32 protein-coding genes and 1 tRNA gene are annotated in these 41,098 nt (G+C 66.6%); 19 read left to right on the top strand and 14 right to left on the bottom strand.

Annotated features, from left to right (window positions below):
* Window positions 1-9 precede the first annotated feature (9 nt).
* Window positions 10-1,296: a DNA polymerase IV gene (gene dinB / locus F8D48_RS08625; protein WP_151431260.1), complete on the bottom strand. Its 1,287-nt coding sequence runs from the start codon at window positions 1,294-1,296 to the stop codon at window positions 10-12.
* A 129-nt stretch (window positions 1,297-1,425) separates the two neighbouring features.
* A complete protein-coding gene (locus F8D48_RS08630) occupies window positions 1,426-2,298 on the bottom strand; it encodes a DegV family protein (RefSeq protein WP_151431262.1) in 873 nt (290 codons plus the stop codon).
* A gap of 426 nt (window positions 2,299-2,724) precedes the next feature.
* On the opposite strand from F8D48_RS08630, the gene ileS reads away from it, so the two are divergent.
* Genes ileS through hemH form a run of 4 tightly spaced genes read left to right on the top strand, consistent with a single transcriptional unit; the run spans window position 2,725 to window position 8,375 of the window.
* The gene (ileS, locus tag F8D48_RS08635) at window positions 2,725-5,565 is read left to right on the top strand and encodes an isoleucine--tRNA ligase (RefSeq protein WP_151431264.1); all 2,841 of its coding nucleotides are present in this window, start codon (window positions 2,725-2,727) and stop codon (window positions 5,563-5,565) included.
* Window positions 5,566-6,114, top strand: a complete 549-nt coding sequence (gene lspA, locus F8D48_RS08640) for a signal peptidase II (protein WP_135969885.1) — start codon at window positions 5,566-5,568, stop codon at window positions 6,112-6,114.
* A 1-nt stretch (window position 6,115) separates the two neighbouring features.
* Window positions 6,116-7,174: an RluA family pseudouridine synthase gene (locus F8D48_RS08645; protein ID WP_151431266.1), complete on the top strand. Its 1,059-nt coding sequence runs from the start codon at window positions 6,116-6,118 to the stop codon at window positions 7,172-7,174.
* Window positions 7,167-8,375, top strand: a complete 1,209-nt coding sequence (gene hemH / locus F8D48_RS08650; protein WP_205717368.1) for a ferrochelatase — start codon at window positions 7,167-7,169, stop codon at window positions 8,373-8,375. Before F8D48_RS08645 ends, hemH begins: the two co-directional genes overlap by 8 nt.
* Here the strand turns inward: hemH and F8D48_RS08655 are convergent.
* Entirely contained in the window at window positions 8,333-9,274 is a 942-nt protein-coding gene (locus F8D48_RS08655) for a LysR family transcriptional regulator (protein ID WP_151431268.1), read from the bottom strand. The genes hemH and F8D48_RS08655 overlap by 43 nt on opposite strands.
* A 284-nt stretch (window positions 9,275-9,558) precedes the next feature.
* Here F8D48_RS08655 and F8D48_RS08660 point away from each other — a divergent pair, with 284 nt between their 5' ends.
* Together F8D48_RS08660 and F8D48_RS08665 are read left to right on the top strand one after the other, a co-directional pair.
* Window positions 9,559-11,139 carry an FAD-dependent oxidoreductase gene (locus tag F8D48_RS08660; RefSeq protein WP_151431270.1) on the top strand — a complete coding sequence of 527 codons (1,581 nt, stop codon included), beginning with the start codon at window positions 9,559-9,561 and terminating at the stop codon, window positions 11,137-11,139.
* A 273-nt stretch (window positions 11,140-11,412) separates the two neighbouring features.
* On the top strand, window positions 11,413-12,738 hold the full coding sequence (locus F8D48_RS08665; RefSeq protein WP_151431272.1) for a coproporphyrinogen III oxidase family protein: 1,326 nt from the start codon (window positions 11,413-11,415) through the stop codon (window positions 12,736-12,738).
* A gap of 252 nt (window positions 12,739-12,990) precedes the next feature.
* Here F8D48_RS08665 and F8D48_RS08670 read toward each other — a convergent pair whose 3' ends face one another.
* From F8D48_RS08670 to F8D48_RS08680, 3 genes are all read right to left on the bottom strand, one after another.
* Window positions 12,991-14,433: a helix-turn-helix transcriptional regulator gene (locus tag F8D48_RS08670; protein WP_151431274.1), complete on the bottom strand. Its 1,443-nt coding sequence runs from the start codon at window positions 14,431-14,433 to the stop codon at window positions 12,991-12,993.
* Window positions 14,434-14,536: 103 nt separating this feature from the next.
* A complete protein-coding gene (locus F8D48_RS08675) occupies window positions 14,537-16,159 on the bottom strand; it encodes an FAD-dependent oxidoreductase (RefSeq protein ID WP_151431276.1) in 1,623 nt (540 codons plus the stop codon).
* 298 nt (window positions 16,160-16,457) lie between these two features.
* Window positions 16,458-18,242, bottom strand: coding sequence for an FAD-dependent oxidoreductase (locus F8D48_RS08680; protein ID WP_151431278.1), 1,785 nt, complete (start codon window positions 18,240-18,242; stop codon window positions 16,458-16,460).
* A 324-nt stretch (window positions 18,243-18,566) separates the two neighbouring features.
* On the opposite strand from F8D48_RS08680, the gene F8D48_RS08685 reads away from it, so the two are divergent.
* Window positions 18,567-20,093, top strand: a complete 1,527-nt coding sequence (locus tag F8D48_RS08685) for a helix-turn-helix transcriptional regulator (RefSeq protein ID WP_151431281.1) — start codon at window positions 18,567-18,569, stop codon at window positions 20,091-20,093.
* Window positions 20,094-20,112: 19 nt separating this feature from the next.
* Here the strand turns inward: F8D48_RS08685 and F8D48_RS08690 are convergent, their stop codons facing one another.
* From F8D48_RS08690 to F8D48_RS08700, 3 genes are all read right to left on the bottom strand, one after another.
* Entirely contained in the window at window positions 20,113-20,568 is a 456-nt protein-coding gene (locus F8D48_RS08690) for a PIN domain-containing protein (RefSeq protein WP_170272782.1), read from the bottom strand.
* Window positions 20,565-20,894 (bottom strand): type II toxin-antitoxin system RelB/DinJ family antitoxin, encoded by a 330-nt coding sequence (locus tag F8D48_RS08695; RefSeq protein ID WP_016308744.1) that lies wholly within the window; start codon window positions 20,892-20,894, stop codon window positions 20,565-20,567. Before F8D48_RS08695 ends, F8D48_RS08690 begins: the two co-directional genes overlap by 4 nt.
* 142 nt (window positions 20,895-21,036) lie before the next feature.
* Window positions 21,037-21,888 (bottom strand): hypothetical protein, encoded by an 852-nt coding sequence (locus F8D48_RS08700; protein WP_151431285.1) that lies wholly within the window; start codon window positions 21,886-21,888, stop codon window positions 21,037-21,039.
* 182 nt (window positions 21,889-22,070) lie between these two features.
* On the opposite strand from F8D48_RS08700, the gene F8D48_RS08705 reads away from it, so the two are divergent.
* The 3 genes from F8D48_RS08705 to F8D48_RS08715 all read left to right on the top strand — a co-directional run bounded on the left by F8D48_RS08705 (window position 22,071) and on the right by F8D48_RS08715 (window position 24,378).
* Window positions 22,071-22,712 (top strand): helix-turn-helix transcriptional regulator, encoded by a 642-nt coding sequence (locus F8D48_RS08705; RefSeq protein WP_170272783.1) that lies wholly within the window; start codon window positions 22,071-22,073, stop codon window positions 22,710-22,712.
* A gap of 124 nt (window positions 22,713-22,836) precedes the next feature.
* Window positions 22,837-22,913: transfer RNA gene (locus F8D48_RS08710), tRNA-Pro, on the top strand.
* 247 nt (window positions 22,914-23,160) lie between these two features.
* On the top strand, window positions 23,161-24,378 hold the full coding sequence (locus F8D48_RS08715; protein ID WP_151431290.1) for an LL-diaminopimelate aminotransferase: 1,218 nt from the start codon (window positions 23,161-23,163) through the stop codon (window positions 24,376-24,378).
* 158 nt (window positions 24,379-24,536) lie between these two features.
* Here F8D48_RS08715 and dapF read toward each other — a convergent pair whose 3' ends face one another.
* The 5 genes from dapF to F8D48_RS08740 form a co-directional block, all read right to left on the bottom strand.
* Complete coding sequence (dapF, locus tag F8D48_RS08720; protein ID WP_170272784.1) at window positions 24,537-25,526, bottom strand: diaminopimelate epimerase; 990 nt, start codon at window positions 25,524-25,526, stop codon at window positions 24,537-24,539.
* 37 nt (window positions 25,527-25,563) lie between these two features.
* Window positions 25,564-27,657: a glutamine synthetase III family protein gene (locus F8D48_RS08725; RefSeq protein ID WP_151431294.1), complete on the bottom strand. Its 2,094-nt coding sequence runs from the start codon at window positions 27,655-27,657 to the stop codon at window positions 25,564-25,566.
* 95 nt (window positions 27,658-27,752) lie between these two features.
* Window positions 27,753-28,550 carry a GltB/FmdC/FwdC-like GXGXG domain-containing protein gene (locus F8D48_RS08730; protein WP_151431296.1) on the bottom strand — a complete coding sequence of 266 codons (798 nt, stop codon included), beginning with the start codon at window positions 28,548-28,550 and terminating at the stop codon, window positions 27,753-27,755.
* 14 nt (window positions 28,551-28,564) lie between these two features.
* Entirely contained in the window at window positions 28,565-30,079 is a 1,515-nt protein-coding gene (locus F8D48_RS08735; RefSeq protein WP_151431310.1) for a glutamate synthase-related protein, read from the bottom strand.
* 5 nt (window positions 30,080-30,084) lie between these two features.
* On the bottom strand, window positions 30,085-31,284 hold the full coding sequence (locus F8D48_RS08740; RefSeq protein ID WP_151431298.1) for a class II glutamine amidotransferase: 1,200 nt from the start codon (window positions 31,282-31,284) through the stop codon (window positions 30,085-30,087).
* A 214-nt stretch (window positions 31,285-31,498) separates the two neighbouring features.
* Here F8D48_RS08740 and purF point away from each other — a divergent pair, with 214 nt between their 5' ends.
* From purF to F8D48_RS08785, 9 genes are all read left to right on the top strand, one after another.
* Complete coding sequence (purF, locus tag F8D48_RS08745; protein WP_151431301.1) at window positions 31,499-32,902, top strand: amidophosphoribosyltransferase; 1,404 nt, start codon at window positions 31,499-31,501, stop codon at window positions 32,900-32,902.
* Between the two features lie 217 nt (window positions 32,903-33,119).
* Window positions 33,120-34,406: a branched-chain amino acid transport system II carrier protein gene (gene brnQ, locus F8D48_RS08750; protein WP_135969867.1), complete on the top strand. Its 1,287-nt coding sequence runs from the start codon at window positions 33,120-33,122 to the stop codon at window positions 34,404-34,406.
* A gap of 206 nt (window positions 34,407-34,612) precedes the next feature.
* A complete protein-coding gene (locus F8D48_RS08755; protein WP_151431303.1) occupies window positions 34,613-36,547 on the top strand; it encodes an NADH-quinone oxidoreductase subunit 5 family protein in 1,935 nt (644 codons plus the stop codon).
* Window positions 36,548-36,563: 16 nt separating this feature from the next.
* Entirely contained in the window at window positions 36,564-37,433 is an 870-nt protein-coding gene (locus tag F8D48_RS08760) for an NADH-quinone oxidoreductase subunit H (RefSeq protein ID WP_135969890.1), read from the top strand.
* A gap of 12 nt (window positions 37,434-37,445) precedes the next feature.
* Complete coding sequence (locus F8D48_RS08765; protein WP_135969865.1) at window positions 37,446-37,889, top strand: NADH-quinone oxidoreductase subunit B family protein; 444 nt, start codon at window positions 37,446-37,448, stop codon at window positions 37,887-37,889.
* A gap of 6 nt (window positions 37,890-37,895) precedes the next feature.
* Window positions 37,896-38,624, top strand: coding sequence for an NADH-quinone oxidoreductase subunit C (locus tag F8D48_RS08770; protein ID WP_151431305.1), 729 nt, complete (start codon window positions 37,896-37,898; stop codon window positions 38,622-38,624).
* A 1-nt stretch (window position 38,625) separates the two neighbouring features.
* Window positions 38,626-39,714, top strand: a complete 1,089-nt coding sequence (locus F8D48_RS08775; RefSeq protein WP_150839805.1) for a hydrogenase large subunit — start codon at window positions 38,626-38,628, stop codon at window positions 39,712-39,714.
* A gap of 6 nt (window positions 39,715-39,720) precedes the next feature.
* Window positions 39,721-40,077 carry a 4Fe-4S dicluster domain-containing protein gene (locus tag F8D48_RS08780; protein ID WP_135969862.1) on the top strand — a complete coding sequence of 119 codons (357 nt, stop codon included), beginning with the start codon at window positions 39,721-39,723 and terminating at the stop codon, window positions 40,075-40,077.
* A gap of 201 nt (window positions 40,078-40,278) precedes the next feature.
* The gene (locus tag F8D48_RS08785) at window positions 40,279-40,947 is read left to right on the top strand and encodes a CDP-alcohol phosphatidyltransferase family protein (RefSeq protein WP_151431307.1); all 669 of its coding nucleotides are present in this window, start codon (window positions 40,279-40,281) and stop codon (window positions 40,945-40,947) included.
* The last annotated feature ends 151 nt before the right edge of the window (window positions 40,948-41,098 follow it).

Genomic DNA, 41,098 nt, shown 5'->3' on the forward strand with positions numbered 1-41,098 from the left:
GGGGGGGGCTTACTTGTAATCTTCCACGTTCTTCGACGAGCTGCCCGTGGTGTTGCCGGCGTTGCGCAGCTCGAAGCCGAAGCGCACTGTGTCGTCTCCGAAGCGGTCGCGCAGGGCGTCGGTGGCCCGCAAAAGATCGCGGCGCTTGGTCGCGTCCCCGATGAGCGGTGCGGCCTCGGCCCTGTCCTCCCCGAACGCGCTCCCATCGAAGAGGCTCTCCTGCACCACCGCGTCCGCATGGAAGTTACTCACGGCCACGCCGAGCAGCCGCACCCGGGCCCCGGGCAGCCAAATGTCGTCGATCATGGCATGGAGCAGGGGGATGAGGGCGATGTCGTCGTCGGTAGGGGCGGCCAGCGACCGCTGCACCGAGTGGGTGGTGCGGTCGGCGAAGCGCACCTTGATGGCCACGGTGCGCCCGGCGAGCCCCTTGCGCCGCAGGCGGCGCCCCACCTTGGCGGCAATGGTGGCCAGGGCCGCCTCGATATCGGCGCGCTCGGTGAGATCCTCGGCGAAGGTGACCTCGTTGGAGACCGACTTCACCGTGTCGTCCTCTTCCACGGGCGAGCAGTCGCGCCCGAGGGCCCGATCGCGCATCATCTCGCCATTCTTCCCGAACACGCGCCGCAGCAGCGACCCGTCGGCGGCCCCCATCTCTCCCAGGGTGCGCACGCCGGCGGCGAGGAGGGCCTGCTCGGCCGCAGCCCCCACGCCGCTCATGGTGCGCACGGGCAGCGGTCCCAGGAAAGCCCGCTCGGTGCCCGGGTACACCACGGTGAGCCCCCGGGGCTTGTCACGGTCCGAGGCGATCTTCGCCACGGACTTGGTGGCCCCCACGCCGATGGAGCAGGTGACTCCGAGGGCCGCCACCCGCTCTTGGATGCGGCGGGCTATGCGCACGGGATGCTCGGTGTTCACGGCGGTGGGGGTCACGTCCATGAAGGCCTCGTCGATGGACACCTGCTGTACACGGGGCGTCTCGTCGCGCAGGATGGCCATAATGGCCGCCGACACCTGGCGGTAGCGGTGGAAGCTGCCGTGGGTCCAGATGGCATCGGGGCACAGCGACCGCGCGAGCGAGGCGGCCATGGCCGAGCGCACGCCGAAGGCCCGGGCCTCGTAGGAGCAGGTGGACACCACCCCGTGGGCGTGCGGATCGCCGCCCACGATGACGGGCTTGCCCCGCCAGCCGGGGTGGTCGAGCTGCTCCACCGAGGCGAAGAAGGCGTCCAGATCCACGAGCAGGATGGCCGGGCCCTCCCAGGGCGGTAGGGGAATGTCGTCGAAATCTTCCATGGCCCCATTGTAGCATCGAACAGCCGTTCTAGTGAAGGGGATGGCGAAAAAGAAGCGGCCCCGATCCGCGGCTCCCTGGGGAGGAGCGGATCGGGGCCGCCTGCGCCGGTGGAAGCGGGCGAGGGAAGGCTAGCGCTGGCTTGCCAGGAAGAACAGGGCCATGGTGCCCGGGCCCGAATGGGCGCCGATGACCGGGTCCACCCAGTTGATCATGATGTCGGTCACGCCGAAGCGCTCGCGCACCAGGCCGGCCACGTACTCGGCGTCCTCCAGGCAGTCGCCGTGGGTGATGTAGACGGTCTGGTCGGCCACGGGCGCGTCGGCGGTCTGCTCCATGTGGTCCACGAGGGCCTTGAGGGACTTCTTGCGGCCGCGCACCTTCTCCAGGGGAATGAGGTGCCCCTCGTCATCCACGTGCATGACCGGCTTGATGTTGAGCATGGTGCCGGCCCAGGCCGCCGTGCGGGACACCCGGCCGCCGCGGAACAGGAACATGAGGTCGTCCACGGTGAACCAGTGGGCCAGGTGCAGCTTTTGATCCTCCACCCAGTCGCGCACCTCGGCCAAGGAAGCGCCCCCTTCGCGCATCTTCGCCGCGTAGGTGACGAGCAGGCCCTCGCCGCCGGAGGCCGCCAGGGTATCCACCGAGGTCACGGTGCGCTCGGGGTAGAGCCCGGCCAGCTCCGACAGGAGCAGCTCGATGGCCTGGTAGGTGCCGGAAAGTCCGCTGGAGAAGCCGAGGTAGAGCACGTCGTCGCCCGCTTTCAGCAGGGCCTCGATGGTCTCGCGGGACTCTTGCAGGTTCGGCAGCGACGTGGTGATGACCTTCCCCTCGCGCATCATGGCGTAGAACTGGGCGAGGTCGGTCTTTGCGCCCTTCAGGTAGCTGCGGTACTCCTCGCCGTCCACCATGAAGGTAAGGGGCAGGACGGACAGGTCGAACCGGTCGATGACCTCCTCGGTGAGGTTGCTCGACGAGTCGGTGACGATGGCAAAGCTCATGGATGCTCCTATCGGGGTTTCGGTTCCGCTGTCTCCTGCAACGGCCCGTTTTGTCGCTGGCGCTATTCTAGCCCATGGACAGCTCGCCGCAAGCGGGGAAAGGGGCAGGAATTGAAACGGTAACCTTCCCGCTCTTTGTTGGGGCCGCGCCCGGCCGGCGGCCTCGGGGTTACGGTGCGGCCGGCGGCATTGGGCTCGCGGTGCGGCCGGCGGCCACTTCTCAGAATCGGGCGGCGCGGCCCCGCTCGAATCGGCCCCGCCCCGGCCTCGCCTCGGGCCCGCCCGCGGTTTTTCCGCGCAGGGGAGGGTGGCGGCTGTTCACGGCGGGCGGCCTGTGGCGTATACTTGACCAGTTACCCATACGGGCCCCGCGTGCGGGCCCTGACCGATACGCTGGAACCCGGACGAGAAGGATAGGGAATCAAGGTGGCAAACAACTACAAGGACACGATGAACCTGCCGCAGACCGATTTCGCCATGCGCGGCAATCTGCCCGAGAAGGAGCCCAAGCGCCTGGAGGTCTGGCGCGAGATGGATATCTACCGCCGCGTGCTCGAGAAGAACGCCGACGGCAAGCCCTTCATCCTCCACGACGGGCCTCCCTACGCCAACGGCCCCATCCATATCGGCCACTCCTTCAACAAGATCCTCAAGGACTTTGTAGTGAAGAGCCACGCCCAGCGCGGGTACTTCACTCCCTACATCCCCGGCTGGGACTGTCACGGCCAGCCTATCGAGCACATGGTGGAGGTGACCATCGGCCCCGAGCGCATGGCCGAAATCAGCCAGCCCGAGCTGCGACAGCTGTGCCGCGAGTGGGCCGAGAAGTACGTCGATATCCAGCGCGAGGGCTTCAAGCGCCTCGGCGTGAACGCCGACTGGGAGCACCCCTACCTCACCTTCATCCCGAACTACGAGGCCGGCAACGTGGAGGTGTTCAAGGACCTGTACCTGAAGGGCTCGGTCTACCGCGGCCGCAAGCCCATCCACTGGTGCACCCATTGCCACACCGCCCTGGCCGAGGCCGAGATCGAGTACGGCGACGAGGTGTCGCCCTCCATCTATGTGAAGTTCAAGCTGGACGCCATGCCCGGCGTCTTCGAGGCCAACGGGGCCGCCGGCGAGGCCTTCCTGCTCATCTGGACCACCACCCCCTGGACGCTGCCGGCCAACACCGCCGTGTCGCTGGCCCCCGAGGCCGACTACGTCATGGTCACCACCGCCGACGGCAACCTCATCATGGCCAGGGAGCTGGTGGAAACCGTGGCCGAGGTGGCCGGCTGGGAAGACTACGACTTCGTGCGCGATGGCGCGGGCGAGCCGGTGGCACTCAAGGGCAAGCAGCTGTTCGGCCTCACCTACACGGCACCCGTGCGCCATGACATCACCGGCACGGTCATCTACGGCGACCACGTCACCCTGGACACCGGCACCGGTGCGGTGCACACGGCTCCCGGCCACGGCCAGGACGACTACCTGGTGGCCCTGGAGTTCGACATTCCGCTGCTCATGCCCGTGGACGACAACGGCGTGTTCACCGACGAGGCCGGCCAGTTCGCGGGCCTGTCCACCGACGAGGCCAACCCGGTCATCATCGGCTGGCTGCGCGAGCAGGGCACGCTTGTGGCCGAGAAGAAGATCAACCATTCCTACCCCCACTGCTGGCGCTGCCATGAGCCGGTCATCTTTCGCGCCACGGACCAGTGGTTCGTGTCCATGGACAAGAACGCCCTGCGCGAGGACGCCCTGCGGGCCATCAACTCCGAAGTGAAGTGGGTGCCGGCCTGGGCGAAGAACCGCATCGGGTCCATGGTGGCCGAGCGTCCCGACTGGTGCATCTCCCGCCAGCGCAGCTGGGGCGTGCCCATCCCCGTGTTCAAGTGCGCCAAGTGCAACAGCACGGTAGCCACCGAGGCCACCTTCGATGCCGTCATCGAGCTGTTCAACACCAAGGGGGCCGACGCCTGGTTCACCATGGAGCCGTCCGAGTACCTGCCCCGGGGTACCAAGTGCGAGGCCTGCGGCTGCACCGAGCTGGTGCCCGAGAAGGACATCCTGGACGTGTGGTGGGAGTCCGGCGTGTCCCACACGAGCGTGTGCCGTCATCGCTCCGCTGAGGGTCTGCGCTTCCCGGCCGATTTGTACCTGGAGGGCTCCGACCAGCACCGCGGCTGGTTCCAGTCGTCGCTGCTCACCTCCATCGGCGCCTACGGGGTGCCGCCCTACCGCTCGGTCATGCACTGCGGCTTCACCGTGGATGAAGAGGGCCGCAAGATGTCGAAGTCCTTGGGCAACGGCATCGATCCGGCCGAGGTCTGCGACAAGTTCGGCGCCGATGTGCTGCGCCTGTGGGTGTCCTCCTGTGACTACTCCCAGGACGTGTCCATCTCCGACGGTATCCTGAAGCAGGTGTCGGATGCCTACCGCCGTTTCCGCAACACCTTCCGCTTCCTTTTGGGCAACCTGGACGATTTCGGCCCCGCCGACTTCGTGGCCTGGGACGAGCTTGAGCCCATCGACCAGTGGCAGATGGTGCGCACCGTGCAGCTCCTGTCCGAGGTGGAGGCGTCCTACGAGGCGCTGAAGTTCAACGGCGTGTACCGTGCGCTCTACGACTACGTGAACGACCTGTCGGCCGTGTACATGGATGTGACCAAGGATCGCCTCTACGCCGAGGCACCCGCATCGGCGCGCCGCCGTGCCGTGCAGACCGTGCTCATGAACATCCTGGAGGTGCTCGTGCGCGTGATGAGCCCCATCCTGTCGTTTACCACCGACGAGGTGTGGGACCACTTCCCGCCGGCGTTCCGCGCCGAGGAGGGCCGCGCCCTCTCGGTGCAGCTGGCCGGCTGGCCGCGCCCGACCGACTTCGCGCCGGCCGTGCCTGCCGAGGGCGCCGCGACCGTGGCCGCCTTCGAGGAGATGATGGCCGTGCGCGAGGTGGTCACCAAGGCCCTGGAGGACGCCCGCGCGGCGAAGATCATCGGCAAGAGCCAGGAGGCCGCCGTGGTGGTGTGCGCCCCGGCCGCCGTGGTGGCCACGGCCCGTACCTTCGATGCCGCCGTGTTCGAGGAGCTGTTCATCGTGGCCTCGGTTACCTTCGAGGAGGGGGCCGACGACGAGGTGTCCGCCGCGGTGACCGTGGCCGCGGGCGAGAAGTGCCCGCGCTGCTGGAACATCCGCACCCTGGGCGGCAACCCGGCGCACCCCGATGTGTGCGAGCGCTGCGGTAACGCCCTGGACGTTTTGGGCTACGAGGCCGAGTAAGTGGCGGTCGGTGCGGACAAGCGGCCGCTGCGGGGCCGCAACCTGATTCTGTTCGCCGTGGTGGCGGTGCTGTGGCTCGGGGCCGACATCGCCACCAAGGCCTACTTCAACGGCTTTCCCGCAGGCTCGGTCGTGGCCGGGCCCTTCCTGGGGCTCGTCCAGTTCCGCGTGGCCCACAACACCGGGGCGGCCTGGGGCATGTTCGGGGACTCCACCTTCGCTTTGGGGGTGCTCTCCCTGGCGGTGTGCGCGGCCCTGACCGCCTATCTCATCCTCGTGTCCCGGCGGGCGAGCGTGATCGAGGTGCTGGGGGGCGCCCTCATCGTGGCCGGCGGCCTGGGCAACGCCCTCGACCGCTTCACCCTGGGCTACGTAGTCGACTTCATCGACACCACCTTCATCAGCTTCCCCACGTTCAACGTGGCCGACATCGGCGTTACCTGCGGCTTCGTGCTGTTCTTCGCGGGTATGCTGTGGTCTATGCGCGGCGACGGCGCCTCGACTGCCACGGGCGCCCCGGCTCCCGCCCGTGGCGAGGAAGGTGAGTAACATGGCCCGCTCCCTTTGCCACATCGTCGGCGCTGACGACGCGGGCTCGCGCCTGGACGCGCTCTGCGCCGCCCAGGGGCTCTACGCCTCGCGCTCGGCCGCGGCCCGGGCCATCGAGGAGGGCCGGGTCTTCGTGAACGGCGCGACGGTTTCCAAGAAGCACGCCGTGGCCGTCGGCGACACCATCGTCTACGAGGCCGATGACGAGCCGGAGTCCGTCGTGGTCTACGGCGAGCCCATCGATCTTGATATCCGCTACGAGGACGATGACGTGCTCGTGCTGTCGAAGCAGGTGGGGCTCGTGTGCCACCCGTCGGTCGACCATGCCCACGGGACGCTGGTGAACGCGCTCATCTGGCATTGCGGCGAGGAGAACCTCTGCAACGTGCAGGGGGAAGAGGCCGATCGTCTCGGCATCGTGCACCGGCTCGATCGCGACACGAGCGGGCTCATGCTGGCGGCCAAGAGCGACGAGGCCGGTCGCGAGCTCATGGCCCAGATCCAGGATCGCGCGGTGGACCGCCACTACCTTGCCCTCGTCCACGGTATCGTGGCTCACGACACCGGCATGATCGACGCTCCCATCGCGCGATCGGCCGACGAGCGCTGCCGCATGGCCGTGCGCGACGTGCCGAGCGCCCGCGAGGCCATCACCACGTTCCGCGTGCTGGAGCGCTTCGAGGCCGGGCCCAAGGACGACGGCTACAGCCTCATCGAGTGCAAGCTGTTCACGGGCCGCACCCACCAGATCCGCGTGCACATGCAGTACACGCGCCATCCCATTGTGGGGGATCCGGTCTACAACGCCCACGGGCCCCGGGACGGGCGGGCCCAGCTGGGCCTGGGCCGCCAGTTCCTCCATTCCTACAGCATCGGCTTCGAGCATCCCGTGACCGGCGAGCCCCTTGCCTTCGCCGACCAGCTGCCGGCCGACCTGCGCAAGGCGCTCGATAGCCTGGCCGACCGTTCGCTGGGCGTGACCGAGGCCGGGCGGGAGGTGGCCGCGCTCATGGAGACGGCGCCGGCGCCCTCGGTGGAAGGGGAGGTGCCCCGTGCCTAGGAAGAAGACCGCCCCGCCTTCCCCCAAGGTGGGCGTCATCATCGCGAATACGGGCACGCCCGCCGCCCCCACCCCCAAGGCGGTGCGCAAGTACCTGGGGCAGTTCCTCATGGACCCGCGCATCTGCCCCATGCCGCGGCCGGTGTGGTGGCTGCTGCTGCACACGGTCATCCTGGGCAAGCGCTCCCGCGCTTCGGCGGAGAAGTACCGTGCCATCTGGACGGCGGCTGGCTCGCCCATGGCCGTGGCCTACGAGGCCCTCGAGCGGGGCCTGGCCGACTACTATGCCGAGCAGGGCGCAGCCGTGGAGGTGCGGGCGGCCATGAGCTACGGCAAGCCCACCTTGAGGCAGGCGGTGCGCGAGCTGAAAGAGGCCGGATGCACCCGCATCGTGGCTTTGCCCATGTACCCGCAGTCGGCCCTGTCCACCACGGCCTCGGTGGCCGACGGGCTGGCCCGGGCCGTGCGCCGCGCCCATTTCAAGGGCGAGGTGAGCTTCGTCGACAACTATGGCGAGAACCCCGTCTACGTGCGGGCCATCGCCGCCTCCATCCGCAAGGCGGGCTTCTCGGAGGAGCGGGGCGATCGGCTGTTGTTCTCCTACCATTCCATACCGCTGAAGGATATCGAGGCGGGGGATACCTACGAGCTGCAGACCGGGGCCACCTCCCTGGCCGTGGCCGGCGAGCTGGGGCTCGACCGCCGGAGCTGGACCATCAGCTATCAGAGCCGCTTCGACAAGGGCCGCACGTGGCTCGCGCCCTTCACGCGACCGACTCTCGTGCGCCTGGCCAGGGCCGCCGAGGAGGGCAGCCGCCTGTTCGTGGTGTGCCCGAACTTTGCCGTGGACTGCCTGGAGACCCTCTACGACGTGCCTCGCGAGCTGGAGCCGATCTACCGAGCGGCCCTGGCCGGCGAGATCGTGGATGCCGACGAGGAGCCCGGCGCCCTGGAGAACACCGGCACGAGCGCCGCCCGCTGCGACGCGCATCTGGAGGCGCACCGCGATGTGGCGCGCACCGTGCGCATGAAGCGCGCTGCCGAGGATTTCCGCCGCGGCGCCCATCGTCAGATTGCCGATGACGAGCCCTTCGTCTACGTGCCGTGCCTCAACAAGTCGCGGGCCCATCTGAAGGTGCTCGCCGCCGTGCTCGCCCCCTACGTGGACGAGGGCTCGGCGGGGGAGCGAGCGGCCAGGTAGGCGTCCAGCTCCTCTGCCTTGGAGAAGCCGCTGAGCAGATCGCGGGCCACCCGCAGGGCGCGCTCGGATAGGTCGGGGCGGAAGACGAAGTGGGATGCCATGGACAGCGGCGCGTTCACGAGGGGCCGGCGGCACACTTCATCGGTCGTCAACTCGCGGGCGTAGGTGGTCTGGATGATGAAGCACTGGTGGCGGCAGGACACCTGGGCCAGCATGAGGTTGCGGTCGTGGAGGATGGACTCGCTCAAGATGCCGTGGTTCCGGAAGATGGTCTCGTAGAGCCGCCCCTTGTAGGGACTCGTCTGCACGACGGTCTTGCCGCGCAGGTCGCGGGCGAAGTCCACCGTCGCCTTGCGGGCGAGGGGGTCGTCGCAGCTCAACAGCACTGAGAGCGTGTCGTCGGCGAGCTTGATGGAGGGCAGTCCCAAATGGTCCGGCGGTCGGATGGTGATGGCGCACTCGAGGTCTCCCACGGCGATGGCCTCCCAGAAGGCGTCGTGGTCCCCGTCGACGATCTCGATGCGCAGTCCCTCGTCTTCTTCGAAGCGCGAGAGCAGCAGTCGCTTCTGGTCGTAGCCCACGAACATGCTGAGCAGCCCCACCCGCACCGTCTCGCACCCATCGCCCTCCAGGGCGCAGATGCCGTCCAGGCACGCCTCCCAGGCCCGGTCCTCCTCTTGCAGGTGGCGCAGGAGCGCCTGGCCGGCCCGGGTCAGTTCCACGCCGTGCTTGCCCCGGGCAAACAGGGTCGCACCCACGGCCCGCTCGAGCCCGCGCATGCTGCGGGAGAGCCCTTGGCGCGACAGGTAGAGGCTCTCTGCGGCCTTGGTGATGTTGCGCGTCGCGCAGAGCGCGTAGAAGTAGCGCCGCTGCTCGGCGCTCAGGCGAAACGGTGTCATGGTCTTCCTCCCTCAGGTCATGGCGGGCGCCGGGCAGCTGCCGGGCCCTCGGGGCCAAATATAGGAGAAGTGTCCCCGCCGCGCAAGCGGGCGCGGGGCCCCTCGGGCCCTCGGCTGCAGCGAGGCGTTGCCTCGATATGGCCCTGATCAGGGAAGACGGGAAAGCGCAATGGTCGATGTTGCGCATGACGGCCCCAAAGTGTTTCTTTTCGATGCCCGGACGGCCCCCTATAGTCTTTTCCGTCGCCGGGCAGAGGGCCCGGCTTGGAAGAGAAGGGGAGATGATGGGAAACCTCACTCGCAGAGACGTACTGAAGGGCCTGGCATTCGGGTCGATGGCCCTGGCCTCGGGCGGCGCCCTGGCCGCCTGCGCTCCGGCCGCCGGGGGAGCCTCCGGTACCGACGGCGCATCGACGGGACAGGGCACGGCGCTGCGCTATGCCAAGCGTGCGTCGGAGGTGGCCGGGCGCACCGCCCTGGAGACCGATGTACTCGTCATCGGCGGCGGCGGGGCGGGGCTGTGCGCCGCCCTGGCTGCGGCCGAGCAGGGCGCGGGCGTTATCCTGTGCGAGAAAACCTCGGCCCTCGGGGGCGCGACGACGCTTTCCAGCGGCAAGATTCCCGCCGTGGGCACCGCCCAGCAGCTCGCGAAGGAGGATGGCGACAGCATCGGCGCCTGCGCCATGGACATCATGCGGCCGAGCAACTACAGCGTCCGCCCCGATTTGGTGTACACCGTGGTGGAGCAGTCCCGCGACATCGTGGAGTGGACCGAGGGCCACGGGGCCGTCTGGTCCGTGGACGACGCGCTCTACTTCGGCCAGACCGCCTACCGCATGCACACCACCGAGGGCGCCGGCGCGGGTCTGACCGACGCGCTCATCGCCAGCACGGAGGCCGATAGCGCCATCGAGACGCTGCTCTCCTGCGAGATGCAGGGGCTCGTGCTCGACGACGAGAGCGATGCGGTCGTGGGCGCCTGGGGCAAGAACGGCTCCGAGGAGATTGCCATCTTCGCCGGCAACACCGTGCTCGCCACGAGCGGTTTCGCCAATAACCCCGATATGCTCGAGCAGTACTGCCCCGAGGCCGTTCCCGCCGTGAAAGTGGTCGCCCCCGGCGCCACCGGCGAGGGCATCCTCTGGGCCGCCGAGCTCGGTGCCGACCTGCAGAACATGGGCGCCTACCAGGGCCACGCCTTCCACGGGGTGGACAACGACAAGACCCTGGAGCAGGGGGTGGCCAACAACGGCGGCATCATCGTGAACCAGGACGGCAATCGCTTCATGAACGAGTACGGCGGCTATTCCGAGATGTCCCCCCATGTGCTCGCCCAGCCCGATGGCATCGGGTATTTGTGCTTTACCGATCTGCAGCGCGAGCAGAGCAAGAAGTTCGCGGAGTGGGAGGAGGAGGGCATCATCTTGCGCGGGAATGACGTATCGCAGCTGGCAGCCGCCATCGGCGCCGATCCCGCGAAGCTCGAGCGCACCGTTTCCGACTACCAGAAGGCCATCGGTGCCGGCATGGACAAGTTCAACCGCTCCCATCTGCCCGCCAGCTTCGAGCCGCCCTTCTACGCGGTGAAGCTCACCGGCGAGATTCGCCACACCCAGGGCGGCATGGCCACCGATGTGGCCGGCCATGTGCTGCGGGCCGATAAGAGCCTCATCGAGGGGCTCTACGCCGCCGGCGGCTGCACCGAGGGGTTCTCTTCCCGCGGCGGCGCGGCCTATATGAGCGGCAACGGCCTCATCCAGGCCCTCGTATTCGGCAAGATCGCCGGTACGGCCGCCGCTACCGAGACCCGGGGCGAGGCTTCGCTCTCAACCTGGGAGAAGTCTGCTGCCGACGCCTACCTCTAGGCTCCTCGCCTCCCCGCTTTGCCGCCGGCCCCGGCCCTTCCCCGGAAAGGGGCCGACGGCGTTTTTTGGAGCCCCCTGTTGGAATCTTTCCCCCCGATCGCGCCCCGGCCGCGCCGGAGGGCCGCACCGTGCATCCCGATGCGCCCCGCGACCGCCCTGACCGTCGCGCGCTGCCCGTGTGCATTCCCCACAACCTCTCCCGCCAGGTCAGGCCTTGCCTTCCCGGTCGTGCTACAATGCCCCCTACGCTTGTACCAACCAGGAGGTTTCCCCATGCTCTCAGAGCGCTTGCTCACCACCGTGGTCCGCTCCATGACCGACAAGACCTTGGCGCTGCACCCCGTGCCCACGGGCACCCTGCCCGATCCGGTGCCGGGACGTGCCTACACGCTCTATGTGCACGTGCCCTTCTGCGAGCGCTTGTGCCCCTACTGCTCGTTCAACCGCTTTCCCTATCGGGAAGAGCGGGCGCGCACCCATTTTGCGGCCCTGCGCGAGGAGATGCACCTTCTGAAGGAGAAGGGCTACGACTTCGAAAGCGCCTATATCGGTGGGGGCACCCCCACGGTGGACATCGACGAGCTGTGCGAGACCATCGATTACGCCCGTGATCTGTTCTCCATCAAGGAGATCAACTCCGAGACGAACCCGAACCACCTGATTCCCTCGTATCTGGAGAAGCTCAAGGGCCGCATCCAGCGTTTGTCGGTGGGCGTGCAGTCCTTCGATAACGAGCTTCTGCGCCAGATGGATCGCTACGAGAAGTACGGCAGCGCCGAGGAGATCTTCGAGCGCATCGGCGAGGCGGCGCCGTACTTCGAGTCGCTCAACGTGGACATGATCTTCAACTTCCCGTCCCAGACCGAGGACATCCTCATCAACGACTGCGAGAAGATCGCCACCTGCGGCTGCCATCAGACCACCTTCTCGCCGCTGTACCAGTCCCACGCCACCACGCGCAAGATGGAGAGCGTGCTCGGGCGCATGGACTACGACAAGGAGCGGCGCTTCTACCACATCCTCGACGAGATCTTGAACGAGGGCGACCGCCCGCTGTTCGAGCGGCGCACTCTGTGGACCTTCAACCGCCTCGACGAGAATTTGCGCCGTCGCCAGAACCTGGAGGTGGACGAGTACGCCGTGGCCTACGAGGAGTGCGTGGGCGTCGGGTCGGGCTCCATCACGCATTTGGGCGACAACCTGTTCGTGAACACCTTCAACCTGGAGGAGTACGCGCAGATCGTGGGGGAGGGACGCCTGCCGCTCATGGGCTGCACCGACCTGCCGCGCCGCGATCTTATGCGCTACAAGTTCCTGCTGCAGCTGTACAGCCTGCGCTTCGACAAGCGCGAGTTCGTGCGCGACTTCGGCGTATCGGTGGAGCGGGGACTGCCCGTGGAGATGGCCTTCATGCGGGCCAACGGCGCCTTTGCCACCGACAACGACGAGGAACTGACGCTTACGCGCGCCGGCCGCTACCTCACCGTGGTGCTCTACCGCCAGTACCTGGCCGGCCTGAACAACCTGCGCGAGCAGGCGCGCAGCGAGCTTACGGGCCTGGAGCACGACCTTTTGTTCGGTGACGGCACCGAAAGGTAGCTTCGTGCGAGCACTCTCTGCAAGAGTGGACAAAAAGCCCTCGAGTGAACCCGTAGGGGGCTCTGCGGACGTGTTTTCAGGCCTCGGAGCGCCTGAAATATACGTTTAGCATTGGTTTCGAGCGCGTTTTTGGCCGCCATGCAGCTTTGGGGAGCTCACTCGAGGCCTTTTTGTCCACATCGGGCGAAAGTGCTCTCGAAGCTGCGGGGCTCCCGTCCTGGCATTTTCCCCTGCAGAGGTCAGGAGCCGTTTTCAGGCGCCTCCTCCGCACATCTCGACGAGCTCCTTGCGGGAGTGCACGCCGCACTTCACGTAGATATGCTGGATGTGGGCCTTCAGGGTGCCCGGCGCGATGAACAGCTCCTGCTCGATCTGGGGATTGGTCTTGCCGCTGGCGATGAGGCGCACGATCTCGTCCTCGCGGGGGCTGAGGTGATAGGCAACAGACACCGCGTCGCAGCGGCTGGCAACGGCCTCGGCGCGCCGCCCCTCCTCGGCCAGGTCGTCAGTTTCCAGCAGGCGGATGCCCCAGCGGCTGGCCAACTCTTTTCCCGAGAGCAGCATGAGGGTGCTCGCCAGCACGAGCATGACCACGGCGGCGGTGATGACGATGGACTGCACGCTCGGGGCCAGGCCGCTTGTATCGAGCAAGTCGGCGCAGGAGCCGCCCCAGATGGTGAACAGGGAGTTCACCCGCATAATACCCGTGAGCGCGATGATGGCGATGCCCATGCGCTTGGACAGGTCGTAGAACAGAAGCGATATGAGCAGGGACATGAGGGTCATGCCCATGGAGATGAGGTAGCCGGCCGCCGTGGTGCCCAACAGCCCCTCGGCGGGAATGAGCAGAAGTCCGCAGATCATGAGCAGCAGCGGCGAGCGGAACAGCGCGCTGACGCTGAAGCGGTTCGAGAAGAAGTAGACCACGACGAAGAAAGCGCCCATAACCAGGGCCGTTGACAGCGACGAGTGCACACCTGCGCCCTCGGGCAGCTGATGGGTGCGCAGGCCGTAGGCGAAGGCGTAGATGCACAGCACCACGAGCGGCTTCACCGGGAAGGAGAACTTCGGATAGGCCTTGGGCGCCAGATCGCGGGCGGGAAGCTGTCGGAAGGCGAGCACGAGGCTTCCCACGGAGATAAGGGGCAGAAGCACGAGCGCGGCGGCGAGCCGCTTGGCATCCAGGCCTTGGCACAGGTAGGTGAGCGGGACGGCGATGAAGCGGGAGGCCGCCGTGTACAGGGCGATGCGCATGAGGCTTAAGGGCACGATGGCCTCGTTGTACATGAGGAGCATCGCGCAGAATCCGAAGGCGCCGAGCACGGCCGCCGCAAGGCCCAGCCCTCCGGCAAGGGAAGGGGCGGTCGGGGCCGCGATGATGCACAGCGAGGCAGCGAGCATGGCGGCGCATGCGGCCGGTTTGGCCCAGGGGCGGCCGTGCAGGGGCGCGAGGCGACGGGCGAAGACGGTGACGGCGATGCCGAGGGCCGCGTACACGTAGTCGAAGACCATGTGGGGGTCGAGGGCAAGTGCCGCCGGTGCGCCTGCGGGCGCTGCGAAGGTGAGGGTCATCCAGGTGCGGGCGCAGCCAAGGGCGAACAGATAGGGAATCATCTGCTCCAGGTTGTCGATGGGCCGGATGCGATGGCTGTCGAATCGTATCTTCATGGGGTCATTATACCGAGTTGCGCTCATGACGCCTCTGTTCGTTGCGAGGGGCTGAATAGACGCACTGCAGGCCAGCGATCCGGGCGGGGAGGAGCCGGGAGTCGCTGGCCTGGGGGGGAGGGCGAGTGTGCTAGAGAGACGCGACGTAGCGGCCGGTCACGTAGCCCGATGTGATGGCGCGGCCGACGGACAGACCCTCGATATCCATAGGATAGTCCACGCCTCCATAGAACTGACCTGAAGCGTTGCCCACGGCGAAGAGGCCCTCGATGGGCGTGCCCTCGGCGCTCAGGCACTGCTGGTTCTCATCGACAACGAGGCCTCCGAGCACGGCGGGCACGGAGTTGGTGCCTCGGGGCACAGCGAAGAACGGCCCCTGTTCGATGGGGGCCAGGTAGTCGGCGCGCTTGCCAAACTGACTGTCAACACCGGTGGCGCACAGCTCGTTATAGGCTTCGATGGATTCCACGATGGTCGTCTCATCAATGGGATCGATACCCCATTCCTCTTCCGCCATATAGGCGTTGATGTTCGCGGCCAGCTCGGCAAAGGTTTCTCCCCGTATGAATTGATCGTCGGTGGGCACCTTGCGGGTACCGACGGTGAACTTCACCTCTTCGGGGTAGGTCGCCGCCCATTCTTGGCCCAATGCGTTCCAGTTCGCCGGCATGATGGTGAAGAACTTCGCGGCCATGGGGTTCTCGAAGCTGTACTCTTCCAGATAGGGGCGCATGAGGTTATTCAGGTAAGCGAAGGACAGCACTTCGTTCATGAATCGCTTCCCGTGGATATCCAAGTTCAAGAAGGGCATTTCCAGACGCGTGAGCGAGCCGCCGCCGTGGACCATCTTCGAGTGGTTCACCGGGGTCATTTGGGCGCCGGCCCAGATGCCGGCCATCATGCCCATGCCGTCGCGGAAGGGGCTCATGGTCTTGAAGCCGCGCAAGTCGGGGCAGTAGTAGTCGCGCATTTCCTGGTTGCCGGAGCAGTCGCCCGAGGCGAGGATGACGCCCTTGGCCGCTTTGAACAGCACGTTGCCCTCCTCGGTGGAGCAGATGACGCCAGCCACCCGATCGCCTTCCTTGTACAACTGCACAGCGGGGGAATCAAAGAAGAACTGCGCTCCATCCTCGGCGAGCGCATCACAGATGACGAGAGCCGCCGCGTTGTGGGCACCCTCCACGTGATTATAGGTATTGGCATGGAGGGAATAGGGGCAGCCGTTGTACTCTCGGTCGGTATCGAAGGGCTTAGATTCCACGCCGCGAGTGGCGGCGGTATCGGCCCACCAGGTTACGGCCTCATAGGAGTTGCGCGCCCAGGCCTCGATGAGTTTGCGGTTGGATCGATGGGCGTTCTTTTCCATGAGGAATGCCACGCAGGCCTGGATGCCGGCCTCGTCGGTTTTGGTAGTGTCTACCGAGGCGCCCATATTGCCTGTGCTTTGAGCCGTGCCGATGTTCTGCACGCAGGCAACGGTGGCGCCTTCTTCAAGGGCCGTATGCACTGCGGCCAGCCCCGACTCGCCCGCGCCCACGACGACGATGTCGAACTCGAGGGTATCGACGAAGTCGGTGATGGGTTCGGGGGCCGCGAGGAACTCCGGCAGACCGGCGTCGGCGGCACCGGTCTCAGCCAAATCGGCCGACTCGGCAGGCGTCTTCGGCGCGCAGCTGGCGAGAGCGCCGGCCCCCATAGCGCCTGCAGCCGCAAGGCCGGTGAGTTTGAGCAGATCGCGACGGGTTACTTCCATAGTTTCCCTCCTTGGAGATGGGCGGCTCGAGCGGGCCGCATTCCCTATGCGCCCGGTGCGGAAAGCCCCCGGCTTTTCTTATGCTGGCCGTCGCCCTTTCGGCTGCGGCAGCGGGCGTTGCTGACGGATCGCATCATGGCCCAGGAAGGGGAAGCGCCGCATCGGGCTGGGCGGAACTTTCGGGTTAAATACGTAACCCGCGCCATAACCCACAGCAATGATCAGGGGAAACGAAAAAGCGCTCGCTGCGGGAGGGGAGCAGCGGGCGCTTGCGGGGATGGCGCGTTTGGGGTGAGGGCTAGTTCTGGCTCGTCGCCTCGACATCAGCGCCGGCGGCGTTCATGCCGGCCAAGCGCCCGAAGGACAGCGCGGTGCCCAGCGAGATGCCGGCCACGGTGACCGGGTACTCCACGAGGTAGCGGCCGCCCTGGACGTTTCCGGTGGCATAAAGGCCCTCGATGGGCGTGCCCTCGGCGTTCAGGGGCTGGAGCTTCTTGTTCACTTCCAGGCCGCCCATGAGCACGAGCATGCCGGCGCTGCCGAAGGGGTAGGCGTAGAAGGGCGGCTCGCTCACGGGGAACAGGCGACGGGGATCCTTGCCGAAGTCGGCATCGTGGCCGGCGGCGCACAGCTCGTTGTAGCGGTTGACGGAGGCCACGACGGTCTCGACGGGCAGGTTGCACTGCGCGGCCAAGTCCTCGATGGTGTCGGCCACGATGAGGCCCTCGGTGCCCTCCACCATGGCCTTTGTGGTGTAGCCCAGGCCGAAGCCGGAAAGCACGGTGGCGTAGGCATCCACCTCGTCGTCGGCGACGAAGTGGTTCACGTAGCCGTGGCCGTCGGGCATCTTGGCGATCTCGGTGGGCCACTTGGCATCGAAGATCTGCCAGGAGCGCAGGTCGTCGGCGCCGCTCATGGGGTTCGGGCCCGCGGGCACGCGGGAGAGCTGGTCGGCGATGTTCTGGCCCGGAATATCCTCGTTCATGAAGCGCTCGCCGTTGATGTTGAGCTGCAGGTAGCCGTCAACGCCCAAAGGGCCGCCCATGTGGTGGGTCATCGGCGCGTGGGGCCCGAGCTCCATGTGGGCGCCGGCCCACAGGCCCATGAGGTGCCCGTCGCCGGTGTTGCCCACCTCGCCGGCCGCGTCCATGGTGGTGTAGAAGCTCATGAACTCGTTGGCCCAGGGGATGTAGTAGTCGCGCATGTCCTGGTTGTTGCCCCAGTCGCCGGTGGCGAGCACCACGGCGTTGGCGTTGATCTGGGTGTAGGCACCATCGGCATCGTGCACGTAGGCGCCGGTGACCTTGCCGCTCTCGTCGGTGATGAGCTGCTCGCCCCAGGTGCTGTAGATCATCTCGGCGCCTTTGGCCTCGGCGGCGGCCACAGCGGCCTCAAGGGTCCACTGCATGTTGGGGTTGGTGGTGATGGTGCCGTGGAAGTAGGGGTAGTACTCGGTCGTGTAGTCGTAGCCCTCCAAGGCGGGGAAGCACTTGGGGCGGATATAGCAGGGCTTGTCGGTCTCCTGGTTGGCGGCCGTGCTCTTCAGCACCTCGAAGTCGGCGCCCTCGACGAACCAATCGAAGTCCTCGCCGGAGTGGTCGTACCAGTAGCCGAGGAAGTCGGAGGTGGGGCGGTAGCACATGTCCTTCATGAGCTGGTTGACGATAACGTCCTTGCCGGCCCACTTAATGCCGAGATCCTTCTGGATCTGCGAGCCTACGACGCCGAAGTCGCCGGCCATGGACACGGCGGCCAGTTCCGGGGACTTCTCCACGGCGATGACCTTCGCGCCTTCCTCGGCTGCGGCCTTGGCGGCCGCGCAGCCCGACAGGCCCAGACCGATGACGAGCACATCGCAGTCCTTCGTCTCGGCCACGCTCTCGGGTACGGCCGGCGCGGTCATGAAGTTGGGCACGAAGTCGGCCGGCGCACCGCCTGCCGCGGGCGTGGCATCGGTGCCGGTCTGCGGGGCGGGGGTGGCGCTTTGCGGCTGGCTGCACCCGGCAAGCCCCATGGCGCCGGCCGCGGCAGCGGCGGTGGCGCCCAGTCCCAAAAATGCGCGACGGCTGAGATTCTGCTTCATAATGGTCCCTCCCTTTTCGAGGATCGTGTGGCGGCAGGTCCTCTCCGCTGCCGCCGTGATACGAGGAGCACTCTACGGAATCAGTGATGCGAAATCTTCACCAGGAAGCGGGTGAATTTTTCCGCGATGACAGCGCCGACCCTTCACCTGATTCGTGTGAGGGGCCCCGAGAGAATTCTTCTGAGCAGGGAAAACCCTTGCCCTATGGGCATTTCTTCCTGAAAGAGAACGGTGCGGTGCCCGCAGGCGCGATCGTGGGAAAGTTGCCTTGTTCCCTGGGGGCACGGCGCGGAAAACCTCTATACTAAAGGAGGGAGGAAACTTGTGAATCGATTCAAAGACACCATAGCGGATCTCTCGGGCCGGGACGGTCTGCTGGCCGCCGGCTACGCGCTGTACCTGGCATTCAGCTTCGTCGCCTTCCACTCCGCCACGCTGCTCTCGCCGGCTGCGGCCGTCGGGCACGGCGGCGGCGTGCTGTTCTCGGGCTGCGCTATGGCCGGCCGCATCGCGGCCGCGCTCCTTTCCGCGACGACGGTGCTCCTTGCCGCAACGAGGGGCAAGTGCCTTCGGCCGAGGGTCGTCACCTGGGTGCTGGCGGGCCTGTGCATCGCCGCGGCCCTCGCGGCCTTTCTCGTGCTGGCCATGGTCTTCCATCTCTCCGATGCCGTTCCCCCGTCGCTCATGCTGCCGTGGCTCGCCTTGGCAGGTGCGCTTCTCGGAGCGGCCGATCTTCTGGCGACGTTGTTGTGGGCCCGCTTCTCCGCTACGCTCAGCTTGCGGACCGTCTATATATATGTGACGGTGGCAAACGGCGCGAGCCTTGTGCTCTACGCCGTGTTCACCCTCGTGTCCGCTGCTGCCGTGCTGCCCTTGGCGGCGCTGCTCTTCCTCGTGGCGGTGCTCTGTGCCAAGCGGGTGCTCGATGCCCGCGCACCCGAGGAGGACTTCGGGTTTCAGGTGTCGGCATTTCACGGGCTCGTGCGCGATTTGTGGCATCCGGTGCTCGGCACGGCCATCCTCTGCTTCATGGGCGGCCTTATGCTCCAGATATCGGGGCAGCAGGACATTCCCCTCGGCGAGTTCCAGCAAACGTCGCTGTGGGCGAGCGCGGCGGCCATTGCCTGCCTGCTCGTGCCGGCCCTTGTGGTGCGCAAGCCCCTGAGCCTGAGCCGCGTGTACTCGGTGGCCCTGCCCCTCTCGGCAGCGGGCTTTCTGCTGCTGCCGCTCATCTGGAATGCCGCTGGCGGCATCGTGAACGCTTTCGCCCAGGTGGGAGCTATGGTCGCGGCGCTTATCCTCTGGTGCATGCTCACCGATGGGGCACGGCGCACGCATACTTCGCCGACGCTGCTGTTCTCGCTTGCGCTCATTGTCACGAACGCGGCCACGCTCGCGGGAACGCTGCTCGGAGCGGCCCAGGCACAGAATATCCGTCCGGGAGATGTGGCCCTCACCGCCGTGGCTCTCGTATCGGTGTACCTGCTGCTCATAGCCGCCATCGTGCTCTTCCGCAATCGAGAGGGCGGCGGCGCCTGGAACGCGCCGGCGCCCTCCGGCGGGGAATCGGCGCCTTCAATTGAGGTTGCGCCGACGCCCGAGGAGGTGCTGGCGACCCGTTGCGCTGCCTTGGCCGAGCGATACGGCCTGACTCCGCGGGAGCGCGACATCTTCCCGCTGCTTGCCCAGGGGCATACCATGCCCGCCATCTCCGAGCGCTTGTTCGTGTCCGAGAACACCGTGAAGTCCCACGCGAAGCGCATCTACCAGAAGCTCGGCATTCACGCGCGCGCCGAGCTCATCGACCTGGTGAACCGCACCGGGGACGAGGATGCAGCGCGGGAGCAGTGAGCCCGTCGGGCGGCGAACGCTAGAGATCGATGAAGTCGTACACGAGGCTGTGCTCCTGTTCAAGCCAGGCGAACAACTCGTCGCAGTCCATAACGGGAATACGCGATTGCCCGAAATCTCCCTTGTTCCGTGTGATGATGGCATCGGCCTTCATCTTTCGTGCGCATTCGTAGAGACAGGCGTCCTCGAAATCGTCCCACGACGAATCGAGGGCGGTTTCAACTTCGAGTCGCGTGAAGTTACACACATTCAAAGACTTCAGAAGGGTCTTAATAACGCTCTTTGCCGTTGTAGTCGATACTTTTTGCGGACCAGAGGTGAGGATATAAAAGGCGTCGGTGAATTGCGAGGCGCTCATCCATAGCTCGCACTCCTTGCAGAAACCGAGGCTGAAGAGCAGATCGGCCTTTTTCTCGAAAGGCTGCCGTCGGGCCAAAGAGTCCAAGATAATATTGGTATCGACAAACAGTTTCACTGTGCCTCCCATCCATCGAAGTGACCTCGGGAAGCCAGGCGCTCGCGACGAATCTCGTCATCGGTCATCGTCGCGAAGTGATTATCGAGAGGTAGCACCTTCAGGCTCTGCACCCATGCTTTCGCCTCAGCGATCTCCTGGGGCGAGAACGTACGCGGCTGAGGTTTGGCTTCGGGAAAGGGGAGCGCCCGCTTCTCGATAACGAGGTCGTAGAGCTGGTTGATGACCTGGGAGGCGTTCGTGCCCAAATCCTCCAGTATGCGGTTGCCCATTTCCTTCTTCTCCGGTGACATACGGGCCGTCACCATCGCATCGGCGGTAGCCATGGAATCCTCCTATATGGTTGTACGTTGTACATATTGTAGCCTACCGAGAGAGGTGACGCAAGGAATAAGCATGGCCGCCGCTACCTCCGCTGGTTTCAGCCCATGATGGGGCGCGTGAAACTAGCGCCGCGTGCGGGCTTTTCTAGCGCAGCGGCATTGTGTACACCGTCAGCGGATCGCAGCGGTAGGTGAGCAGCTCGAAGTCGGCAGCGGAGAGCCGGTCGATGGCGTCGCGGCCGACCAGCTCGTTGCGGTAGACGGTGAAGGGGAGCGTCAGCGTTCGGCTCTCACCGGGTTCAATGGCATCCCATCCTTCTGGCAGCGTCTTGAAGGGCGCCTTGTCGTCGGGCACCCCGTATATTGCCTGAAGCGCTGCATCGGCGGGATAGACGATGGCGGGGCCGCCTTGTGCCGGGGCTTTGAATTTCGCCGACGTGAGGTAGAGGTAGCGTGCGTCGGCGGCCGTATCGCCGTGATTGGCAATCGAGACGTCCACGAGCACGATGCGCACATCTTCCGCCGCATAACTGGGATCGTAGGCAGTGGCATCATCGTAGCCGGGATACCATTCCTCGAAGGCCTCCTCGCTCACGATATGCACGGCTCCGGGAAGGATGTCGATGTCGCCGAGCTCGAAGCGCCAGTCCGGCGCCTCGGTAATCTCGCGCACCCGTTCCTTCGAGAGCTGGCAAGCCACCTCGGCCCACTCATCGTCGCTGTAGGTGAATGCGTGGCCGTGCGCGAAGCCCTTCACATTGAGCGGTTCGCCGGCGGCTACCGGCACCACCTCGTAGGTCGTATCGAAGTGGACAGCATCGTGGAGGCTGTTCGCAGCCGAGGGCGTCTCGAGGGGTGCGGCCTTCCGCGGGGCTGCGGGTTCGAGCTGAAGGAGAAACCACCCGAGCACGAGGGCGAGAGCGACGATGCCCGCGATGCCGAGGGCGATGCGGGCCGGCCTCTGGCCGGTAGGAGCGGAGAGGGAAAGCTGCTGCATGGGTGGCCTCCTTCTGGTGCGATTCCATGATAGCGGCTGCATGCGATGGCAGCGCCGGCTTCTCAAACCTAACAGGAGGAGGGCCCCTTCGACAATGGTGAAGTTTTTCACCCTTGCGCCCACCAGGGAAATCATGTTTCATGGAAGAAGAGTCAGCGCGGAGAAGCAAAAGGAGGTTCTCGATGTTCATCGGCGTGATGGAAGGGGCGGCGCTGTTTATCCTTATAGGGTTCGCCCTTGCGTGCGCCGCCATTGCGCGAGCTTGCTTTTCCCAGCGCCCCGACGGCACGGCGACGCGCACGGCTCTACTTTGGAGCGCCGCCTTCGTGGTTCAGGTGCTTGGAGCCGTCATGGCCCGCGACGCCATCGGCGGGGCGGCGCCCCTCGCATGGAGTGCGGCGGCGCTCGTTGCCGCAGGCGTGGCCTCGCTCGTGTTGGGAAGGCTCTGGCGCGAGCGGGCCATGGAGCGCGAGGCAATGCGGATGAGATCGCTTGCCCCGCAGCCGGATCAGGATTGGCCGTGCGACGAAGTGTCGAGCTGCATTTCGGCATCCGGGGCCGAGCGATCCGGCGGCGTGGAGGCAAGCGGGCCTGCCAGCGATGAGCGCGAGCTAGCCGCGCGGTGCGCATGGGCGGCGCGGGCGTTCGATCTCACCCGCCGCGAGGAGGACGTGCTCATGCTGCTCGCTTCGGGACGGACGGCCTCCGAGGTGGCCGGCGAGCTCGTCGTCTCGTCCAATACCGTGAAGACCCACATCCGCAACTTGTACCGCAAGCTCGGTATCAACCGCCGAGGCGACCTAGCCGAACGGCTGGGGCTGTAGGGGATGGGGTGCCGCCGCCCGCGGGCGGGCGCCGTTAAGACCAAAATGAAAAAATTTCTCTTGCAATGCTTCCGGGGTAAGGTTATTATAATCAAGCTGTTTGAGCAGAGGCTTAAACGCGCAACGGGTTGTGGCGCAGTTTGGTAGCGCACTTGACTGGGGGTCAAGGGGCCGCAGGTTCAAATCCTGTCAACCCGACCAGCTTGTTTCAGGCTCTGGCATCGCAAGATGTCAGAGCCTGTTTGCTTTCACCGGCTCCGTTTCGGCCGCAGGGGCCCAACCGTGCCGGCGTGCCGCGTGCCAGAAATGCCCGGCCCGGTGTGGGCCCAGGGGCGCGCTCAGGCTGACTGGCCGTTCGCGGGATGGCATCCTGGCCGTTTCGGGCAGCCGAAACCTGCGGGTAACAGAGCCCGCCTACAATGGGCAAAACCGCGAGAAAGGCAAGGTCATGGCACACGTCAACGAGAACTACGGAAAACTGCCAGGAAGCTATCTCTTCTCGGAGATCGCACGGCGCACGGCGGCGTTTGCCGCGAAGCATCCCGATGCCGATCTGATCCGCATGGGAATCGGCGATGTGACGCGGCCGCTTGCGCCGGCGGTCATTGAGGCCATGCACCGTGCCGTGGACGACCTGGCGACGGCCGAAACGTTCCACGGCTACGGTCCCGAGCAGGGCTACGCCTTCCTGCGCGAGGCCATCGCCCAGGGCGATTTCGCGGCGCGGGGCGTGAGCGTCGATGCCGATGAGATCTTCATCTCCGACGGCGCCAAGTCGGATTGCGGCAACATCGGCGACATCTTCGCCACCGACAACGTCATCGCCGTGTGCGACCCGGTGTACCCCGTCTACGTGGACTCCAATGCCATGGCCGGACGCGCCGGCGACTACGACGAGGCATCCCAGCGTTGGGAGAACATCCTCTACATGCCCACCACGGCCGAGAACGGCTTTTGCCCGGCGCTGCCTGAGGTGCCGGTGGACATCATCTACCTGTGCAGCCCGAACAACCCCACGGGCACTGTGCTCACGCGCGATCAGCTCCAAGCCTGGGTGGATTACGCCAACGAGTGCGGGGCGGTCATCATGTTCGATGCGGCCTACGAGCGCTTCATCGTGGAGGCGGACGTGCCGCATTCCATCTTCGAGGTGCCCGGTGCCGCAACCTGCGCCATCGAGTTCCGCTCCTTCTCGAAGACGGCCGGTTTCACGGGGGCCCGCTGCGGCTACACCGTGGTGCCCCGGGCACTCGTGCGCGGGGGAGCGAGCCTTCGCGATATGTGGAACCGTCGCCAGTGCACCAAGTTCAACGGCGCCTCCTATGTGATCCAGCGCGGAGCCGAGGCCATCTACACGCCGGAAGGCGCGCGCCAGGTGGGCGAGACTATCGCGTACTATCGGGCTAACGCGCGGCTTATTAAGGAGGGCCTGGAGGCGGCCGGCTACACCGTGTACGGGGCGGTGAACAGCCCCTATATCTGGTGCAAGACGCCCGAGGGCATGGGCTCGTGGGAGTTCTTCGACCGGCTTTTGAACGAGGCGGCCATCATTACCACGCCCGGGGCCGGCTTCGGCCCGGCCGGCGAGGGCTACGTGCGCCTGACTGCCTTCGGCGAGCGGGCCGACGCCGAGCGGGCCATGGAGCGGATCGGCGCCCTCGGGTAGGGGTACCACTCGAGCGCGCTCCCCGCCGCGCGTCCGCGCCCTCAAAGCTGGCCCTGCACGTGAAACGCCCCCGCAATCGCGGCTTTCGCCATGATTGCGGGGGCGTTGTCGTGCCGGGAGATAGGGGCTTCGCGCGAGCGCCCGACTGCCGCGGAGGGTTACAGCTCCACTTCGCCGGTAAAGGCCTCCTCGGCCGGGCCGGTCATGATGACGTGGTCGGTCTCGTCCCAGAGAATATGCAGGGTGCCCCCGCGCAGGCGCACGTCGTTCTCGCGCTCGGAGCGCCCGGTGAGGGCCGCGGCCACCAGCGTCGCGCAGGCGCCGGTTCCGCAGGCCATGGTCTCGCCGCAGCCGCGCTCGAAGACGCGCATGGCGATGCCGCTACCATCCACGCAGGCGAATTCCACGTTGGTCTTCTCGGGGAAGGCGGGATGGCTCTCGAAGTAGGCTCCCACGGCGTCCACGTCGAAGGTGTCCAGCGACTTCTCGCAGTCCTTGAACAAATGGGCGGGCAGCGCCTCCCAGTTGTCGATGAGGCACACGGCATGGGGGTTGCCCATGGACACGCCGACGAAGGCGAACGAGGGACCGGTGGGGTAGGCCAGCGTCAGTGCCGTGGCGGAAGAACGCGCCTGCCCGTCGCACGGGCGCACCGCCCGCTCTTCCAGCACCACCGCCGTGGCCTCGTCGGCTGCGGCGGCATTCAGGGGAACCTCGGCGGCCGCCAGAACGGGGGCGCCCATGTCCACCTGGGCCATGGCAAGCTTGCCGGCCTCGTTCATCGTGAAGCGGATGGCACGCGGCCCGGCCAGGGTCTCCACGGTCAGGCTGCCGCGCGCGGCGTCCACGATGCCGCGGTCCACCACGTACTTCGCGAAGCAGCGCACGCCGTTGCCGCACATCTGGGCCAAGGTGCCGTCGGCGTTGATGTAGTACATGAGTCCATCGCAGCCCTCAAGGCGAGCGGGCCGCACGAGGATGACTCCGTCGGCTCCGATGCCGAATCGGCGGTCACACAGCTGCTTCACCTGGTCAACTGACACATCCAACGTCTCGTCGCGGTCGTCGAAGAACACGAAGTCGTTGCCGAGCCCGTGCAGCTTCGCGAAGGGGTAGCGACCCGCAACGCCTGCTCCCGTTATCTCCATGGCCATCACCTTTCCCTGAATATCTCGTCGCGCGCGCCTAGGCATAGAAGAGGATCTCATTGTACGACGGCACGGGCCAATCGCTGTCGGGCACGAGAATCTCCAGGTTGTCCACGGTCTCGCGCAGGCTCTCCATGAGCGGCAGCAGCTCGTGGGCGTTGGCATTCGCCGCGGCCTGGGCGTCGTCGATCTTCACGATCTCCCTGTGCTTGGCGGCCAGGGCATCGAACTTCTCCTGCGCCTCGTTCAGCCCATCCATGATGCGGGCGAGCTGCGCCTCTTGGGCGGACGTGTTGGCAGCGGGCATGGCCGCCTTCACCGCGGTGATATGGTCGGCCACCTTAGCGGCATAGGCGCTGATGGCCGGCAGGTACAGCCGCCGCATCATACGTCGCATCACGCGGGCCTCGATGTTGATGAGCTTGTTGTACTTCTCCAGCTTCACCTCGTAGCGGCTGCGCACCTCGCTTTCGGAGAGCACGCCGAACTCCTCGAACAGCTCGATGGACTTCGGCGCCACGAAGCAGGGCAGCGCATCAGCCGTGGTCTTGTGGTTGGCCAGGCCGCGACGGGCGGCCTCCTCTTCCCACTCGGCGGAGTACCCGTTGCCGTTGAAGATGATGCGCTCGTGATCGCGCAGGGTCTGCTTCACGTAATCCCAGGCCGCCTGTACGAACTCGTCGCCGGTCTTGTCCTCCAGGGCGTCGGCGAAGTCCTTCAGCGATTTTGCCATGGCCGTGTTCAGCACCATGTTCGCGTCCGACAGGTTCACCGCCGAGCCAGGCATGCGGAACTCGAACTTGTTGCCCGTGAAGGCGAAGGGGCTCGTGCGGTTGCGGTCGGTGTTGTCCTTCTGGAAGTTGGGCAGCACGCTTACGCCGAGGTCCATGGACACGCGGTCTGCCTCGCTGTAGTCGCGGCCCTCGATGAGCGCGTTCACGACCGCTCCCAGCTCGTCGCCGAGGAACATCGAGATGATGGCCGGGGGCGCCTCGTTGGCCCCCAGGCGATGATCGTTGCCCGCGCTGGCCACGGTCATGCGCAGCAGTTCCTGGTAATCGTCGACGGCCTGCACCACGCCGGCGAGGAACACCAAGAAGCGCAGGTTGTCCATGGGGTGCTCGCCTGGGTCGAGCAGGTTCTTGCTGCCAGCCGAGATGGACCAGTTGTTGTGCTTGCCCGAGCCGTTCACGCCCTCGAAGGGTTTCTCGTGCTGCAGGCACACCAGACCGTAGCGGCTGGCCAGAAGGCGCATCTTCTCCATGGTGAGCAGGTTCTCGTCGATGCCGCGGTTGGCTTCGGAATAGATGGGTGCCAGCTCGTGCTGGGCCGGGGCCACCTCGTTGTGCTTGGTCTTGGCGGGCACGCCGAGCATCCACAGCTCGTCGTCGAGCTCCTTCATGTAGGCGCTCACGGTGGGACGGATGGCGCCGAAGTAGTGCTCCTCCAATTCCTGACCCTTGCAGGGGGAATAGCCGAACAGGGTGCGGCCCGTGAGCATGAGGTCCATGCGGCGCTCGTAGTCCTTCTCGGAGATGAGGAAGTACTCCTGCTCGGCGCCGACGTTGGTCACCACGCGGCCCGCATCCTCCTCGCCGAAGAGCTCCAGCACGCGGCGCGCCTGGGTCTCGATGGCCTTCATCGAGCGCAGAAGCGGCGTCTTCTTGTCCAAAGCCTCGCCAGTGTAGCTGCAGAAGGCGGTGGGAATGCAGAGCACGTCGTCTTTAATGAAGGCGTAGGAGGTGGGGTCCCAGGCGGTGTAGCCGCGGGCCTCGAAGGTGGCGCGCAGGCCGCCGGAGGGGAAGCTGGAGGCATCCGGCTCGCCTTGGATGAGCTCCTTGCCCGAGAAGGTCATGATGGCGTGGCCGTCGGAGGTGGGGTCCACGAAGGCATCGTGCTTCTCGGAGGTGATGCCGGAAAGCGGCTGGAACCAATGGGTGTAGTGGGTGGCGCCCTTCTCGATGGCCCATTCCTTCATGGCGTGGGCCACCACGTTGGCCACCTCGGGCGCAAGCGGCGCGCCTTCCTTGATGGTGTCCATGAGCTGCTTGTAAGTGGCCTTGGGCAGGCGCTCGCGCATGGTGGACTCGTTGAACACAAGGGAGCCGTAGATCTCGGGAACGTTGGTCATGGGAATCTCCTTTTCTGTAGGCGGTGCTCAGAGCGAATACAGGTGAATCGACAGTAAAGCGACAGGTGGAACGACAGGTACGGCAGCGGGTCGGCCTAGTGGGCGTACAGGCCGCCGTAGGGGCGGGCGCTTGCGGCACGCAGGCAGTACCAGCTGCCCGGGTCGCCGCCCAAGGGCGGGCCCTCGCTCGCGAAAGCCTCGTCGTAGGCGGCGAGCAGCGCGGCAAGCTGAGGGATGTCCTCGTCGCCGACGAGTTCCTGGATGAGACCGTCCATGATGCGCTCGGTGCTTAAGGGATGGCGCAGGTAGATCACCCCGCCGTGCATGCCGGTGCCCACATAGTCGCCGGGCGTGCCCCCGATGACGATCACGCCGCCGGCCATGTACTCGCCGAGGAAGGCGCCGGCATCTCCGCCGATGACGATGGCTGGGCGCTTGCCCGCGTACTCCTTCATGTGGATGCCCGCGCGCCAGCCGCAGTCGCCGCGCACGAGGATGGTGCCCCCGCGCATGGCGTAGCCGGCGGCGTCCCCGATGCGCCCGTGCACGACGATGGCGCCGTCGTTCATGGTGTTGCCCACCTGGTCCTGGCCGTTGCCGTGCACGACGATGGCGCCGCCATCCAGGTAGCAGCCCAAATCGTTGCCGGGAGTGCCGAGGATGTCGAGCGATTTGCCCGCGGGCAGCGCGCAGCCGAGGTAGCGCTGGGCGTTCGCATCGCGGACGACGACGGCATCGGTGCCCGCCAGGGCCTTCCGCACCTGCTCGTTGGCCTCCTTGAAGTGGGCGAGCCCGAGAGTCACCTCGCCTGTGGCCGTTCCGCCGGCCAAGGCCGCCGTGCCTGCGGCCGCCTCGGCTTTCCCGGCGTCCAGGGTGTGGGTCGCGTCGGTCATGGCTTCCTCCCGTCCTACTCGCCGGCGTACTTCACGCCGAGGATGTCCAGTTCCTTCTCGTTGAGCCCCACGCCGCGCAGCATCAGGCGGTTGCCCCGCAGGCTGTCCACGGCGTTGATGCCCATGCCGCCCATCATCTCCTGAATCTCGGCGGTCCACGCCCGCACGAGGTTCACCACGCGCTCGGCCGCCTCCTCGGGCTGCAGCCGCTCGGTGAGTGCCGCACGCTGGGTGGCGATGCCCCAGTTGCATCGGCCGCTCGAGCAGTCGCGGCACTGATGGCATCCCATGGCGATGAGGGCCGCCGACCCGATGGAGCAGGCGTCGGCCCCCAGGGCGATGGCGCGCACCACGTCGGCGGAGTTGCGGATGGAGCCGCTGGCCACCAAGCTCACCGTGGAGCGGATGCCCTCGTCGCGCAAACGCTGGTCGATGGCGGCCAGGGCCAGCTCCACCGGAATGCCCACCGCGTCGCGGATGCGCTTGGGGGCGGCGCCGGTGCCCCCGCGCAAGCCGTCCACCACGATGATGTCGGCGCCGGTGCGGGCCATGCCGCTGGCGATGGCGGCGGCGTTGTGCACGGCGGCGATCTTCACCGCCACGGGCTTGCGGTAGCCGGTGGCCTCCTTGATGGAGAAGATGAGCTGGCGCAAATCCTCGATGGAGTAGATGTCGTGGTGAGGCGCCGGCGAGATGGCATCGCTGCCCTCGGGGATCATGCGGGTGCGCGACACCTCGCTGTTGATCTTCTCCCCGGGCAAGTGTCCGCCGATGCCGGGCTTGGCGCCCTGGCCGATCTTGATCTCGATGGCCGCTGCCGTGTTCAGGTAGTGCGCATCCACGCCGAAGCGCCCCGATGCTACCTGGGCGAAGGCGTGGTCGGCGAAGGGCTCCAGGTCGCGGTGCATGCCGCCCTCGCCCACGTTGAAGAAGGTGCCCAGCTCGGTGGCGGCTAGGGCCAGGGCCTTCTGGGCGTTCAGCGAGATGGAGCCGAAGGACATGGCCGAGAACATGATCGGCACATCGAGCTTCAGCTGCGGCGGCAGGGGCTCCACCACCCGTCGCTCGCGCTCGTTGATCTTGAGGATCTCGGGCCGGCTGCCCAAAAACACCCGGGTCTCCATGGGCTCGCGCAGAGGGTCGATGGAGGGATTGGTCACCTGGCTCGCGTTCAGCAGCAGGTGGTCCCAGTAGATGGGGTAGGGGGCGGGCGTTCCCATGGACGACAGCAGCACGGCGCCGGTCTGGGCCTGCTTGGCGATGTCGGCCATGGCCTCGGCCGTCCAGGTGGACGAGCCGGTGCCCACCTGGGGCCACGGCCGGATAGTCAGGGCCAGCTCGGGGCAGAACACCACGCAGCGCTGGCAGTTCACGCAGGCGCGGGAGTTGATGACGATGCGATCGGGGTCTTTCCGCAGGCGGTGCACGCCGTTGGCGCAGGAGCGCACGCACTGGGCGCAGCCGGTGCAGGCCGCCTCGTCGCGCACGACCCGGTAGCGGGGGAGCACGCAGTTGGTCGTAGCATCCATGGCGCTCACGCCTCCCTTCTCTTGCGGGGCAGCACGCCCACTTCGTGTTCCAGCGGCCAGTCGCGCACCGCCCGGTTCTCCGCGGCCTCGCCGGCCTTGGCGGCCGCCACATCGTCGCGCTGCACCACGAAGGGCACGCCGCCCTCGATGGAGCGCACGTTCTCCGCGTCGGGGCACACCACCTGGATGGCCGCCTGCTCGCTGGCCAGATACACCATCGGCCCCTTCTCGGCCACCATGAGCGCCCGCAGCTTCAAGCGGTCGTTCAGGGCCAAAAGCCCCTCCTCGGAGCCCACGATGATGGAGAAGGGCCCGTTCACGAGCGCGCTGGCGTACACCGTGCGCAGCGCCGTCTCGAAGGCAGCCCGGTCGGGTTCCATGGCGTCGATCTCGCGCCAGGAGGGGGCTGCCATGATGTGGGCGGCCATCTGCTGGGACAGGCCGTGGCGGCGGGCCAGAAGGTCGAACAGGTAGGTGATGACCTCGGTGTCGGTCTGCAGCTCGCAGTCGTAGCCGAACTGCTCCACGTAGCGGCGGTTCGCGTCGTAGCTGGAAATCTCGCCGTTGTGGACGACCGACCAGTTCAGCAAGGTGAAGGGGTGCGCCCCGCCCCACCAGCCGGGCGTGTTGGTGGGGAAGCGCCCGTGGGCCGTCCAGGCCCAGGCCTCGTAGTCGCCGATGCGGTAGAACTCTCCGATGTCCTCGGGGTACCCCACGCCCTTGAACACGCCCATGTCCTTGCCCGACGAGGCCACGAAGGCGCCCTCGATCTTCCCGTTGATATGGAAGACGTGCTGCATGGTGTACTCCGCCTCGTCCAGCCCGCTCGCGGCCAGGCGCATGGGATGCGGCGCCATGAAATAGCGCCAGATGTCCGGCGGGTTCTTGATGGCCGGGTGCTCCTCGGTGGGAATGCGCTCCTGCTTCTCGCAGAGGTAGAAGTGCTCCAGATAGGCCTCGGCGGCGGCGCGGGCCTCGCGGCTCTCGTACATAATATGGAAGGCGTACAGGTCGGCGTAGTCGGGGTAGATGCCGTAGGCGGCGAACCCGCCGCCCAGCCCGTTGCTCCGATCGTGCATGAGCGCGATGGAGCGCAGGATGTCGCCTCCGTCGTGGCGCGCGCCGCTGCGATCCATGATGCCCGCGATGGCGCAGCCCGAGGGGATGCGAACCTCGCCCTCGCGGGGAATGTTCCTGCGTGTCATAGCTGCGACTCCTCGTTCGTGGTTTTCAGCGTCCCCATGCTAGGCCCCCAACGTTACGCGGGAGGGTCAACTTTGTTTCCGCTTGGTACGGGTCTTGTTTCCAGCGCATTTCCTCCCGGCCCGCGCGCCTCTGCACCCGCGTTTGTCGGCTACCATGGGAGACCGCCGATAAGAAGGACGGCCCCAATACGTCGTTGGAGGAGCGATGCGCGCCATGGAAACCGTTGTCTGCGAAATGCCCGATGCCCTGGAGGAAGCCTGCGGTGTATTCGGAGTGTACGCCCCCGGCGAGGATGTGGCCCGCCTCGCGGGCTTTGGTCTGCAGGCCCTGCAGCATCGGGGCCAGGAGAGCGCTGGCATCGCCGTGGGGGATGGGGAGACGCTGCGCTGCCACAAGGATGTGGGCCTGGTCACCCAGGTGTTCGACGATGCGGTGATGGAAGAGCTGGGCGGCTTGCTGGCCGTGGGGCACGTGCGCTATTCCACAAGCGGAGCCGCCTCCTCGCGGGATGCCGCCCAGCCCCACCTGTCGACCATCGATGCGGAGTCCATCGCCCTGGTTCACAACGGCACGCTCCTCGGCACCGAGGCGCTGCGAGCGTCGCTTGAGGCCGAGGGGGCCGTCTTCGCCGCGGGCACCGATAGCGAGGTGGCGGCCCACGTCATCGCGCGGGCGGTCCGCCGGGCCGGATCGGTCCGCGAGGGCATACGGCAGGCCATGGATGTGCTTGAGGGCGCCTATGCCATGATCCTGGCCACGCCCCGGGCCCTCTACGCCTTCCGCGACCCGCACGGCATTCGCCCGCTGTGCATCGGGCGCCTGCCCGAAGGCGGCTGGGTCGTCTCCTCCGAGACTTGCGGGCTCGATATCGCGGGCGCGGCCTACGTGCGCGATGTGGAGCCGGCCGAGGTGGTGCGCCTCGGGCGCGAGGGGCTGGTCGCCGAGAGCGGGCGCGCGGCGCCGCGGCGCGCCTCCTGCATCTTCGAGTACGTGTACTTCGCCCGCCCCGACAGCATCATCGACGGGCAGAGCGTCTACCAGGCGCGCCGGGCCATGGGGGCCATACTCTCGGCGGAGGCCCCCGTTCAGGCCGACGCGGTGATCGGCGTGCCCGACTCTGGGACGCCGGCGGCGGTGGGCTATGCCGAGGCGAGCGGCATTCCCTACGCCTTCGGCATCGTGAAGAACCATTACGTGGGCCGCACCTTCATCCAGCCCACCCAGGCCATGCGCGAGCGGGGCATCACCCTAAAGCTGAACCCGCTGCCCAGCGTTATCGCGGGCAAGCGCCTCGTGGTCATCGACGACAGCATCGTGCGCGGCAGCACGAGCCGCCAGCTGGTGTCCATGCTCTACGAGGCGGGGGCGGCCGAGGTGCACCTGCGCATCGTGAGCCCCGAGGTGCGCTGGCCCTGCTTCTACGGCATCGACACGGCCACCCGCGATCAGCTTCTGGCCGCCGGGCGCACTACCGAGGAGATGCGGCGGTGGATCGGCTGCGATTCGCTGGCCTTCATCTCCCTGGAAGGGCTGCACCGGGCTGTCGGCGGAGCGCGTCACCAGGGGTGGTGCGAGGCGTGCTTCACGGGAAGCTACCCGGTGCCCCGCCCGCTGTAGCGCCGCCCCCGGCAGCGCCGTTTCCAGGTGCGCGGACTCCCTTGGCCGCGCCCGCCCCTTCGGGAGGCGCCCCGGCACCCCTTGACGATTTTATGCCGCTTTGGCGTTGAGCGGGTAACCGGGGCGCCCTTCCGTCATCATGTCCCTCTCGTGCGCGGACAATGGGTTCCGCGGGCGGTACGGTATGTGCGAGACCGCGTGTGAGAGAGGGAGGCCCATGAACAAGGACGCGCTGGTAATCGGATTGGCGCTGTTCGCCATGTTCTTCGGGGCCGGCAACCTCATCTTCCCGCCGTTCCTCGGCCTGGAATCCGGCGATCAGTGGCCCATCGGCCTTGCCTGCTTCGTCTTCGTGGACGTGGTCATCTCCTGCATCGGGGTCGTGGCTATCAACCGCGCCGGCGGCTCCATCCTCTCCATCGAGGGGGTGCTGGGCAAGCGGGCGGCCCTCGTGCTGAACACCGCCGCCATTTTGTGCACCGGCGTCATCATCGCGAGCCCCCGCACAGCCGCCACCACCTACGAGATGTCCATCGCCCCCTTGCTCGGCGACCAGATCGGCCTTCTGCCCTTCTCGCTGCTATTCTTCGCCGTGGTGCTGCTGCTCACCCTGCGCCCCGTCCGCATCGTGGACATCGTGGGCAAGGTGCTCACCCCGGTGCTCGTGGCCGGCATCGTTGTCATGGTGGCGGCCGGCATCGCCACGCCGCTCGGTCCCGTGGGCGCTCCCGAGACGGCCACGGTGGTGGCCGACGGCATCTCGGCGGGCTACCAGACCATGGACATCCTCGCCGTGGTGGGCTTCGCCCTCATCGTGCAGGAGTCGGTGCGGGCCGCGGGCTATGCCGACGGGAAGAGCCAGCTGTCGGTGACGGCCCGGGCGAGCCTGGTGGCCTGCGTGCTGCTGACCCTGGTCTACGGCGGCCTCACCTACCTGGGGGCCACGGCGGCCACGGTGGTGCCCGCCGATGTGAACCAGGCCACCCTCATCACCCTCATCACCGAGCAGCTCATGGGGCGCACCGGCCTCATGGTGCTCGGCGTGGTGGTGGGATTCGCCTGCCTGACCACGGCCGTGGGGCTCGTCGGCGCTACAGCGGCCTACGTGGAGCGCATCACCGACCGGCGCGTCGGCTACCGGGCGGCCCTCATCGCCGTGGTGGTCATCGCCCTGCTCATCTGCAACCTGGGTCTTACCACCATCATCAGCCTGGCGGCCCCGGTGCTGTCGGTCATCTGCCCGCCGTTCATGATCACCGTGGTGCTGCTGCTGTTCCGCCGGCATATCCGCTCCACCTGGACCTTCAAGGGGGCCGCCCTGGCGGCCGTGGGGGCGAGCCTGCTTCTGACCGCCCACGACCTCACCGGCGCCTTCGCCTTCGTGGAGGCCGCGCCCCTCTACGTCTTCGGCTTCAGCTGGCTGCCCCCGGCCCTCATTGGCGCTGCGGCCGGCGCCCTTCTGGGGCGCCGGTTCGACGGCAGGGCGCCCCTTCCGCGGCCCTGATCGGGCGGCCCGGGGACGCCGAATTTTAGTGCACGTGCACAACCACCCGTACCCTTTTACCGAGCATTAGCCCCTCCATCAGGGAAGGGGACGGCCCGGGGCGCGGTTCTTTGCTATGGTAGAGCGAAGATCTTCAGGGTCTCGCCCGGGCGGGGCGGATAGATTCCGCCGTGTCGGGCCGAAGAGAAGGGTAAGGAGGATCCTGTATGGAACTCAGTCTCGGACTGCTCGGCTTCCTCATCGTGTTCCCCCTCATCGTCGCAGCGGTACTCTTGTTCGTGCGCCATGACGGCCCGCGCCGGGTCATCGTGTGCGCGGCGGCAGCGGTCATCGCGGCGGCGTCGGTGGCGCTCGTGGTGATGAATCTGGGGGCGGCCACCGTCTTGTTCTCGTTCGAGAGCGAGGTGGTCGACTTCGTCTGCACGGGCATCTCGGCGCTCATCGCCGCAGTCATCATCGCGTTCGGTGTGCGCTACAAGAACGCCCTGGCCATCGCCCTGGCCGCGGTGCAGATCGTCGGCACGCTCGTGCTGGAGTTCGTCTTCGCCCACGAGATCGAGGTGCCCTACGGGCTCTACTTCGACTCGTTGTCGCTGCTCATGGCCTTCATCATCGGCGTTATCGGCAGCGGCATCTGCGTGTACGCCCTCGGCTATATGGAGGACTTCCAGGCCCACCAGCCCGAAGGCGCCGCCGATCGCCGCCCGCTGTTCTTCGCCCTCATGTTCGTGTTCCTGGCGGCCATGTTCGCCATCGTGTTCTCGAACAACATGGAGTGGATGTTCACGGGCTGGGAGGTCACCACGGTGTGCTCCTTCCTGCTCATCGGCTACACCCGCACCGAGGAGGCCATCAACAACGCCTTCCGCCAGATCGTCATGAACCTGGCCGGCGGTCTGGGCTTTCTCGCGGCCCTGTACTCCTGCGCCATCACCGTGGGCACGTTCTCGTTTTTGGACTTCCTCGTCATCGGCGTGAACGAGCCGGCCATCGTCACCTTCGCCGTGACGGCCCTGGCCTTCGCCGGCATCACGAAGGCGGCCCAGATGCCCTTCCAGACCTGGCTTCTGGGCGCCATGGTGGCTCCCACCCCCACGAGCGCCCTGCTGCACTCGTCCACCATGGTGAAGGCCGGCGTGTTCATGCTGGTGAAGCTGGCCCCGGTGCTCGCCGTGGCCCCGGCCCCCTCCATCATGGTCATGCTCGTGGGCGCCATCACCTTCGTGCTCTGCTCCTTCATGGCCATCTCCCAATCCAACGCCAAGCGGGTGCTGGCCTACTCCACCATCGCCAACCTCGGCCTCATCACGGCCTGCGCCGGCGTGGGCACCCCCGAGGCTGTATGGGCAGCCACCTTCCTCATCCTGTTCCACGCCATCGCGAAGTCGCTGCTGTTCCTGTGTGTCGGCACCGCCGAGCACCACATCGGCAGCCGCGACATCGAGGACATGGATCTCCTGTTCGACCGCATGCCGCGCCTGGCCCGCTTCATGATGCTCGGCATCATGGCCATGTTCATCGCCCCCTTCGGCATGCTCATGGCGAAATGGGCCACGCTCGTGTCCTTCGTGGACGCCGGCCAGGTGGCCCTCATCGTGATCCTCGCCTTCGGCAGCGCCGCCACGTTCATGTTCTGGGCCAAGTGGCTCGGCAAGCTGGCCGGCATCGCCGGCTCGCCGGAGAACGTGGAGACGACCGTGAAGCCCACGGAGTGGACGGCCCTGCTGCTCATGGCCTGCCTGCTCGTGCTCGGCTGCGTGTTTCTGCCCCTCATCTCCGCTGCCGTCGTGGAGCCCTATATCTTCGGTGTCTACGGCACCGTCGGTCAGGACATCTCCGCCGACAACCTGTGGCTGGCTTCGCTGTGCACCGTCATCGTGGTCGTCGTCCTGTTCGCCGGTGTGGGCGCCAAGCCCAAGGGCCGCACGGTGGACGTGTACCTGGCCGGCGTGAGCCGCGACGGCGAGGCGCGCTCCTTCCAGAACGCCCTGTCCGGCACTGCCGAGGCCACGACGCGCAACTGGTACATGGAATCGGTGTTCGGCGAGGCCCGCATCGCGCCGGTGGGCGTGGTGTTCAACTCGCTCATCATGGTGGCCGCGTTCGTGGTGGCCTTCGTCGTGACCCCGTTGGTCTTCTAGGAAGGGTGTGATTGAGATGACTTTGCTGACGACCCTGATCGGCACCCTCCTGTTCGCGCTCGCCGCGCCGGTGGTCGGGTGCCTGCTCGCCGGCCTCGACCGCATTATCTCGGCCCGCATGCAGGGCCGCGTGGGGCCGCCGCTTCTGCAGCCCTACTACGATGTGCGCAAGCTCTTCGAAAAGGAGCGCGCCAGTGTGAACGCCGTCGAGCGCGTCTACGTGGGGGCGGCCCTCCTGTTCGCCGTGCTCGCCGGCGGCATCTTCTTCTCCGGCGGCAACCTGCTTCTGTGCGTGTTCGTCATCACGCTCTCCAGCCTGTTCTTCATCATGGCGGCCTATTCCACCCGCAGCCCCTACGCCGAGGTGGGCGCGGCCCGCGAGACGCTCCAGGTGATGTCCTACGAGCCCATGGTGCTGCTCATGGCCGTGGCGTTCTTCCAGGTGACCGGCTCCTTCGATGTGGCCGCCGCCTTCGGGCTTCCGCATCCGGCGGTGTGCACTATCGGCCTTGTGTTTCTGGGGGTGCTGTTCATCCTCACCATCAAGCTGCGCAAGTCGCCCTTCGACCTGGCGCTGTCCCACCACGCCCACCAGGAGATCGTCCGCGGCGTGACCACTGAGATGAGCGGCTCGACCTTGGGTCTGGTGGAGATCATGCACTGGTGCGAGAACGTGCTGTTCATGGGCTGGATCGGTCTGTTCTTTGTCTGGGGCGGCCCGCTTTCTCTCATCGCGGCGCTCGTCGCTGTGGCGGTCGTGTACTTCCTGGAGATATGGATCGACAATAACTTCGCCCGCGTGAAGTGGCAGTTCATGTTCAAGTCGGCGTGGCTCGTGGCCCTCGTGGCCGGCGGCGTGAACATCGCCGTGCTGGCGTTTCTGTAAGGAGGGACGAAAATGGCATTCGCATCGAAATCGCCCTGGGTCATCCACTACGACGGTTCCAGCTGCAACGGCTGCGACATCGAGGTGCTGGCCACGCTCTGCCCCGGCTTCGACGGCGAGCGGTTCGGCGTCATCAACACCGGCAACCCCAAGCATGCCGATATCTTCCTCGTCACCGGCAGCGTGAACGAGCAGAATATCGGCGTGGTGCGTGAGATCTACGAGCAGATGCTGGAGCCGAAGGTCGTCGTGGCCTGCGGCATCTGCGCTTGCTCGGGAGGGGTGTTCCACGACTGCTACAACGTCATCGGCGGCGTTGACAAGGCCATTCCCGTGGACGTGTACGCCCCCGGCTGTGCCGTGCGCCCCGAGCAGCTCATCGACGCCATCGTGGCCGGCGTGGCCAAACTCGACGAGAAGTCGGCGGCGATGAAGGCCGCCAAGAAGGGAGCGTGAGCGCCCATGGACCGATTCAGCCAAGTGTTCAACGAGGTGCCCCTGGCCGAGGTGCACGATCTGGCCGCCCGCCGCGCCGAGGAGGGCTGGCGCTACGTGCAGATCCTCGCGGTGAACACCGAGGAGGGCATCGATCTGGTGTACTCCTACATGAAGGACGGCCTGCTGGAGAACGACACGGTCGCGGCCGTGGGCGCCGATGATGCGGTGCCCTCCATCACCGACCTGTTCCTGGAGGCCTTCGTCTGCGAGAACGAGATCCACGACCTGTACGGCGTGGCCATCGAGAACATCGCCATCGACTTCGGCGGCATGTTCTACCAGCTGGCCGAGAAGGCCCCCATGACCGTGGTGAGCCCCGAGCAGCTGGCCGCCCGCGAGAAGGCGAAGAAGATCGCCGCCGCCAAGGCCGCCAAGGAGGCCGCGGCCCAGAAGGAGCAGGTAGCACCGGCCGCCCCTGCGGCCGTCGCCGGTCCCACCGAAGAGGAGATTCAGGCCAAGATCGCCGGGCTGGATCCCGAGAAGGCCGCCAAGGTGCGCGCCGCTCTGGAGGCGAAGGCCGCCAAGGCCGCCGCGGCCGCTGTCGAGACGGCTCCGGCCCCGTCGGCGGCGCTGACCGAGGAGGAGATCCAGGCCAAGATAGCGGGCCTCGATCCGGAGAAGGCCGCCAAGGTGCGCGCCGCTCTGGAGGCGAAGGCCGCCAAGGCCGCGAAGACGGAAGGGAAGGGGGAGTAGCATGGGTAAGGCGACCGTCATTCCCTTCGGCCCGCAGCACCCCGTGCTGCCGGAGCCTCTGCACCTCGATCTGGTGGTGCAGGACGAGACCGTCGTGGACGTGCTCCCGCAGATCGGGTTCGTGCACCGCGGCCTGGAGAAGCTCGTGGAGACCCGCGACTACAACCAGTTCATCTACATCGCCGAGCGCATCTGCGGCATCTGCGCCACGGGCCACTCCATCGGCTACGCCGAGACGGTGGAGTCGCTCATGGGCGTGGAGATTCCCAAGCGCGCCGAGTACCTGCGCATCATCTGGCACGAGCTGTCCCGCGTGCATTCGCACCTGCTGTGGCTGGGCCTGGCCGCCGATGCTTTCGGCTTCGAGTCCATGTTCATGCACTGCTGGCGTTTGCGCGAGCGCGTGCTCGACCTGTTCGAGAAGACCACCGGCGGCCGCGTGATCCTATCTGTGGTGAAGGTGGGCGGCGTGGTGCGCGACATCGACGCCACCCAGATGGCCGAGATCAACGCGGTGCTCGATGGGCTGAAGGACGACTACACCAAGATCATGAACACCCTGCTCACCGACACCTCGGTGAAGAACCGCACCGTGGGCGTGGGTCACATCTCCACCGAGGATGCCCGCTCGCTGTCCATGGTGGGCCCCTTCGCCCGCGCCTCCAACCTGCCCTACGACGTGCGCTCCTTCGGCAAGGGGGCCTATGGCGACCTGGCCGACTTCCAGCCCATCGTGGCCACCGAGGGCGATTGCTACGCCCGCGTGAAGGTGCGCTGCCTGGAGGTGCTCCAGTCCATCGAGATCATCAAGGAGCTGGCGGCGAAGATCCCTGCCGGCGACATCGAGGTGGCCGTGAAGGGCGCTCCAGCCGACGGGGCCCAGGCCTCCAACGTGTTGGAGCAGCCCCGCGGCGAGTGCTACTACTACGCCCGCGGCAACGGCTCTAAGAACCTGGAGCGCATGCGCATCCGGACGCCAACCTCGCAGAACCTCGCCGGCATGACCGTGGCCCTGAAGGGATGCGATCTGGCCGACGTGAACATGATCATCCTGACCATCGACCCCTGCATCAGCTGCACGGAAAGGTAGGCCGCCATGGGAAGCTTCAAACTGGGGGGCATGACCTTCGGATCGCTGTTCAAGAAGCCGGAGACCCTGCTGTACCCCCTCGAGACCAAGCCGGCCCCGGCCGGTCTGAAGGGTCACATCGTCAACGACGCGTCCCTGTGCATCCTCTGCGGCATCTGCGCCAAGGCCTGTCCGGCCGATGCCATCGTCGTGGAGAAGAAGGAGCGCACCTGGGCCATCGACCCGTTCCGCTGCGTCCAGTGCGGCAGCTGCGTGCGCGCCTGCCCCAAGGCCTGCCTGGCCATGGATTCCGCCTACACCCCCATCGCCACGGCCCAGTCCTGCACCGTGCTCGAGGTGCCCGATCCCAAGGCCTCGGCCTAGGGGGCAGTCGGTCCTCGGCCGGGCGCCTCGCATTTCCCCGCCGGCCGGTGTCCATGGTGACGGAAAAGTAAGGTGAACGGGCCGTTAAGTTTCGTGGCGATGCTCTGTGCATGCGGGGCATCTGATAGAATTGCATCAGCTGGCATGACAGTCCGGGCTCCTCGGGGAGTCCGGACTTTTTGAGAAGAGGAAGTGCATTCTATGGCCGAGAACGCGAAGAGCCCCCGGGGAGCCGCCGACGAGGTGTCCCACAAGGTCTTCACCGTGGCCAACGTGATTTCCCTCATCCGCCTGCTCATGGTGCCGCTCTACCTCGCTCTGCTGCTGCAGGGCCTCAATCTGGCCGCCACTCTCGTGTTCGCCACGGCCGCGGCCACCGACTTCCTCGACGGGCAGATTGCCCGGCGCACTCACACGGTCACTCGCTTGGGCCAGCTGCTCGACCCTGCCATCGACCGCATCCTCATGATCACCGGCGTGCTCGGTGTGTTCCTCGTCGGCCGCATCCCCTTGTGGGTCATCGTCGTCGTGGTGGTGCGCGACGCCTACCTGCTCATCGGCGGCGGCTGGCTCATCTCCCGCTTCCGTATCCGCGTGCCCGTGGTCTATCCGGGCAAGTTCGCCACTACCTTCCTTTTCATCGGGTTCTCGGGGCTGCTGCTCAACTGGCCCCTCGTTCCCGGCCTGGGCTGGTGCGACCTATCCTGGCTGCCCGGCTTCAACGGAGCTCCCGTGTCCTGGGGCATCTGGTTCATCTACGCCGGACTCGTGCTCTCGCTCGGAGTGACCGTCTACTATACCGTGGCCGCCGTGCGGCAGCTGCGGGACGCCCTCGCCCGGGAAAGGCTCGCCGGTCATGGCGCCGCGTAGGGAAGGGGAGGGCCGGCCGGTCCGGCCCACGCGCCGCAAGGCCCCCTCGTCGCTGTCCATGCCCTCGGTGCGGGACGACCGCGCCTCGCGCGGGGCGCGGGATGCCTCCGGATCGCAGCGATCCCGCGCGGAGGGAGCCCCCGCCCCGCGG

Source organism: Adlercreutzia muris (assembly GCF_008831045.1).
GTDB classification, from domain to species: domain Bacteria; phylum Actinomycetota; class Coriobacteriia; order Coriobacteriales; family Eggerthellaceae; genus Adlercreutzia; species Adlercreutzia muris.

What these genes read in the sequence shown, in the direction of transcription:
- F8D48_RS08715 (WP_151431290.1), top strand. Translation starts at nt 23,161, where the DNA reads ATGGCACACGTCAACGAGAACTACGGAAAACTGCCAGGAAGCTATCTC.
- F8D48_RS08675 (WP_151431276.1), bottom strand. Translation starts at nt 16,159, where the DNA reads ATGGAAGTAACCCGTCGCGATCTGCTCAAACTCACCGGCCTTGCGGCT.
- F8D48_RS08740 (WP_151431298.1), bottom strand. Translation starts at nt 31,284, where the DNA reads ATGACACGCAGGAACATTCCCCGCGAGGGCGAGGTTCGCATCCCCTCG.
- F8D48_RS08645 (WP_151431266.1), top strand. Translation starts at nt 6,116, where the DNA reads ATGGCCCGCTCCCTTTGCCACATCGTCGGCGCTGACGACGCGGGCTCG.
- F8D48_RS08700 (WP_151431285.1), bottom strand. Translation starts at nt 21,888, where the DNA reads ATGCAGCAGCTTTCCCTCTCCGCTCCTACCGGCCAGAGGCCGGCCCGC.
- F8D48_RS08765 (WP_135969865.1), top strand. Translation starts at nt 37,446, where the DNA reads ATGGCATTCGCATCGAAATCGCCCTGGGTCATCCACTACGACGGTTCC.
- F8D48_RS08730 (WP_151431296.1), bottom strand. Translation starts at nt 28,550, where the DNA reads ATGACCGACGCGACCCACACCCTGGACGCCGGGAAAGCCGAGGCGGCC.
- brnQ (WP_135969867.1), top strand. Translation starts at nt 33,120, where the DNA reads ATGAACAAGGACGCGCTGGTAATCGGATTGGCGCTGTTCGCCATGTTC.
- F8D48_RS08725 (WP_151431294.1), bottom strand. Translation starts at nt 27,657, where the DNA reads ATGACCAACGTTCCCGAGATCTACGGCTCCCTTGTGTTCAACGAGTCC.
- dapF (WP_170272784.1), bottom strand. Translation starts at nt 25,526, where the DNA reads ATGGAGATAACGGGAGCAGGCGTTGCGGGTCGCTACCCCTTCGCGAAG.
- F8D48_RS08735 (WP_151431310.1), bottom strand. Translation starts at nt 30,079, where the DNA reads ATGGATGCTACGACCAACTGCGTGCTCCCCCGCTACCGGGTCGTGCGC.
- F8D48_RS08670 (WP_151431274.1), bottom strand. Translation starts at nt 14,433, where the DNA reads ATGAGCGCAACTCGGTATAATGACCCCATGAAGATACGATTCGACAGC.
- F8D48_RS08630 (WP_151431262.1), bottom strand. Translation starts at nt 2,298, where the DNA reads ATGAGCTTTGCCATCGTCACCGACTCGTCGAGCAACCTCACCGAGGAG.
- F8D48_RS08785 (WP_151431307.1), top strand. Translation starts at nt 40,279, where the DNA reads ATGGCCGAGAACGCGAAGAGCCCCCGGGGAGCCGCCGACGAGGTGTCC.
- F8D48_RS08770 (WP_151431305.1), top strand. Translation starts at nt 37,896, where the DNA reads ATGGACCGATTCAGCCAAGTGTTCAACGAGGTGCCCCTGGCCGAGGTG.
- dinB (WP_151431260.1), bottom strand. Translation starts at nt 1,296, where the DNA reads ATGGAAGATTTCGACGACATTCCCCTACCGCCCTGGGAGGGCCCGGCC.
- F8D48_RS08695 (WP_016308744.1), bottom strand. Translation starts at nt 20,894, where the DNA reads ATGGCTACCGCCGATGCGATGGTGACGGCCCGTATGTCACCGGAGAAG.
- F8D48_RS08775 (WP_150839805.1), top strand. Translation starts at nt 38,626, where the DNA reads ATGGGTAAGGCGACCGTCATTCCCTTCGGCCCGCAGCACCCCGTGCTG.
- F8D48_RS08705 (WP_170272783.1), top strand. Translation starts at nt 22,071, where the DNA reads ATGTTCATCGGCGTGATGGAAGGGGCGGCGCTGTTTATCCTTATAGGG.
- F8D48_RS08680 (WP_151431278.1), bottom strand. Translation starts at nt 18,242, where the DNA reads ATGAAGCAGAATCTCAGCCGTCGCGCATTTTTGGGACTGGGCGCCACC.
- F8D48_RS08655 (WP_151431268.1), bottom strand. Translation starts at nt 9,274, where the DNA reads ATGACACCGTTTCGCCTGAGCGCCGAGCAGCGGCGCTACTTCTACGCG.
- F8D48_RS08780 (WP_135969862.1), top strand. Translation starts at nt 39,721, where the DNA reads ATGGGAAGCTTCAAACTGGGGGGCATGACCTTCGGATCGCTGTTCAAG.
- F8D48_RS08755 (WP_151431303.1), top strand. Translation starts at nt 34,613, where the DNA reads ATGGAACTCAGTCTCGGACTGCTCGGCTTCCTCATCGTGTTCCCCCTC.
- F8D48_RS08665 (WP_151431272.1), top strand. Translation starts at nt 11,413, where the DNA reads ATGCTCTCAGAGCGCTTGCTCACCACCGTGGTCCGCTCCATGACCGAC.
- F8D48_RS08660 (WP_151431270.1), top strand. Translation starts at nt 9,559, where the DNA reads ATGGGAAACCTCACTCGCAGAGACGTACTGAAGGGCCTGGCATTCGGG.
- purF (WP_151431301.1), top strand. Translation starts at nt 31,499, where the DNA reads ATGGAAACCGTTGTCTGCGAAATGCCCGATGCCCTGGAGGAAGCCTGC.
- F8D48_RS08760 (WP_135969890.1), top strand. Translation starts at nt 36,564, where the DNA reads ATGACTTTGCTGACGACCCTGATCGGCACCCTCCTGTTCGCGCTCGCC.